Below are 57241 nucleotides of genomic sequence, written 5' to 3'. Positions count from 1 at the left end.
CGCTGCGTGGACGGTGCTCGGGCGACCTTCTACGCCGACGACAACGACACGAACGGCGCTTCGCTGCGCACCGGGACGTACCCGTGCGACGCGGTGGAGGAGCCGGGTGACGGCGATGGCGGGATTCCTGCGCCGGGTGACGGGGAGGCGCCTGCGCCGGGTGACGGGCAGGCGCCTGCGCCCGGTGGCGGGGAGACGCCCGCGCCGGGTGACGGCGGCGGCAGCACCCCGGCTCCGGGCGCGGGTGGCAGCAGCCCGGCCCCGGTCCCGACGACTCCTGGCCCGACGGCTCCTGGCCCGACGGCTCCGGGTCCGGCGGCACCCGCGGCTCCGGTCGCGCCGGGCGTCTCGGCGCTCGTCGACGGGAACCGTGGCTCGGTCTCCGCGCCGTCGAACGTCCGTGCGGGCAGCTCGCTGACGATCGACGTCGGGACGCGGTACGCCGGGGAGCGCGTCGCGGTCTGGCTGTTCTCCGAGCCACGACTCCTCGGGACGCCGGTCGTCGCCGCGGACGGCACGGTGACGGTGGCCGTCCCCACCGACGTCCCGGCAGGGCAGCACCGCATCGCGGTGGCCGCGTTCGACGGCACGGTGCTCGGGTGGACCGGGATCACGATCGACCCCGCGACGGGGTCGCTCGCGTTCACCGGTGCCGAGCTGGGCGGTGGGATCGCCGCGGCGCTCCTGCTCCTGGCAGCCGGTGCGGGTGTCCTCGTGGCGCGCCGTCGTCGGACGGTCGGCTCGCCGGCCTGACGCTGCACGACCCGACCGACGCCCCCGTCGTCCCACCGGACGGCGGGGGCGTCGGTGTCCCGCGCGGGGGCGTCGGTGCCTCCGCGATGGCGTCCCAGCACCGCGACGGCGTCGGTGCCTCCGCGGTAGCGTCGGGGGATGCGCTCCGAGGTCCTCCGCTACACCGCCTTCGCCGCCGAGCCAGGGGGCGGCAACCCCGCGGGGATCGTGCTCGACGCCGAGGGGATGACCGACGACGAGATGCTCGCGGTCGCGCAGGAGGTGGCGTACCCGGAGACCGCCTTCGTGGTCGCGCGGACGCCGGACGGCGCCCGGGTGCGCTACTTCTCGCCGGCCGCCGAGGTCCCCTTCTGCGGACACGCCACCGTCGCCACCGCCGTCGTGCTCGCCGAGCGCGAGGGGACCGGGGCACGGGTCTTCTCGACGGCCGCGGGGGACATCGCGGTCGACGCCACGACCGCACCCGACGGCAGTGTCCAGGTCGCGATGACGAGCGTCGAGCCGTCGACCCGTCCGATCGATCCCGCACGGTGGGAGCGGCTCGCCGCCGTGCTCGGGCTCGTCGACGGTGACGTCGCCGAGGGGTTCCCCGTGCTCGAGTCCTCCGCCGGCAACCGGCACCCCGTGGTCGTGCTCGCCGACGTGGAGCTCTTCCACCAGTTCCGCTTCGACCCCGCCGCGCTCGCCGCACTCAAGCGGGAGTACGGGTGGGAGGGCACCGTCACCGTCCTGCACCGGACGGGTCCGCTCGAGTTCGAGGCGCGGAACCTCTTCCCCGCCGGCCGGATCACCGAGGACCCGGCGACGGGCTCGGCGGCGGCCTCGACCGGTGCGTACCTGCGCGCGGTCGGCGCGGTGTCGCCCGGGGCACGCGTGGTGATCCGGCAGGGTCGACACGTCGGGCGTCCGAGCGTGCTGCTCGTCGACGTGCCCGAGTCCGGCGGCATCACGGTGACCGGGGGCGCCACCCCCATCGCCTGACCCGGCGGCACCGCCTGCGCGCGACGCCGGGCGCCCGTTCCTTCCCCTGGCGCCCGCGATGCCTGGCGCTTCCGGGCGTACCTGGTCGTTCCGGCAGACCAGGTACGCCCGTTCCGACCAGGTACGCCCGTTCCGACCGGGCACGCGCGACAGCTTCGAGCCCGCGCGGACGCCGCGGGCCCCGGCGCGCACGGGACCACCCTGCGCCCCCGGGACCGTTGCCGACCCGTGACGGAAAGTGCTTGACACGAATAAGTCCATCCGTTGTACTAATCCTGCGCGCGGGTGACGGAGCCCGCGGACATCCCGTGCAAAGGAGCACCGATGAAACGCCGCACCCGAATCATCGCCGGACTCGCAGCCGTGGCAGCCGCCGCGGTCGGGCTGGCGGGTTGTTCCAGCTCGGGCTCTGCCTCGAGCGACACGATCAAGATCGCCTACCAGAAGTTCGGTGCCTTCCAGCAGCTCGACGCCCAGATGAAGGTCGTCAAGCAGGAGTACGAGAAGGCCAACCCCGGCAAGAAGGTCGAGCTCGTCCCGATCCAGGCGCAGGAGGACGACTACGCCACGAAGCTCGCCCTCATGAACCGCGCCCCCGCGACCGCTCCCGACGTCATCTACGAGGACACCTTCCGCATCAAGGCGGACGCCGACGCCGGGTACCTGCTGCCGATCGACCAGTACACGGAGAAGTGGGACGAGTGGGACCAGTTCTACGACAACGCCAAGCAGGCCGGCGAGGGCGAGGACGGCAAGATCTACGGCGTCCCGATGGGCACCGACACCCGCGCGCTCTGGTACAACAAGGACATCTTCGAGAAGGTCGGCCTGCCGGTCCCGTGGGAGCCGAAGACCTGGGACGACGTGCTCGCCGCGGCGAAGACCATCAAGGAGCAGGACCCGGACGTCATCCCGTTCAACATCTACTCCGGCAAGGCACAGGGCGAGGCCTCGACCATGCAGGGCTTCGAGATGCTGCTCTACGGCGCGGACGGTGACGGCAACACGCTCTACCAGGACGGCAAGTGGGTCGTCGGGTCGAAGCAGTTCGAGGACTCGCTGCAGTTCATCGAGGACGTCTACCAGGGCGACCTCGGCCCCACCCCGCAGCAGGCGCTCGACACGAACATCGGCACCACGATCACGCAGACGTGGCTGCCCGAGGGCAAGCTCGCCATCGACCTCGACGGTTCGTGGCAGTCGGGCACGTGGCTCGAGACGGGCACCGCTCCGTGGAAGGAGTGGAACGACGTGATGGGGCAGGCGCCCTTCCCGACCCAGAACGGCCAGGAGCCCGGGTACAACTCGATGTCCGGCGGGTGGACGCTCTCGGTCGGTGCGAAGTCGAAGGACCCGCAGGCCGCGTTCGACTTCATCACGATGTTCCTCGACAAGGACGGCTCCATCAAGTACGACGCCGAGAACAGCCAGATCGCCGTCCGCAAGGACGTCGCCGAGGACCCCGAGTACACCGGCGCCAACCCCACGTTCGAGTTCTTCTCCGGCTTGGTGGAGCACACCAACTTCCGCCCGGCGACGAGCGAGTACGCGCAGGTGTCGAACGCCATCCAGGTCGCGATGGAGTCCGTCATGACCGGCCAGCAGTCGCCGTCCGAGGCCGCAGCCGTCTACGACAAGGCCGTCGAGGGCGTCGTCGGCAAGGACGGCACCGTCGCTGCCGGTCAGTGACGTGACCGTCTGACGGACGGGAGGCGCGGATCACCCCGTGCACCGCGCCTCCCGTCCGACCCACCCCACCTTCGGAACCCCTCCGCACCCGGAAGGCATCCACGTGTCCAGCACCCCTCTCGCGCCGACGCTGTCGGCGCCCGGCGCGCCGAAGCGCACCGAACCACCCGTGCCGCGCAAGCGGCGGCCCCTCCGGAACGCGACGCGGGTCGTCCCGCTCCTGCCCGCCGTGGTCCTCCTCGTCATCTTCCTGCTCGGGCCGGTCATCTCGTCGTTCTACGGATCGTTCACCAACGCGGCCCTGACCGGCGTCGATGCCGCGAACCAGCAGTTCGTCGGGTTCCAGAACTACGTCGAGCTGTTCCAGGACCCGGACTTCCCGAAGTCCGTCGTCCTGACGATCGTGTTCCTGCTCGCGTCCGCCGTCGTCGGGCAGAACGTGCTCGGTCTCGGTCTCGCGCTCCTCATGCGCAGCGCGAACAAGCTCGTCCGCGCGGTCGTCGGAACCTTCGTCGTCGCCGCGTGGGTCCTGCCGGAGATCGTCGCCTCGTTCGCCGCGTACGCCTTCTTCCACGACGAGGGCACGCTCAACTCGTTCCTCGCCTCCATCGGGATCAGCGGGCCGAACTGGCTCTACACGTACCCGATGATCGCGGTCATCCTGGCGAACGTCTGGCGCGGTACCGCGTTCTCGATGCTCGTCTACTCGGCGGCCGTGCAGGAGGTCCCCGAGGAGATCACCGAGTCCGCCGAGGTCGACGGCGCCACCGGCTGGCAGCGCCTCGTCTACATCACGCTGCCGGTGATCCGTCGGTCCATCTCGACGAACCTCATGCTCACGACACTGCAGACGCTGTCGGTCTTCACCCTCATCTTCGTGATGACGGGCGGCGGACCCGGCACCAACTCGTCGACCCTGCCGATCCTGGCGTACCAGGAGGCGTTCCAGTTCTCGCAGCTCGGCTTCGGGACCGCGATCGCGACCATCCTGCTCGTGGTGGGGGCGGTCTTCTCGATCATCTACATCAAGGCACTGAAGCCGGAGGTGGACTGACCATGGCCCTCACCGCTGACCGTCCCGTGTCCGACACCACCCGGTCCGTCACCGCGCCGGGCGCCCTGCACATGACCTCTCCGCGGGGGCGCACCCTCCGCTGGGTGTCGAACATCGTCCTGCTCGTCATCGCCGTGTGCTTCGCGGTGCCGCTGCTCTGGCTCGTGCTCGCCTCCGTCGACGCCCAGGCCTCGCTGTCCGTGAAGATCCCGTCGCAGTTCACGCTCGACAACTTCACCCAGGTGCTCACCCCGGAGCTGTCGTTCATCCCGCTCGCGAACAGCCTGCTGCTCTCCGGCGGCACCGCGGTGGTGACGGTCGTCGCGGCGCTCCTCGCCGCGTACCCGCTGTCCCGGTACAAGATGCGGGTCAACAAGCCGTTCCTGTACAGCATCCTGTTCGGCACCGGCCTGCCCATCACCGCGATGATGGTGCCCGTCTACGCGCTGTTCGTGTCGCTCAACCTCATCGACAACATCTACGGCTGCATCTTCTTCCTCGCCGCCACGAGCCTGCCGATGGCGATCTGGATGGCGAAGAACTTCATGGACTCGGTACCGATCTCGCTGGAGGAAGCGGCGTGGACGGACGGCGCCTCGATGTTCACCACGCTGACGCGCATCGTCGTGCCGCTCATGCGTCCGGGGATCGCCGTCGTGTTCATCTTCGTGTTCATCCAGGCGTGGGGGAACTTCTTCGTCCCCTTCGTCCTGCTGCTCTCGCCCGACAAGGTGCCCGCCGCGGTGAGCATCTTCAACTTCTTCGGGCAGAACGGGGCCGTCGCCTACGGGCAGCTCGCCGCGTTCTCGATCGTGTACTCCGTGCCGGTCATCGCCCTCTACGTGCTCGTGTCCCGCGGCCTCGGTGGGGGCAACGCCCTCGCCGGCGGCATCAAGGGCTGACCGCGCCCCACGCTCGCCGGGCACCACGCCCGACCGTCCCTGCTGGAAAGGAACCACCTCCATGCACCACGACGAACCCCTCGTCGAAGCTCGGATCGCCCGTCTCGTCCGGGACCGCATCGACCCCGCCGTGCACCGTCGCTCGGCGCCGGTCACCGTCGACGCCTGGCAGGTGCCGGACGAACCGGTGCCGTTCGCCGAGGCCGTCGCAGCCGAGTACACGCCGTTCCGCGTCGGTGACGCCTGGGGAGCGCGGCCGTGGGGGACCACCTGGTTCCGCGTCCGCGGCACCGTGCCGGAGGACTTCGGCGTCGACCCCGGCACCACCGTCGAGCTCCGGGTGGACCTCGGCTTCTCGAAGCGGCAGCCCGGGTTCCAGGCCGAGGGGCTCGCCTGGCGCACCGACGGCTCCACGATCAAGGGCATCGAACCGCGGAACGACACCGTGCCCGTCGAGGTCGGCCCCGGCGGCACGTTCGAGGTCTACGTCGAGGCCGCCGCGAACCCGGACATCGGCGGTGACGACTTCCAGGGGGCGACCCCGCTCGGCTCGAAGACCACCGCCGGCACCGAGCCGATCTACCGCCTGCGCGCGCTGGAGCTCGTCGAGCGGGACGACACCGTGTGGGAGCTGCAGCAGGACGTCTGGGTGCTCCGCGGACTCATGGCCGAGCTGCCGACCGACGGCACCCGGGGCGCGGACATCCTGCGCGGGCTCGAACGTGCGGCGGACGCCCTCGACCCCGACGACGTCGCCGGCAGCGCTGCCGCGACCCGCGAGGTGCTCGCGCCGCTGCTCGCCGTGGGGGCGGCCGGGTCCGCCGGGCGCGCCGTCGCCGTCGGGCACGCCCACATCGACTCCGCCTGGCTGTGGCCCGTCCGCGAGACGATCCGCAAGTGCGCGCGCACGTTCTCGAACGTGCTCGACCTGATGGACCAGGACCCCGACTTCACCTTCGCCTGCTCGTCGGCCCAGCAGTACGCCTGGATCCGTGACGGCTACCCGTCGATCTGGGCGCGCATCAAGCAGCGGGTCGCCGAGGGGCGCTGGATCCCGGTCGGCGGCATGTGGGTCGAGTCGGACACGAACCTCCCCGGCGGTGAGGCCCTGGCCCGCCAGTTCGTCGCGGGCAAGCGGCTCTTCCTCGAGGAGTTCGGCATCGACACCCCCGAGGCCTGGCTGCCCGACTCGTTCGGCTACACCGGAGCCCTGCCGCAGATCGTCCGCGCCGCCGGGTCGAAGTGGTTCGTCACGCAGAAGCCCTCGTGGAACGAGACGAACGTCATCCCGCACACGTCCTTCCACTGGGAGGGCATCGACGGCTCGCGCGTCCTGACGCACCTGCCCCCGGCCGACACCTACAACTCGGACGTCTCGGCGGCCGACCTGCACCGCGGCGAGCGCGGGAACAAGGAGCGCGGCGTCGCGAACACGTCGATGCTGCTCTACGGGTTCGGCGACGGCGGTGGCGGACCCACCCGCGAGATGGTCGCGGCAGCACGACGCCAGCACGACCTCGACGGCTCGCCGCGGGTCGACCTCGGCACCCCCGCCGAGGTCTTCGAGGAGCTCGAGCGCGTCCTGCCGGAGCCCGCCGTGTGGTCGGGGGAGATGTACCTCGAGTTCCACCGCGGCACCTACACGTCGCAGATCCGCACGAAGCAGGGCAACCGGCGCTCCGAGCACCTGCTCCGCGAGGCCGAGCTCTGGGCGGCCACCGCAGCCGTGCGACTCGGCGCCGAGTACCCGTACGACGAGCTCGAGTCCGTCTGGCACACCGTGCTCCTGCAGCAGTTCCACGACATCCTGCCGGGGTCGTCGATCGCCTGGGTGTACGAGAACGCCGAGGCCGAGTACGCCCGGGTGGCGGAGGTGCTCGAGGACCTCATCGGTGCCTCGACGACCGCGCTCGCGAGCGGTGGTGCGCCGGCGCTCGCCGGGGTCGGGGCGTCGGCGACCGCCTTCGCCGGGGACGGTGGGGCGCCGCTCGACGCTCGGCGTGGTCCGGGTGCCGCCGGGACCGGGGGCAGCGCCGATGACGGGACGGTCGTGCGCTTCAACGCCTCGCCGGTCGCAGCGGGCGGGGTGACCGCCCTGGGTGGTTCCGCCGTGTCGGCGACGGAGGCCGTGCCTCCCGTCCGGAGCGGTGACCGCTTCGTCCTCGACACCGGTGTCGTCACCGCGACCGTCGACGCGGAGGGCCACGTCGTGTCGTTCGTCGACCACGCGACCGGACGCGACGCGATCGCGCCCGGCGCTGCCGCCGCGCAGTACACGGTGTTCCGCGACACCCCGAACCAGTGGGAGGCGTGGGACATCGACCGCGCCTACCAGCGCAGCGGGACCGTGCTGGCGGCGGCCTCCGTCGAGGTGGTCGGCGATGCGCTCGTCGTGACGCGTCCCTTCGGCTCGTCGTCGGTGACCACCCGGTACTCGGCCGTCGCCGGGCAGCCGGAGCTGCACGTCGAGACCGAGGTCGAGTGGCACGAGCAGCAGAAGCTCCTCAAGCTCGCGTTCCCGCTCGACGTCCGGGCGTCCGTCGCGTCGAGCGAGATCCAGTTCGGGCACATCGACCGGCCGACGCACCAGAACACCTCGTGGGACATGGCGCGCTTCGAGACCGCCGCGCACCGGTGGGTGCACGTCGCAGAGCCCGGCTTCGGGGTCGCGGTGGCGAACGACTCCACGTACGGGCACGACATCACCCGCTCGACCCGGGCCGACGGCGGGACGACGACGCTGGTGCGGGAGTCCCTGCTGCGCGCGCCGACGTTCCCGGACCCGCACGCCGACCAGGGGCACCACGTCTTCCGGACGGTGCTGCGCGTCGGGGAGTCCGTGCTCGACGCGGCGGACTCCGGGTACCGGCTCAACCTGCCGGTGCGGTCCGTGCCGGGGTCGGGGTCGGCCGACGTGTCGCCGCTGGTCGTCGTGTCCTCGCCCCAGGTGCTCGTCGAGGCCGTGAAGCTCGCCGAGGACCGCTCCGGCGACGTCGTCGTGCGGCTCTACGAGGCCTCGGGCGGTCGGGCGTCGGACGTCGGGGTGTCGTTCGGGTTCGACGTCGCTTCGGTGGAGGCCGTGGACCTGCTCGAGCGGCCGCTCGGCTCGGGGACGTGGGCGGCCGGGGAACCCGTCGTGCTCACCCTGCGCCCGTTCGAGATCGTCACGCTGCGGGTGCGGCGGGCCTGAGGCCACGCCGACCCCGTGGCAGCGGGGCGGCGGCGCTGGGCCCGAGGCAGCGGGGCGGCGGCGTCCGGCCCGTGGCAGCGGGGCCGGCGGAGAGACAGCGGCGCCGGGGGAGCACGGGTGCGTTCCCCCGGCGCCGCGTCGCGCGTGGGCCGATCCTCCGCTGGGCCGGGACGTCCTGCTCTGCGCTGCCCTGCGCTGCCCGGCCCTGCCCTGCCGTCGCCCCGCCCCCGCCCCCCCGGAATCGGGCACACCTGGTCGATCCGGGCGTACCTGGTCTTCCGTTCCGACCAGGTACGCCCGGAAACGCTTGGTACCGCACCTGTTCTGGGAAGGAACGAGCGTCCTGCACAGGGCGACCGGACTGGAGGCTCGTCCACAGTTGCCACGATCGGCACCCGTCGGCGCGTGGAGACCGGGCACGATCGCGGCATGGAACGTCCACTCCCCATCCTCCGTGCGGGACCGGCACGCGAGATCGCGTGTGACCCGACGACCCTGCGCCGCCGCGCACGATCGAGCGGCGCTGACCGGTTGATCCGCGTCGGCCCGAACGCCTTCGTCGAGGGCGCCCGCTGGGACGCCGCGGGGCCTCGGCAGCGCTACGTGACCCGTGTCCATGCACGGCTCGGGCGGATCGGTACCGCGGCGGTCGCCTCGCACGTGTCGGCGGCTGCGGTCCTCGGGCTCCCGGCCCTGGGCGGCTGGCAGGTCCCCGTGCACGCGACCGTGCCCGAGACGATGTACCGCGGGCGGACGCGGGACCTCGTCCTGCACACGCGTCCCGTTCGTGGCGACGAGCTACTGGCGGCCGACGGGATCCGGGTGACGACCGTGCCCCGCACCGTCGTCGACATCGCGATGCAGGACGACCTGCGCACCGCGGTGGTCGTGGCGGACGCTGCGGTGCGAGCCGGGACCGGAGCGGCGGAGCTCCTGGCGGCGGTCGACCCCCGAGCACGCGGGCACCGTCGAGCGGAGCACGTGCTCGGCCTCGCAGACGGGCGCGCCGGATCGGTCGCCGAGTCCTTCGCGCGGGTGGTGTTCCTCGAGCTCGGGCTGCCAGGGCCGGTCCTGCAGCAGGAGTTCGTGGTCGGCGGGAGACGGTTCACGGTGGACTTCTGGTTCCCGGAGCAGGGTGTGGTCGTCGAGATCGACGGTCGAGCGAAGTACACGCAGGAGCGGTACCTTGCGGGTCGGAGCCCCAGCGAGGTGTTCCTCGACGAGAAGCGGCGGCACGAGCAGTTGCTGACCGTGCCCGGCGTGCGGACGATCGTCCGGCTCGAGTGGCGCGACCTGTTCGACCCCGACGGGCTGGTCCGACGCTTCCGAGCCGCGGGACTGCCGTGCCCGGTCCGACCGTCGAGGAGCGCACGGCCCGGGGCGGCCTGACCCGGCAGGCACGCGCATCGAAGAGCGCACGGCCCGGAGCGGCTTGATCTGCAGGCACGCGCGCAGCGGCCCGAGCGCGCCGCAGCCCGACGACGACGTGGCCGGGAGCCGACCCAGGGGCCCGCGGTTAGCGTCGCGCCCATGGCTGTCACCGAGATCTGGCTCGTCCGGCACGGGGAGTCGACCGCGAACGTCGCCGCCGCCAGAGCCGAAGCCGAGGGCGCGGACGTCATCGAGGTCGACCACCGCGACGCCGACGTCCCGCTCAGTCCGTTGGGGGAGGAACAGTCCCGAGCGCTCGGGCAGGAGCTCGCCGACCGCGGCGTCGACGACGTCCCGGTCGCCCTCTGGGTCTCGCCGTACCGCCGGGCGCAGCAGACGATCGGCATCGCGCTCGAGGCCGGCGGGCTGACCGAACCGCCGAAGCGCGTCGACGAGCGGCTGCGCGACCGGGAGCTCGGCGTCCTCGACCTGCTCACCCGTGACGGCGTGCGGAACCGGTACCCGGACGAGGAACGCCGACGACAGTGGCTCGGCAAGTACTACCACCGTCCCGCCGGCGGGGAGTCCTGGGCGGACGTGATGCTCCGCCTCCGCACCGTGCTGACGGACGTCGACCGGCTCGAGGGCACCGAACGACTGCTCGTCGCCGCGCACGACGCCGTGGTGATGCTCGCCGTCGCGGTCTGCCTCGACCTCGACGAACACGCCCTCATGGCGTTCGCCGAGGACCACACGGTCGCGAACGCCTCCCTGACACGACTCCACCGCGACGGGCCCGGTGCCCCCTGGACGCTCGAGGAGTTCTCCGCGGTGGGGCACCTCGACGACGACGAGGTCACCGAGCACAGCGGCCGGAAGGACGACGCCCGTGTCGACTGACCAGGAGCCTGCAGCACCGCAGCACATCACGCCGAACGTCCTCCGCGAGTGGGCGCTGCCCGACGCCGGCGCCGGCAAGTACGGCCGGGGACAGGTCCTCGTCGTCGGCGGCGCCGCCCACACCCCGGGTGCCGCCATGCTGTCGGCGCTCGCCGCACTGCGGGTCGGAGCAGGCCGACTGTCCCTGGCGGTCGGGTCGAGCGTGGCGAACCAGGTCGCGGTCGCCGTGCCCGAGTCGGGCGTGGTCCCGCTCGCCGAGGACGACGGCGGACACATCGCCGTCGGCGCGATCGACGCCGTGCTCGACACGGCCGGTGCTGCCGACGCGGTGCTGGTCGGTCCCGGGCTGGACGAGCCGGACGGTGCTCGGGACCTCGTCGCGGGCATCGCGGACGTGGTCGGTCCGGACACCTTCGTCGTGCTGGACGCCTTCGCGCTCGGCGTCGCGGCGGACGTCGAGGACCGGCTCAGGCCGTTGCGCGGTCGTCTCGTCCTCACGCCGAACAGCGGTGAGGCCGAGCGGCTGCTGGGTCGGGACTGCGGGGACGACGACGTCGCCGACGCCCGGGAGATCGCCGAGCGGTACGGCGCCGTGGTCGCGCTGTCCGACGTCATCGCGGCGCCGGACGGCCGTGCCTGGGTGAAGGGCACCGGCTCCGGAGGGCTCGGGACGAGCGGCAGCGGCGACGTGTTGTCGGGTGTGGTGGTCGGATTGCTCGCCCGCGGTGCCGAGCCGGCACAGGCCGTCGCCTGGGCGTCGTACGTGCACGCCGCCGCGGGTGACCGCCTCGCCGTGCAGGTCGGGCCACTGGGCTACCTCGCCAGCGAACTGTTGACCGAGATCCCGCGGGTCCTGGTCGAGCTCGGCGGCTGACGACGGCGCTCGTTCCTTCCCAGAACGACTGCGATACCTGGTCGGAACGGTTGTCCCTGGTGGAACCGAACGACCAGGTACGCCCGGATCTACCAGGTACGCCCGACCGCGCCCGGCGACGCCACGGCCACAGCCACGGCCAGGGCCAGACCTAGCGCCACGGCCACGGCCAGGGCCAGGGCGAGCGCGCTCACCCGCCTATCCGCGCAACGCCTCCACGGCCTTGTCGAACCGGCGCTGCCGCGTCTCCGGGGCCTTCGCCGCGAGCACCGGGTCCACGAGTGCCCGCTGCCGTGACGCCGACAGGGTCTCGTACGCCGCACGGACCCCGGCCGCGTCGAACGCCGCCGCCAGGTCGGAGGGCAACTCGACGGTGCGCGGCAGGGTGTCGAGCTCGAGTGTGACCTCGACGGTGTCCCCGGCGCCGATCCCCGCTGCGGTGCGGTGAGCCTCCGACAGCGGCACGAGGAACTGCCCGCCCATCACCCCGACCGTGGACCGGTAGGTGTAGCCGCCGTCGATCGTGACCACCACGGCAGGGCGCTTCCCGGAGCCGAGGGCGTCGATGACCTCCTCGGGGACGGGCAGGCCGGTGGCCGTCTTCCTCGCCTGCAGGACCGTCGTCGTGAACTGCACCCGTGCCTCCCGGCTGTCCGCGGTCGTGACCGCACCCGCGCGGCCGACGCGGCCGACGCGACCGACGCGACCGACGCGACCGTGCGTCGTACCGGTCGAGCGCAGGACGCGCGACCGGACGTCGAGCCCGCCGCGATCGACCCTCGCCGGGGACCGTCCCCGGCAGCGAAACCGTACAGCCGTACCCGCTGTTCCGCCACCGTTCACCGCCGCAGCACGACCCCGAAACCGGGCGCGTCCACGATCGTGCCCAAGCCGGACCCCCGGACACCCGAATCCCCACAGCACCCGGAAGGCACACCCCGTGCAGCACACCCGCACCCTGGCCGGCATCGCCCTGGCCGCAGCAGCAGTCGTCACCCTGGCCGGTTGCTCGGCGACGAGCAGCGCGTCGACGTCGAGCGACACCGACTGGAAGACCGCCACGAGCGCCGAGTCGGCCGGCGGCATGGACGCCCTCGTGAAGGCCGCGAAGGCCGAGGGGCAGCTCAACGTCATCGCCCTCCCGCCGACCTGGGCGAACTACGGCAAGATCATCGACGGCTTCGAGCAGAAGTACGACATCAAGATCAACTCGGCCAACCCGAACGGCTCCAGCGCCGACGAGGTCGCCGCCGTCAAGTCGCAGCAGGGCCAGTCGACGGCCCCCGACGTGCTCGACCTCGGCAACGCCGTGATGCAGCAGAACCTCGACCTGCTCACCGACTACAAGGTGGCGAACTGGTCGGACATCCCGGACACGCTCAAGGACGCGGACGGCAAGTGGACCCGCGACTACACGGGCCTCATGTCGATCGGGTACGACTCGTCGAAGATCACGGACGCCCCGAAGGACCTGGACGACCTGCTCGGCAGCGAGTACAAGGGCAAGGTCTCGATCGCGGGCGACCCGACGCAGGCGAACCAGGCGGCGTCGGCGGTCTACCTCGCGGCGCTCGAGAACGGCGGCTCGGCCGACGACATCTCGAAGGGCGTCGACTACTTCGGCAAGCTGCAGCAGGCCGGCAACTTCCAGAACGTGCTGCCCACCCAGGCGACGGTCGCCTCGGGGGAGACGCCCGTCGTGATCCAGTGGTCGTACAACAACCTCGCCTGGGGCCCGGCGGCCGGGTCGAGCGGCAACCAGGACTGGAAGACGGTCGTCCCCGAGGGGCAGGCGCTCGGCTCGTACTACTCGCAGGCGATCAACAAGGACGCACCGCACCCCGCGGCGGCACGCCTGTGGCAGGAGTACATCGCGAGCCCCGACGCCCAGAACCTGTACCTGCAGGCCGGCGCCTTCCCGTCGACCCTCGCGGCGATGGAGCAGTCGGGCAAGGTCGACGAGGACGCCCTGCGGGCCGCAGGCGGGATGCCGAAGGACTACGTCGAGCTGACCGACGCGCAGGTCACCGACGCGGCGAAGGTCCTCGCCGCGAAGTGGTCCGCCACGATGGGGTCCTGAGCAGCATGACGACCGCATCGGCGCCGGGCGGCAGCGCGTTCACCCCGGCCGCGGGCACGGGCACCGCAGTCCCGGTCCCCGCCGCCACCAGCGCGGCAGCGGCCCCCGTCGCGTCGTCCGGCGCCGATGCGGCCACCGCCGCCCGTCGCACCGGGACCCGGGCTCGCCGCCGCCCCGGCCTCGCCTGGCTCGGCCTCACCCCGTTCGCCGCGTACGTCCTGCTCTTCCTGGCCGTCCCCGCCGTGATCGCGGTCGGCAGCGGGTTCTCCACCGGCGACGGGCGGTTCACGCTCGCGAACCTCGCAGCGCTCCGCGACCCGTCCGTCCTCCGCGCGTTCGCCGGTTCGTTCGGCCTGTCCGCGGTCTCGGCCGTGATCGGCGCCGTCGTCGGTGCCCTGGTCTGCTGGGCGCTCGCCGCGCTCCGGCCCGACGGGTTCGTCCGCTCGATGATCGACTCCGCCGCCAGCGTCCTCGCACAGTTCGGCGGCGTGATGCTCGCGTTCGCGTTCATCGCCACGATCGGCGCGCAGGGACTGGTCACAACCTGGCTGGTGTCGGCCTTCGGTCTCGACCTCAACGCGAACGGGACCCTCCTGTACACCGTCCCCGGTCTCGTGATCCCGTACGTCTACTTCCAGGTGCCGCTCATGGTCCTCACGTTCATGCCCGCCCTCGAGGGCGTCAAGCCCCAGTGGGGCGAGGCCGCCGCCACCCTCGGCGCCTCGCGCGCGACCTCATGGCGGCGCATCGCCCTGCCCGTGCTCGCGCCGGCGTTCTGGGGGTCGCTGCTCCTGCTCTTCGCGAACGCGTTCTCGTCGTTCGCCACCGCGGCGGCACTCATCTCGCAGGGCGGCATCGTGCCGCTGACGATCCGCGCGCAGCTCACCAGCGAGACGATCATCGGTCTGCAGAACGTCGCGGGTGTGCTCGCCCTCGGCATGGTCGTGGTCATGGCGGTCGTGATGGGCGCCTACTCGCTGCTCCAGCGTCGCGCTGCGCGGTGGCAGCGGTGACCGCCGTCCCCTCGGTCCGCCCCGTGGCCGCCGCATCCCGGCCTGGAGGCCCCACCCGCGTCGGCCGCTTCGGCGTCGCTCCGTCCCGGGGCACCGCCGTCGCCGTGCTCGCCCTGGTCGGACTCGTCGTCGCCGTGCCGCTGGTCGCCCTGGCACAGTTCACGTTCCGCCAGGGCACCGACGGGGCGCTCACGCTCGACCACTACGCCGCGATCGTCGACCCCGCGAACGCGTCCACCTACCAGCCGGTGTTCGACGGCCTCGCGTCGTCCCTGCTCATCGCGGTGATCACCGTCGCGATCGTGCTGCTCGTGCTCCTGCCCGCCCAGATCGTCACCGCGCTCCGCTACCCCCGCCTGCGCCGCGTGCTCGAGTTCGTCTGCCTGGTGCCGATCACGGTGCCCGTCGTCGTGCTCGTCGTCGGCTTCATCCCCGTGTACCAGGTCGTCGCGCAGGTGTTCGGCTCCGGCGCCTGGACCCTGGCCTTCGCGATCGGCATCGTGTCGCTGCCGTTCGCGTTCCGCCCGATCGCCGCGGCGCTGACCTCGGTCGACGTCACGGTGCTGTCCGAGGCCGCTCGCTCGCTCGGCGCCTCGTGGTGGACCGTGACGTGGCGGATCCTGCTGCCGAACCTCCGCCGCGGCACCACCGCCGCGTGCTTCCTGACCGTCACGGTCGTCCTCGGCGAGTACACCCTCGCTTCGTTCCTGTCCCGCACCACGTTCCAGACCGCGCTCGTGCTCGTGCAGCAGACCGACCCGTACGTGGCCGCGATCTTCTCGCTCGCCGCACTGCTGTTCGGCTTCGTGCTGCTCGTCGTCATCGGCCGGGTCGGCGCGGGCCGCCGGCGCACCCCGAAGGAGTCCACATGACCGTCACCGCTCCCGCCGCCCCGGCGTCGCTGTCCACCGAGGGGGCGACCGTCGAGCTCGAGGCGGTCGAGAAGCACTACGGCTCCCACCGTGCGCTCGCCGGCCTGTCGCTCCGCATCGAGCCCGGCGAGTTCGTCTCGCTGCTCGGGCCGTCCGGCTGCGGCAAGACCACCGCGCTGCGTGCGCTCGCCGGTCTCGAGGCGATCGACGCCGGCGCGATCCGCATCGACGGGGTGGACGTCGACGCGGTGCCGGTCGAGCGGCGCGACATCGGCATGGTGTTCCAGCAGTACTCGCTCTTCCCGCACATGACGGTGCGGCAGAACGTGTCGTTCGGCCTCGAGATGCGGAAGGTCGCCGCCCCAGCACGCCGCGAGCGCGTCATCGAAGCGCTCGACATGGTGCACCTCGCCGGCCTCGCCGACCGGTTCCCGCACCAGCTCTCCGGCGGGCAGCAGCAGCGGGTCGCCCTCGCCCGTGCCCTCGTCACCCGCCCGCGCGTGCTCCTGCTCGACGAGCCGCTGTCCGCGCTCGACGCGAAGGTGCGGGTGTCCCTGCGTGACGAGATCCGCCGCATCCAGAGCGACCTCGGCATCACGACCGTCTTCGTCACCCACGACCAGGAGGAGGCACTCGCCGTCTCCGACCGCATCGCGGTGATGAACGCCGGCGGCATCGAGCAGGTCGGGACGCCCGAGGAGCTCTACCGGCACCCCGTCTCGGCGTTCACCGCGGACTTCGTCGGGCAGTCGAACCGCCTGCGTGGCGACCTGCGCAGCGGCGACGTGTTCGTCTACGGCTTCCACGTCCCGGCGCTCGCAGCGGACACCGCGGACGGTCCGGTGCTCGCCTACGTCCGCCCCGAGGACGTCGCCTTCGCCGCCGAGGGCGTCACCGGCACCGTCGTCACGTCGAGCTTCCTCGGGTCGATCCGGCGCACGACGGTCCGGCTGGACGACGACACGGTCGTGACGGTGCAGCACGAGGTCGGCGACCGCCGCGCCGCTGGCGACGCCGTGGCCCTGCGGCTGCTCGGCGCCCCGGCCGCGGTCGCCCCGCTCGCGTAGCGACCCCGTGCTCGGACCGTCCCGCCGAGACCCGGGCTGAGCGACGGATCGCGGGCCGCGCCGCCCGGGATCCGTCGCTGGAACGCGAGACCCGGCCCCCGGCCGGGGCGACCAGGTGCCGGTCTGGAGGCGCGGGGCGGGCCCGCACCGCGCCTCCAGACCGGCGGCGGGTCAGCGCTCGAAGCGCGCGGCCGGCTCGTCGGACAGGCCCGCCCGGACCCGCTCCAGCATGTCCGTGGACATCTCCGGCAGGGCGTCGAGCGGCGCCCAGAACGCCTCGGTGTTCTCGCCGTCCGCGGGGGCGGGCGTGCCGGACACGTACCGGCACGCGAAGACCAGGTCGAGGTACTGGGCGCGGTCACCGTTCGGGTAGGTCATCTCGGGCAGGACGTGCACCCAGTTGAGGCGCTCGGCGACCGCGACGACGTCGGCCTCCTCGAGGACCTCGCGCTCGGCGGCGACCGCGGGTTCCTCGCCCGGGTCGACGATCCCCGTCACCGGCGTCAGCGCGCCGTTGTCCGCGCGCCGGACGACGAGCAGTTCGCGGTCGGGGCCCTCGCCGCGCGTGACGACGGCGGTGATGCCCGTCATCCACAGCGGATCGTTGCCGACCTTCTCGCGCAGGGACAGGACGAAGTCAGGGGTGGGCATGCCCCCACGCTACCGAGCACCCCTGTCGGCGACTGGTCATGACCAGTAGGGTGAGGGCGTGGAGATCATCATCCTGCCGACGCCGGCCGAGGTCGGTCGTGTCGCTGCTGCCAAGATCGCCTCGGTCGTCGCCGAGAAGCCGTCCGCCGTCGTGGGTCTCGCGACCGGGTCGAGTCCGCAGGGCATCTACGCCGACCTGCGTCGTCGGGTCGAGGCGGGCGAGGTGTCCTTCGCCGCGGCCCGCGGGTTCGCCCTCGACGAGTACGTCGGGATCCCGCTCGAGCACCCGGAGTCGTACGCGTCGGTGATCCAGCGCGACGTCGTGGAGCCGCTCGGGTTCGACCCCTCGCGGGTGCGGGTGCCGGACGGCCGTGCCGCGGACCTGGCGTTCGCGGCGAAGGAGTACGACGCTGCGATCCGGGCCGCCGGCGGGGTCGACGTGCAGATCCTCGGGATCGGGGCGAACGGGCACATCGGGTTCAACGAGCCGACGTCGTCGTTCGCCTCCCGCACCCGCATCAAGACCCTCGCACCGTCCACGCGTGAGGCCAATGCCCGCTTCTTCGACTCGCTCGACCAGGTGCCGACGCACTGCATGACGCAGGGGCTCGGCACGATCCTCGAGGCGCGTGAGCTCGTCCTCGTCGCGCAGGGCTCGGCGAAGGCCGACGCCGTGGCCGCCGCGGTCGAGGGGCCGCTGTCGTCGTTCGTGCCCGGGTCGGCGTTGCAGCTGCACGAGCACGCGACCGTCGTGGTGGACGAGGAGGCCGCAGCCGGGCTCCGTCTGGCGGACTACTACCGGTACACGTACGCCAACAAGCCGGAGTGGCAACGCTTCGAGTGACGCCTGCCGAGCGGGATCAGCGGGCGGACGCCAGGCGCGCCATCCCCTCGCGCAGGGTCTCCTCGGAGCAGCCGAAGTTGAGCCGGGCGTGGCCGATGCCCGGCTGCCCGAAGTCGCGACCGTTCGTCAGCGCGACCTTCGCCCGGTCGACCAGCTGCAGGGCGGGGTCGTCGCCCCACGGCAGGGCCCGCAGGTCGAGCCAGGCCAGGTAGGACGCCTGCGGCTGCCGGTACCCAGCACCGGGCAGGGCCGAGCCGAGCTCCTCGGCGAGCACACGGCGGTTGCCGGCCAGCTCGGCGAGCAGCGACGCGAGCCACGGCTCCCCGTCACGGAAGGCGGCGACGCTCGCGGTGTACCCGAGGATCCCGGTGCGCTCGACGACCTCGACGGGCAGCCCGTCGAACCAGCCGCGCGCCCGCTGAGACGCCCCGACCATGAGCGCACACTTCGTCCCGGCCAGGTTCCACGCCTTGCTCGCGCTCGTCAGGGCGACGCCGTGCTCGATCGCCTCGGGTCCGCAGGTGAGGAACGGGGTGAACACCGCGTCCGCGTGCACGAGCGGGGCGTGGATCTCGTCGGAGACGACGACGGCGTCCCACTCCGCGGCGAGCCGGGCGAGTGCCACCAGGTCGTCGCGGGCGTGCACGAGCCCGAGGGGGTTGTGCGGGTTGCAGAGCAGGACCGTCCGGGCGCCGCCGGCGAAGGCGCGCTCGACCCCGGCGAGGTCCATCCGCCATCCGGCCGTGGTGTCGAACGGGTCGGGTTCGCCGTCCGGGGCGAGCAGCGGCACCTCGGTCACGGTGCCGCCGGCCTCGCGGACGTACTCCCAGAACGGCGGGTAGACGGGCGGCATGACGACGACCTGGTCGCCGGGGTCGACGACCCGTCGGAGCACCTCGACCGCCGCCACCGACACGTCGGTGGTGGTCCGGACGAGGTCGGGGTCGACGTCCCATCCCCACCGGCGGTCGGCGAAGTCGGCGAAGACCTCGGGCAGCACCCGGGTGTGCCCGACGTACCCGGTGTCCCCGTTGCGGACGGCGCGCTCGAGTGCCTCGCGCACCGGCTCGGCGGGGACCGAGTCCATCTCGGCGACGAACATCGGCAGGACCTCGGGCGGGTACGCGGTGTACTTCTCGCTCGTGCGGGTGCGCTGCGCATCGAACACCGAGATCATGACGCTCATGCGGCCATCCTGACAGCGCCGGTCTCGGACGTCACGCGACCGACGTGCCGAGCAGCTCCTCGGACAGCTTCCACACGCGTCGGGCGTCCTCAGCACTGCGCAGTGGCTTCCACAGCGGCGTCCGTCCGGGCGCTCCGCCGACACCGCCGGCACCCGTCGGACCCACGAACCCGCCGTCCCGCACGGCCGGGTCGGTGGCTGCGACGAGCGCCGGCAACCCGGCGGTCCTCGGGGTCCCGACGAGCAGGCCCCGAGCGGACAACCAGCGGATCACCCGGACCTGCGGGGTGTCGCCGCTCCGACCGAGCTCCGGGCGCGCGGCGAGCAGGCTCGTCGGCGCGACCCCGGGGTGCGCGAGGTTGCTCGTGATGCCCCATCCGCGGTCGGCGCTCCGTCGGGCGAGCTCGAGCCCGAACAGGCCGAACGCGATCTTCGACTGCCGGTACGCGCGCATCCCGTCGTAGCTCCGCTCCCAGTTCGGGTCCTCCCAGTGCACGGCGCCGCTGCGCGCGACGATGCTGATCTGCGACGTGACGTGGCCGCGCGCCGCACGGAGCAGCGGCAGGAGTCCGCGGACGAGTGCGACGTGTCCGAGGTGGTTCGTGCCGAGCTGCAGCTCGAAGCCGTCGGCCGTGGTCTGCCGCTCGGGTGGGGTCATGACCCCGGCGTTGCCCACGAGCAGGCCGACCGGCTGACCGGCCGACCGCATCGACTCCGCGAACGCGTCCACCGAGGCGAGGGACGACAGGTCCATCGCGCCGAGCTGCACGTCGGCGTCCGGGTGTTCGCGGAGCACCCGGATGCGTGCGGCCTCGCCCTTGCTCGGGTTGCGCACGGGGAGCACGACCGTGGCGCCGGCGCCCGCGAGTGCCGTCGCGATGCCCAGGCCGATGCCGTCGCTCGCACCGGTGACGACGGCGCGGGTGCCGTCCAGTCGCGGCAGGGTGATGTCGATGGGTCGTGTCGGCACGGTGGTCTCCTCGGGATCGTCGCCCGTCGTCGGGCTGGTGCCAGCCTGCGTCGGCGACCGGACCGCAACCAGGACCTGACGGACCGTGGCTGCGGAGGACGCGGACCGGCGAGGATGGGCCCGTGATCGATCGACCGGCGCTCGGCGCCTTCCTCCGCGGACGCCGGGAGGCCCTGCAACCGTCCGACGTCGGCCTCCTGCCGGGACAGCGGCGCCGGACCTCCGGGCTGCGCCGCGAGGAGGTCGCGGCGGTCTGCCACATGTCCCCGGACTACTACGCCCGGCTCGAACGGGGCACCGGTCCGCAGCCCTCCGAGCAGATGGTCGCCGCGATCGCGCAGGGGCTCCACCTGAGCCGGGCGGAACGCGACCACGTCTTCCGCCTCGCCGGGCACCGACCGCCGGAGTCCGGCGCGGGCTCGGACCACGTGGGCCCGGGCATGATGCGCATCTTCGACCGCCTGGTGGACACGCCGGCCGAGGTCGTCACGGAACTCGGCGAGACGCTCCTGCAGACGCCGCTCGCCGCCGCACTGTTCGGGGACGCGAGCCAGCGGCAGGGGCCGTCGCGCTCGATCGGCTGGCGCTGGTTCACCGAACCGGGTGCGCGGGACCTCTTCCCGCCGGAGGACCGCGACACCACCGCGCGGCTGTACGTGTCGTCACTGCGTGAGGTCGCGACCCGGCGCGGTCCCGGGTCCCGGGCAGCGCGGCTCGCGGACGAGCTCCTGCAACGCTCCGACGAGTTCCGGACGCTGTGGGACCGGCAGGAGGTCGGCCTCGTCCCGGGGACCGTCAAGCGCTACGACCACCCGGAGGTCGGCCGACTCGAGCTGCACTGCCAGGTGCTCCTCGACCCGGAGCAGGCGCACGTGCTGCTCGTCTACACCGCCGTCCCCGGGACCGAGAGCCACGACCGACTCCGGCTGCTGTCCGTCGTCGCGGCCTGACACCGTCGCCGGATCGTGACCACCCGTCCGCGATCGATCGGTGACGATGGACGCATGCGTCGGGGGACGAGGGGACTCGCCACGGCATCGGCCGTGCTGGTGCTCGTGACGACCGGCTGCGCCGGCATCGGGCCGACGGCGTGCACGGCGATCGGTTGGACCGACACCGTCGCCGTCGAGGTCCCGGGTTCCGCGGACCCGGCGTCCGGCGTCGCGGGCATCGTCGTCTGCCAGGGCCCGGACTGCACGCCCGGGGTGCCGCCCGAACCAGCCGTGCCGACCGCCCCTGGGGAAGCCACACCGGGCGCGCCAGCGGTCGGGACACTGCCGGACGGCACGGCGCCGACGGCAGTGCTCCCCATGGTCGAACGCGACGGGGACGTGTGGTCCGTGCCGACCTCGCCGGACACCGCGGGGCGCGGGCACGTGGCGGTCCTCGGCGCGGACGGCCGGGTGCTCGTCGAGCGCGGCGTCCACTTCACGTGGGTGCGGCACGGCGGGTCCGAGCAGTGCGGTGGGCCCTCGACCGCCGAGGTCGTCGTCCGGCTGCCCTGACCGCCGGCATCCGTGACCCACCCGACTCCCGAACTCGACCGGTAGAAGTGGGGGACCGCATCCGACGCACGAAGGAGTGCCCCATGCCGGACCGCCACGGACCGCTCGACCCGGAGTCGCTCCCGGAGCCGGTCGACGTCAGCGACAACACCGAGGCGATGCGTGCCGTGCACGAGGTCGTCGCCGCCGGACCCTTCGACGCGACGTGGGCGTCCCTGGCCGCCTACGAGCCTCCACGCTGGTACGAGGACGCCAAGTTCGGGGTCTTCCTGCACTGGGGCGTGTACTCCGTCCCGGCGTTCGGCAACGAGTGGTACTCCCGCGAGATGTACCGGCAGGGCACCGAGGCCTTCGACCACCACGTCGCGACCCACGGCGAGCACCGCGACTTCGGGTACAAGGACTTCATCCCGTCGTTCACGATGGAGCACTTCGACCCGGCCGCGTGGGCAGCGCTGTTCCGTCGTGCGGGTGCGCAGTTCGTCGTGCCCGTCGCTGAGCACCACGACGGGTTCGCGATGTACGACACGGACCGGTCCCGCTGGAGTGCCGCACGGATGGGGCCACGGCGCGACGTCTTCGGCGACCTCTCCCGAGCGGTCGACGAGGCCTGGATGGTCCGCGGTGCCTCGTCGCACCGTGCCGAGCACTGGTTCTTCATGAACGGCGGTGCCCGGTTCGACTCCGACGTGCTCGACCCGCGGTGGTCGGACTTCTACGGTCCCGCGCAGCGTGAGGAGACGGCTCCGAACGAGCGGTTCCTCGAGGACTGGCTCCTGCGCACCGTCGAGGTCATCGAGAAGTACCGGCCGCAGGTGCTCTGGTTCGACTGGTGGATCGAGCAACCGGCGTTCGCCCCGGTGCTGCAGACCCTCGCCGCGTACTACTACAACCGGGCGGCCGAGTGGGGACGCGAGGTCGTCATCAACTACAAGTGGGGAGCCTTCGCGCCCGGCACCGCGGTCTACGACATCGAGCGCGGAGCCGTGGCGGGCACCGAGCCGACCGTGTGGCAGAACGACACGTCGGTGTCACGGACCTCCTGGTGCTGGGTCGAGGGGCACGAGTACAAGAGCGTGCGCGAACTCGTCGCCGAGCTCGTCGACGTCGTCGCGAAGCGCGGGGTCCTGCTGCTCAACGTCGGCCCGAAGCCGGACGGCACGATCCCGGTCGAGGAGCAGCGCCTGCTCGAGGGCATCGGGCACTGGCTCGGCCTGCACGGCGAGGCGATCTACGGCACCCGGCCCTGGACCGTACCGTCCGAGGGACCGACCGCGGTGACCGCCGGGTCGTTCGTCGACGCTGCCGCTCCGGCGTACACGGCGGAGGACGTCCGGTACACCGTGCGGCACGACGTCACGGGCGACTCCCTCTACGCGGTCCTGCTCGCCCGGCCCGACGACGGCGTCGTACGACTGCGGTCGCTCGGGTCGGCGTCGGCGCTCCTCACCCGCACGATCAGCGATGTCGCGGTGCTCGGCTCCGGGACCGTCACGCGGTGGGACCGGACCCCGGACGCCCTCGAGGTGGAGGTCAGCGGCTCCACGACCGAGGACAGCGGACCCGTGCTGCGGATCCGCTTCGCGCCGGAGCAGGAGCAGCCCCGTCAGGACTTCCTGCACCAGTGACCGTCCGGCGGGAGCGCGCGGACGAGGTCACGCGCCGGCGGTGTCGGGGTGCATCCAGAACGGCGACCAGTGGTACCCGTCCGGGTCGTCGAACTGCCGCTGGTACATGAACGGGTACTCGTCGGTGTCCCCGATCCGCCCGCCGGCAGCGCGGGCCCGCTCGACCAGCTCGTCGACGGCCTGTCGGCTGTCGAGGTCGAACGAGAGCGTGACCTTCGACGGGGTGCCCGGTCCACCCACCAGGTCCTCCGTGCCGCCGACGCTCGCGTAGGCCTCGCGGCTGCTGAGCATCAGGTACTGGTCGGTCCCGAACACGACGCACGCGACGTCGTCCCGCGACATCCGCGGGTCGATGGTCCACCCGAGGGCCCTGTAGAACGCGGTGGCGCGCTCGACGCTCTCGACCGGGCAGGAGACGTAGAGCGCCATGCGGAGATGGTCCCGCCGCGCGCCGCCCGGGTCAAGACCTGGCGGGCACCAGCTCCCGACCGGCGCCCCACACCCGCTGCACCTCGAGCGCGGGGGAGAGCGCCACGAGGTCCGCGGCGTACCCGGGCGCGACCCGGCCCAGCCGGTCCCCGAGCCCGAGCGCCGCTGCCGGCACGCTCGTCAGCGCCGCGACCGCCTCGGGCAGCGACGCTCCGGCGGCCGACACGGCGAGCCGCAGCGCCGCGTCCTGCGTCAGCGTCGAACCCGCGATCGTGTCCGTCCCGGCGACGCGCGCGACGCCGTCCACCACGTCCACCGTCAGCGACCCGAGCGCGTAGGAGCCGTCGGGCGACCCGGCCGCGGCCATCGCGTCGGTGATCAGTGCGACGCGCCCCGGCGCCGCACGGAGCAGCACGCGGGCGACGGCGGGGTGCACGTGCACACCGTCGAGGATGAGCTCGAGCGTCACGCGGTCGTCCTCGGTCGCCGCGGCGATCGGACCCGGCGCCCGGTGGTGCAACCCCGGCATGGCGTTGCACGCGTGGGTGAGCACGGTGGCACCGGCGTCGAAGGCCGCCCGGGCCTGGTCGTACGAGCAGACGGTGTGTCCGACGGCGACGGTGACCCCGGCGTCGACGAAGCGGCGGACGGCGTCCAGCGCTCCCGGCAGCTCGGGCGCGATCGTGACCTGCCGCAGGACCCCGGCACCCGCGTCGAGCAGGGCGTCCACGGCCGCCGGCGACGGATCGACCAGGTGGGCGGCGTTGTGGGCGCCCCTGTTGTCGGGGGAGAGGAACGGCCCCTCCAGGTGCGCGCCGAGCACGAGCGGGTCCGTCGCGGCGACGGTGCGGATGCGCTCGAGCGACGTCGCGAGCGCTGCCGAGGGGTTCGCGACGAGGGACAGGACCGAACGGGTCGTCCCGTGCATCCGGTGCACGGCGAGCGCCGCGTCGAAGGTGTCGTCCTCGTAGGCCGCGCCGCCACCACCGTGCCCGTGCAGGTCGATGAACCCGGGCGTCAGGACGGCGTCGCCGAGGTCGACCACGTCCGGGGCGCTGGGCGCGTCGGCGCCGGAGCCGACCGCTTCGATCACGTCGCCGGCGAGCAGGACCCAGCCGTCGGCCGTGGAACCGGCCGCGTCGACCAGCCGACCGGCTCGGACCAGCGTGCGCCGCGCCTCCAGACCGGAGCCGGACCCGGACCCGGACCCGGACCCGGACCCGGAGCCGGACCCGGACCCGGAGCCGAGGCCGGACACCGACGCTGACCCGGAGCTCACGCCGTCTCCCGCCGGAACGCGACCACGCCGGAGAGCGCCGCGACCAGCACGAAGACCAACCCGACCACCGGGTGCCCGAGCGACACCCAGGCGCCGCCGGCCGCGATGACCAGCGCGGTCTCGACGACCACCTTGCCCACCACGTCGGTGTCGATCGGCGAGCGCGGCGAACGGAAGAGGAACCAGACGACCGCGGCGAACACCGGTGCCCCGACCATGAACAGCACCCCCGGGAACGGGAACGGCCACGCGAGGTAGCCCCAGTACGCCAGTGACAGCAGCCCGAACGCGCACACGAGCACGCGCAGCACCGTCCAGCCGGAGACGGAGGCCCGGCGGCGTGCGGGTGCCGGGTCCGTGGGCGGCGGGACGTCGCCCCAGTCGACGGGGCTCTGCGGTGCGTTCGTCATGCGGTGCCTACCTGAAGATGATCGTGCGGGCGCCGTCGAGGAGGACGCGGTCCTCCGCGATCCAGCGCACCGCCTGCGTCAGCGTCCGGGACTCCTCGTCCTGGCCGATCGAGACCAGCTCGGCGGGCTCCTTCGTGTGGTCGACCCGGACGACGTTCTGCTCGATGATCGGGCCCTCGTCGAGGTCGCTCGTCACGAAGTGCGCCGTCGCACCGATGAGCTTGACGCCGCGCGCGTGCGCCTGCCGGTACGGGTTGGCGCCCTTGAAGCCGGGCAGGAACGAGTGGTGGATGTTGACGGCGCGGCCCTCGAGCGCGGCGCACAGCTCCGGCGACAGGATCTGCATGTAGCGGGCGAGGACGACGAGTTCGATGTCGTGCTCCTCGACGGCCTCGAGGATCCGCTGCTCCATCGCCCGCTTCGCGTCCGCGTCGGTGACCGGTCGGTGCTCGAACGGCACGGAGTAGAACGCCGCCAGCCCGGACAGGTCGGCGTGGTTCGACAGCACGAGGGGGACCTCGATCGGCAGCTGGCCGCCGCGCTGCCGGTAGAGCAGGTCGTTCAGGCAGTGCCCGGCCTTCGACACGAGCACCAGGGTGCGCATCGGACGCCCGACCACGTCGAGCTGGACCCGCATGCCGTAGCGCTCGACGACGGGTGCGAGGGCCTGCTCGAACGTCTCGCGGTCGACCGGCGCCATGACCTGCAGGCGCATGAAGAACGAGTTCGTGTCGGCGCTCGAGAACTGCTGCGACTCGGTGATGTTGCCGTTCGCCGCGACCACGGCTCCGGAGACGGCGTGCACGATCCCGGGCTGGTCGTCGCAGACGAGCGTGAGGGTCCAGTGCGTGGGGTTCGGGGCGGTCACGGAGATCAGGGTACCGGGGCGCTCCGGCGTTCCGGCGGTTCGGCCGGGAGGCCCGTGGCGCGTCCGACGTGCGGCCCACGTCGCCGACAGGCCGGGGCTGACCCCCGGGCGCCGCGTCCACAGGGGCTGGTCCTGTCGTGGGGGGCATCGGTACCCTGGAGAGGGGAGGGTGCGATGACGATCGACTCAGCGGTGCGGGTCCGCACCCAGGCCACGCGCGGCTTCGCCGTGCCCGCCAGCTTGGACGATCTCACGGGCCCGGCCGAGGGCTCGCTCCGGCTCCCCGACACGGTGTACTGGGGGCCCGACCCGGTCGTCGACCTGGCCCACTGGGACGATGTCGCGAAGGCGTACGAAGCAACCCTGCGTGAGGGCACGCTTGCTGACGTCCAGGCCCTGGTCAGTCCGGCGGTCCTCCGGCGATGGTGGTCGCGGCTCTTCCTGCCCGTCCGGATCCGACGTGCGTGGGAGAGCCGGTTCCCCGAACTCGTCTCGTGATCGCGAGCGAGGCGATGCAGCGACGCGTGGCGTCGATCGCCCTCGCCGCGACCGACGACTCCGGGTTCGCACTGGCAGGGTCGGGTGCCATCCGTGAGCACGGGTTCACGGCTCGCCCCACTGCTGATGTGGACCTCTTCACCGACCGACGGGACGCAGGTGGGTTCGAGCGCGCTCTCGGCGATGTCATCGCGCAGCTCGCCTCCGAGGGCTTCGTCGTCACCGTCGCCAGACGCTTCGAGCTCTTCGCCAGGCTGCGGGTCACGCTCGATGGTGAGGTGGTCGAGGTCGACCTGGGAGTCGACTGGCGCGCTCGGCAACCCGTCGTGCTCGCCCTCGGCCCGGTGCTCGACGAGTACGACGCGGTGTCGAACAAGGTTGCAGCCTTGTTCTCGCGTGCGGAAGCGCGAGACTACCTCGACGTCGACGCGATCCGCCGGAGCGGGAGGTTCTCGGACGCCGAGCTCCTCGACGGCGCAGCCGAACACGACGACGGCTTCGATCGACAGCTCTTCGCCGAGGCGCTCCGACAGGTGCGGAGGATCGGTTCGCGGCGTGTGCGTGAGTACGGCGTGACCCCCGCCGAGTTGGCGGGTGTCGAGCGGAGGCTGACCGACTGGGCCGACCAGATCGAAGCGGCGATCGGCGCCGAGCACTGACGCGCCACGTCAGCGCCGGTCCGCCCGCGCCAGCGCCCGGTCTGCGAGCGTCAGCACGCTGAGCAGCACGCCGACGCCGAGCATCACCCACGCGAGCACGTGCAGGTCCGGCGTGGTCGGGGCCTGGCCGAACACCCCGCCGATCAGCGAGGACGCCGCGATCGCGCCGATGTAGATGCTCGTGCGCGACAGTCCGGCGGCGGTACCGATGTACTCCGAGGGCACCACCTTGTACAGCGCCGCCTGGTTCGACACCGACGCCAGCGCCTGGGGCACCCCGAACAGCGCCGGTACGACGAGCAGCAGCACGAGCGGCGACCCGGCGTGCAGCAGGAGCAGGAGCCCGGCGCCGACCAGGGGGACGAGCGCCGCGACGACGAGCGGCCGGCGGACGGCGGTGCGGCGGGCGACCATGAACGACACCACCCCGGCGACGACGGCTGCCGGGAGCTGCAGGTACCCGGCGACGTCGCTCGGGTAGCCCGCGACGTCCTGCACCCACTGCGAGAACCCGTACGTCATCGTGTAGGCGAGCAGGTAGGTCAGGAACAGCCGCGCGTAGGTGCGGGACAGCGCGCCGTTCCGGACGAGCAGGCGGACGTCGACGAAGGGCTTCGTCGCGCGCAGCTCCCAGAGCACGAGCGCCACGAGCAGCACGACGGCGACCGCGAGCAGCCACCAGAGTCCGGCGCCGAGGTCGAGCAGGAACACCAGGAGCGCCGACACCGCGCCGGTCATGAGCACCATGCCGAGCGGGTCGAGCGCGGTCCGGACCGGCAGCTGCTCGGCGTCACGGGGTCGGAGCCGGTCGGACGGCAGCCACATCGCGGCGACGACGAGGCCGAACACGGCGAGCGGGACGTTCACCAGGAAGATCGCGTGCCAGCCGAACGCCGCGATCAGTGCGCCGCCGAGGGGCGGCCCGGCCGCAGCGGAGACCAGCGAGGTGATCGAGAGCGCCCCGAGCACGAGCGGCGGTGTCGGCTTCCCGATCCTGGCGGAGTGCTGCCGCAGGGTGGTGAGGGCGGCCGGGTACGCCGACGACGTCCCGATCCCGATCAGCACCCGTGCGGCGACCGCCCCGCCGAACCCGGTCAGCACCTCGGGCACGACGCCGGCGACGCCGACGATCACGAGTCCGGTGAGGAAGACCTTCTTCGGGCCGAACCGGTCGGCGAGCTTGCCCATCGTCGGCTGCGCGACCGCGCTCGCCAGGTAGAGCGCGGCGACGAGCCAGATCGCCTGCGAGGCACCGATGCCGAGGTCGCGGGAGATCGGCGCGAGGGCGACGGACACCATCGTCGTGTTGATCGGGTTGAGCAGCGGACCGACCAGGACGGGGACGAGGAGCTTCGGGCCGAAGCCGCTGCCACCGGTGGTGCCGGCGTCGGGGACGGTCGGGACGGGGGAGGTCGACGTGGACGTGGTGGGCTTCTTCCTGGGGTCAGTCGTCGGTGAGCGGCGTGAGGATCGCGAGGGCGCGCGCGACCGTCACCCGGTCCTCGTCGGGCAGCGCGGCGAGACGGTCCGCGAGCACCCGGGTCCGGGTGGTCCACGCGTCGGCGCGGGCTCGGGAGCCCGTCTCCGTGGCACGGACGAGCGTGCGGCGGCCGTCCGTCGGGTCGGGTCGACGCTCGACGAGCCCGAGGTCGACGAGGGCCTGCACGGTCGCGCCCATCGACTGCGGGCGGACCCCCTCGGCGCGCGCGAGGTCGGCGACGGTGCTCTCGCCGTGGCGCAGGAGCCGACCGAGCGCGGCGGTCTGGGACGCGGTGACCTCGTCGGCCTTCCCGGCGAGCAGCGTGCGACGGATGCGACCGTGCAGGGTCAGCAGGTCGTCCGCGAGCGTGTCGATCGGTTCCACGGTGGAACAGTACGACTGAACAGGGCACCTTGCAAGGTTGCCTTCTGATCAGATGGTGCCGACCCCTGTTGTTCGCCCGGATGCGCGACCACCGCGACCACCGGGACCACCGCGACCACCGCGACCAGCTGACGGGCCGGTGTTGACGAGGCGGGACGTGCGCCGCACCTCCCGGCCGTCCCGTCAGCGGGTGGTGAGGGTCGTGACGAGGTGTTCCTGCACGTACCCGATCCAGTCGTAGACGTCGCGCAGGCCGAGGCCGGCGTCCCCGGAGGACGAGGCCTCCTCCGACGCGGCGTCGGTGATGCCGAGCCGCTCCGCGATCGTCAGCCGCAGGTCGGTGAGGCACCGCAGCCAGGCCTGCTCGTCCGGCGGGGTCATCGCGCCGTCCCGCGCACCGGTCAGCCAGTCGTGCACGACGTCGGCGTTCGCGGTCTTCTGGGTGAGCAGGTCCGCCTGCGTCCAACGGCGGAACTCGTCGCTCGCCTCGGTGTCCGACGGGTAGGCGTCCGGGAACATCCGCGCGGCGACGGGGTCGGACGCGAGGTCACCGCCGAGCACCTGCTGCAGCTGTTCGGTGAGCGACGTGAGGACGGCGCGCTCGCCCTCGGACATGGCGAGGTGCACACCGTCCTGGCGCCGGCTGAAGGGGATCACGCGTCCGGTCCCGCCGCGCGGTCGACGGTGGCCTGCAGGCCGTAGCCGTGCATGGCCTCGACGTGGCGCTCCATGGCCTCGCGGGCGCCGGTCGCGACGATCGCCCGGCCGTCGTCGTGCACCTGGCGCATGAGTCGCTCGGCGCGGGCGTGCGAGAAGCCGAAGTAGCTCTGGAAGACGTAGGCGACGTAGGACATCAGGTTCACCGGGTCGTCCCAGACCACGGTGACCCACGGCACGTCGAGGCGCGCGGCGAGGTCGGTGCGCTCCTCGACGTCGGGGCTGATCAGCGTCATGCGTCGACGGGGATGCTCGGGTGCATGTCCCAAGGGTGACACGAACGTGCGCGCTCGGTACGATCGACGGGTCGCGACTGGCGTTGGATGGGTCACCATCGGGGAGCGACACCTGACACGGAGCGCGGCCGTACGCCTGGGCCGCGCCCACCCGTCCACCTCGTCGCGTCCGCGCGGCGACTCAGACAACGAGGAGTCCCGTGTCCATCACCGATCTGACGCCTGCCACCGCGCAGTCCACGTTCAACGCCCCGCTCGCCGAGGTCGACCCCGAGATCGCCGCCGTGCTGCAGAACGAGCTCGGCCGCCAGCGCGACACCCTCGAGATGATCGCGTCCGAGAACTTCGTCCCGCGCGCCGTCCTCGAGTCGCAGGGCTCCGTCCTGACGAACAAGTACGCCGAAGGCTACCCGGGCAAGCGCTACTACGGCGGCTGCGAGTTCGTCGACGTCGCCGAGCAGCTCGCCATCGACCGGGCGAAGGCCCTCTTCGGTGCCGCCTACGCGAACGTGCAGCCCCACTCCGGCGCGAGCGCGAACGCCGCGGTGCTGCACGCCATCGCCTCCGCCGGGGACACGATCCTCGGTCTCGAGCTCGCCCACGGCGGTCACCTGACGCACGGCATGAAGCTCAACTTCTCCGGCCGCATCTACGACGCGGTGTCCTACGGCGTCGACCCGGAGACGTTCGAGGTCGACTACGACGACATCCGTGCGAAGGCCATCGAGCACCAGCCGAAGGTCCTCATCGCCGGCTGGTCGGCGTACCCTCGCCAGCTCGACTTCGCGAAGTTCCGCGAGATCGCGGACGAGGTCGGCGCGACGCTCTGGGTGGACATGGCGCACTTCGCCGGGCTCGTCGCCGCGGGCCTGCACCCGTCGCCCCTGCCGCACGCCCACGTCGTGTCGTCGACGGTGCACAAGACGCTCGCCGGTCCCCGCTCGGGCATCATCCTGTCCAACGAGGAGTCGCTCTTCAAGAAGCTGAACTCCGCGGTGTTCCCGGGCCAGCAGGGCGGTCCGCTCATGCACGTGATCGCGGCGAAGGCCACCGCGTTCCTGCTCGCCGGCCAGCCGGAGTTCAAGGACCGCCAGGAGCGCACGCTGCGCGGTGCCCGCCTGCTGGCGGACCGGCTCACGCAGCCCGACGCGAAGGCCGCCGGCATCGACGTCCTCACCGGTGGCACCGACGTGCACCTGGTGCTCGTCGACCTCCGTGCGTCCGAGGTCGACGGCAAGCAGGCCGAGGACCTGCTGCACGAGGTCGGCATCACCGTGAACCGCAACTCCGTCCCCTTCGACCCGCGCCCGCCGATGGTCACCTCCGGTGTCCGCATCGGCACCCCGGCGCTGGCGACCCGCGGCTTCGGCGACGCCGAGTTCACCGAGGTGGCCGACATCATCGCGCTGACGCTCATGCCGAACCCGGACATCGCAGCGCTCTCGGCACGGGTGAAGGCCCTGACCGACGCGTTCCCCCTGTACGCGTGAGCGCCGCGCTCCCACGTGAGCGCTGGGCGGGGGTGGGCAGTGCCGTCCGCATCGACGGCACCGCCCTCGCCGCGCGCACGCTCGACGACCTGAAGGTCCGCATCGACCGCCTGCACGACCACGGGTTCCGGCCCGGGCTCGGCACGATCATGGTCGGCGCGAACCCGGGGTCGGTGTCGTACGTCGCCGGCAAGCACAAGGACTCGGCACAGATCGGGCTCGACTCGGTCCGCATCGACCTCCCGGAGACCGCTTCGGCTGCCGACATCCGCGCCGCGATCCTGCAGATGAACGACGACCCTCGGGTCACCGCGTTCATCGTGCAGCTCCCGCTGCCGCAGGGCATCGACCCGATCCCGATGCTCGAGCTGATGAACCCGGCGAAGGACGCCGACGGCCTGCACCCGACGAACCTCGGTGAGCTCGTGCTCGCCGTGCCCGGTGGGGCCGGCACGATCGACGCCCCGCTGCCGTGCACCCCGCGGGGCATCGTCGCGATGCTCGAGGCCTACGACGTCCCGATCCGCGGGCAGCACGTGACGATCATCGGGCAGGGCCTGACGGTCGGTCGTCCGCTCGGCCTGCTGCTCACCCGGCTCGAGGCGACCGCCACCCTCACGCACTCGCTGACCGAGGACGTCGCCGCCGAGTGCCGTCGCGCCGACATCATCGTCGCCGCGGCCGGGGTCGCCGGGCTCGTGCAGCCGGACTGGGTCAAGCCGGGTGCTGCGGTCATCGACGTCGGCATCAGCCGCGTCGTCTCCCCGGATACGGGCAAGGCGAAGCTGCGCGGCGACGTCGACCCCGCCGTGGCGTCCGTCGCCGGGTTCCTGTCGCCCACGCCCGGCGGGGTCGGGCCGATGACCCGCGCGATGCTCATGAAGAACGTCGTCGAGGCCGCCGAGCGCCACCTGCGGTAGCGCGAGGCCGGTCGACCGAGACTCGGCCAGGCGGACACTTCCGTCCCCTGTGCAGGACGAAACTGTCCGCTCGGCCGAGTCTCGGTGTGCGGCTTCGGACGGGAGGCGCGGATCACCCCCGCCACGCGCCTCCCGCGGTGCTACGGTCACGCCATGGGGGACGAACGACAGCTGACCGAACCGGTGCTGCGCCCGCGGCCCGAGCCGTCGCAGCTCACGAAGGACGCCCGCTGGCTGGTCCTCATCGTGGTGCTCTGCATCCTGTTCCAGCAGCCCGGCTCGAGCTGGAGCACGACCTTCGTCCACGCCGGGCAGGAGTTCGACTTCCGGTCGTCGCCGGCCCTCGGGACGACGCTCCTGACCGTCGGCATCGCCCTCGTCGGGTTCGCCGTCGCGGTCGCCCGCCGAGGCGCCAGCCGGTTCGACGAGCACACCGTGATGGGACTCACCCTCGCCGGCGTGCTCGGGGTCACCGTGGCCGTGTGGCTGCTCATGCCCGTGCAGACGGCGTGGGTGCAGTGGGCCGTCGAGCACGGTCGGACGCACCCGTTCGTGCTCGGGAACGTCGTCGAGACGACGCGGTACGCCGACTACGGAGGCTGACCGGCGGGCCGGCGGGCCGGCGGGCCGGCGGGCCGGCGGGCCGGTCGGCTGCTCGTGGCCGTGCGGCGCGCAGCGCTCGCTGCAGACCGTTCTGCTCCCGCACAACGAGAAGCGGCTCGCGCCACGGGATTCCGTGGCGCGAGCCGCTTCCGGTTGTGCGGAAGCGCGAGGCGCCGCGCGCGGCGCGGCGCTTCGCGCGCAGCGCGTCAGTCGCGCCGGGCGCCCTGCGCGGCGTGCACCGTGAACACGGTGGGCTCGCGGTACCCGGCCGAGGTGAAGGCGGACGTGACGGCGTCCGTGATCGCGCCACGGGCCTCCCGGTCGACCAGCGCGATCGCCGCACCGCCGAAGCCGCCACCGGTCATGCGCGCGCCGACAGCGCCGTGCGCCATCGCCGTCTCGACCGCCAGGTCGAGCTCGGGTACCGAGATCTCGAAGTCGTCGCGCATCGACGCGTGCGAGGCGACGAGCAGCTCGCCGATCGCGCGCGGACCCTGCTCGCGGAGCGTGCGCACCGTGTCGAGGACGCGCTGGTCCTCGGTCACGATGTGCCGGACTCGTCGGAAGGTCTCGTCGTCGAGGAGTTCCTGTGCACGGGGCAGGTCCTCGACGGCGACGTCGCGGAGTGCCTCGACGCCCATGGCCGCAGCGCCGCGCTCGCACGAGTCGCGCCTAGCCTTGTAGCCGCCCGTCGCGTGGGCGTGCTCGACGCGGGTGTCGATGACCAGGACCTCGAGGCCGTTCGCCTCGAGCGCGAGGTCGACCACGGCGGTGTCGAGCGTGCGGCAGTCGAGGAAGACGACCGCGTCCTGCTCACCGAGCAACGAGGCGGACTGGTCCATGATGCCGGTCGGGGCGCCGACGGCGTGGTTCTCGGAGTACTGCCCGACGCGGGCGAGTGCCTTGCGGTCGAGGCCGAGCTCCCACAGGTCGGTGAAGGCGAGCGCGACGCCGCACTCGATCGCGGCGCTCGACGACAGGCCGGCGCCGACCGGGACGTCCGACTCGATGAAGACGTCGAAGCCGGTCTTGTCGGACAGGTCGGCTCCGGCCTGCTCGCGGAGCGCCCAGGCGATGCCGAACACGTAGGCAGACCAGCCCTCCATGTTCTCCGGTGACAGCGCGTCGAGCGAGAGCTCGTGCACCGCGTCCGGCTCGAAGGCCGACGCGACCCGGATCAGCCGGTCGTCGCGCTGCGCGATCGACGCCACCGTCCGGCGGTCGATCGCGAACGGCAGCACGTAGCCGTCGTTGTAGTCGGTGTGCTCACCGATCAGGTTGACGCGGCCGGGCGCGGAGTACCGCACCGCCGGCTCGTACCCGTAGACCTGCTGGAACGTCATGCGCGTTCGATCCCTCCTCGGATGAACTCGGCCGCCTTCTCGGGCACGAGGTCCCCGATCCAGGCGCCCATGGCGGCCTCGCTGCCGGCCAGGAACTTGAGCTTGTCCGCCGCGCGACGCGGGGACGTGATCTGCAGCATGAGCCGCACGGTGTCCCGCGCGGTGTGCACCGGCGCCTGGTGCCACGCGGCGATGTACGGCGTCGGGGTGTCGTAGAGCGCGTCGAGCCCGCGGGTGAGCCGCAGGTGCATGTGCGCCAGCTCGTCCTTCTCGGCGTCAGTCAGGCCGGCGAAGTCGGGGACGTGCCGGTGCGGCAGCATGTGGATCTCGATCGGCCAGCGTGCTGCGAACGGCACGAAGGCGGTGAAGTGCTCGCCCTGCAGCACCACGCGCTCGGAGGCGCGCTCGTTCGCGAGGTGCTGCTCGAACAGGTCGGGACCGAAGCGCTCGATCGACGCGAGGAGCCGCTGCGTGCGGGGCGTGACGTACGGGTACGAGTAGATCTGCCCGTGCGGGTGGTGCAGCGTGACGCCGATCGCCTCGCCCCGGTTCTCGAACGGGAACACCTGCTGGATGCCGGGCATCGCCGACAGCGCCGCGGTGCGGTCCGCCCAGGCCTCGACCACGGTGCGGGCGCGCGACTCGCTGATGGAGGCGAACGAGCCGCTCGTCTCGGGGGAGAAGCACACGACCTCGCAGCGACCGACGCTCCGGAGCTGGCGGTTGAGCCCGACGTCGGACAGGGACTCGAGGGACTCCGGGCCGTCCTCGGCCTCGAGCAGGGGTCCGAACGAGGGCGAGCGGTTCTCGAACACCGCGACGTCGTAGCGGCTCGGGATCTCCGACGGGTTCGCGGCGGTCTGCGGCGCGAGCGGGTCCTGGTCGGCCGGCGGCAGGAACACGCGGTTCTGCCGGCTCGCCGCGATGGACACCCACTCGCCGGTCAGGACGTCCTGCCGCATCCGAGCCGTCTCCGGTCGGGGGTCGAGGACACGCTGGTCGATGCTGCGCTCGGCGGGCAGCTGCGTGTCGGCGTCGTCGAAGTAGATGAGCTCGCGGCCGTCGGCGAGCGTCGTCACGCGCTTGGTGATCACCGACCCACCCTACCGCGCTCGTGAAGCGTTGCGAAAGGCTCCGTAAGTGCGCGAAACTCGTGCCGTGGACGACGACCTCTCCTTCCTCGCCGGGTCGCTGCCCGCGCCGCTGCGGCAGGACCGCATCGTCTCCATCGTCGAGGGCGCGCCCGGTCTGGTCCGGACCGCCGCCCTCGCGGCGGCGCTGGGCACGAGCGAGGTGACCGTCCGCCAGGACCTCGCCCTGCTCGACCAGGAGGCCCGCATCCGGCGGGTGCGCGGCGGTGCGGTCCGCCTCGGGGTCGGTTCCACCGAGCGCCCCTTCGAGGAGACCGCCGTCGAGCACCAGGTGGCGAAGGCCGCGATCGGCCGCGCTGCGGCCGACCTGGTCCGGTCGGGGCAGTGCGTCGTGCTCGACGTCGGCACCACGCCCGCGGCGGTCGCGGAGGCCCTGGTGGCGCGGTCCGACCTGGTCGACGTCACCGTCGTCACGAACTCGCTCACCACCGCACTCGCGCTCGAGCGGGCGGTCCCGCGCTTCACCGTCGTCGTCACCGGTGGCACCCTCCGGCCACTGCAGCACTCCCTCGTCGCGCCGTTCATGGGTGCCGTGCTGCCGATGATCGCCGCCGACCTGGTGTTCCTCGGGGGGACCGGACTCGACGTCGGGCACGGCCTGACGAACGTGAACCTGCCCGAGACCGAGGCGAAGCGGATGCTCGCCGCCGCGGCCCGGCGTACCGTCGTGGTGGCGGACGGCTCGAAGTTCGGCCGGGCCCACCTCGGTGTCGTCCGTCCGCTCGAGGACATCGACGTCGTCGTCACCGCCGGGGTCACGGCGGACGCGGTCGCTCCGATCCGGGCGGCCGGCGTCGAGGTGGTCGTGGCGGACGAGGACGGCCGTGCAGCACCAGACGGAAGGAAGTCGCAGCCATGACCGCAGCAGCACCCACCGGAGGGCAGTACCACCTCCGGCACGCAGGACCGGACGGGGTCGTCGAGGCCGTCGTCACCGAGGTCGCCGCGGGGATCCGGGAGCTCCGGGTCGCCGGGTTCGACCTGACCGAGCCGTTCCCGGTGACGTCGCTGCCGCCGGGCGCCGACGGCATCGTGCTCGTGCCGTGGCCGAACCGCGTCGCCGGTGCCGTCTGGGAGCTCGACGGGAAGCGGCAGCAGCTGGACGTCTCCGAGCCCAAGTACGGCAACGCCTCGCACGGGCTGCTGCGGTTCTCGCCGTACCGCGTGGTGTCGCAGACCGGGTCGTCGATCGAACAGCAGGCGACGATCCACCCGCAGCACGGCTGGCCCTTCACGCTCGAGACCCGCGTGCACCACGAGCTCGTCGACGACGGGATCCGGGTGACCCACACCGTCGTCAACCGCTCCGGCGTCCGCGCTCCGTTCGCGGTCGGCGCCCACCCGTACCTCCGTGCGGGTGACACCCCCGCCGAGGACCTCGTCGTCACGCTCGACGCCGCCACGGCGTTCACGGTCGACGAGCACAAGATCCCGGACGGCACGGTGTCCGTCGAAGGCACGCCCTACGACCTGCGATCGGGGCAGCGCGCCGGGGACGCCGACCTCGACACCGCGTACCGGGACGTCGCCGCCGACGAGCACGGCGTGCGCCGCACGACGCTGCACGGTCCGGAGGGCGACGGCGTCGAGCTCTGGCAGGACGAGTCGTTCCCGTACGTGCAGGTCTTCACGTCCCGCGAGTTCCCCCGCGGCGACGGCACCGGGCTCGCCGTGGCGGTGGAGCCGATGACCGCGCCCGCGAACGCCCTGAACTCCGGCGAGGGCCTGCGCTGGCTCGAGCCCGACGAGTCGTGGACCGGCACCTGGGGCATCCGCCGCGTCTGGTCCTGAGCGCCGCGGTCTCGCCTGGGACCGCTCTGCCGGATCCGGACCCGCACCCGGACCCGGCCGGACCCGGTCGTGGTTCCTGGTCGCGAGACATGCCGCTCAGGTCCTCGGCGAGCGGCACGTCGTGCGACCGGAACGATCTCGGGCGGCACGTTGTGCGACCAGGACGGCGGGCACGAGACCTGCGAACGCGAGATGCATGCGCAGCACGTGAGCGACCACGAGACCTCCGGACACGACGAAGGCCGCCCCGTCCGGGGCGGCCTTCGTCGTACGTGCTTCCGGTGCGTCAGGCGCGGCGCATGCGCAGCGCCTCGACCGCGAGGGACTCCGTGCCGTAGCGCCCGATCTCCTGTGCCCAGGCCGGGTCGTCGCCGCGCAGGGCCGTGTACTCCTTGCCCTGCCGGCACACGTAGCCGAGGACGGCGGTGGCGGTGGCGACCTCGACGAAGTCGGTGCGGATGTGCCGCGTGGTGACGCGGGCGTTCCGGCGGAGGGTGTCGAGGAGGAGCTGGTTGCTCATCGTGGTGTTCGTCGCTGCGGCGAGCTCGACGATGCGGCGCGCGTCACCGGTGGTGCTGGCCTGCGTGGCGTCGATGGGCTCGGTCACGGTGTACCCCGTTCGTTCTCTGGTGCTGCGGTCCTGTTCGGTCCGTGGATCAGGACCGGGAACGACACTATCGGCGCTGTGCAGGCAAACCGCTGAACAGGGTCTGGACTGTGCACAAGACGCACCATGAACATCTTGTGACGGAGTTGTACCCCGGTAGGCGTCTCACGGAAGAGGAGGTGGGCCCCGTGGGGCTCGAACCCACGACCCTCGGATTAAAAGTCCGGTGCTCTACCAACTGAGCTAGAGGCCCTCACCCGCAAGGCTAGCGGGTGAGGGCCTCCAGACGAGAACCAGTGCTGTCGGTCAGCTGCGGCGCCCGGTGAGCGTCCGCAGGAGCCACATGACCACCGCGATGACGAGCAGCACGATGCCGACCCACAGCAGGAACTTGAGGCTCGCGGTGAAGCCACCGACGAACAGCAGGACGACCGCGATCACGGCCAGGATGACGAGCAGGGCGTTCATGGAGTCTCCTCTTCTCAACGTCCGGGAGGAGTGCCTCCCTGCCGGAGCACGGTACCCGTGCGCGCCCCGTTGCGTTCGTGGCGAACGGGGGACGTGGGCGTCGGCGGCCGCGCCTACACTCGCCGGGTGCCTCGCGATCACCACCGTCCCGTCCACTTCACCGACCAGGAGTTCGCCGCGATCCAGGGCGGCGAGGACCCGGCACTGGTGAACCGTGTCGCGCACGAGACGGCGAACGCGCTGCTCCACCGCGTGCGGCAGGACCCGGACCCGGCGGTGGTCGAGCGTCTCGTGACGTACACGGACGTGCACGGCATCGATGCGATCGCCGAGCTGTGGGCCCGCGTGGGCGCGCACACGCTCCCGGGGGCCCTGTGGCGCATCTACCTGGTGCGGGTCGTCATCCGGCAGAACCCGGAGGAGATCGCGTACTTCTTCGAGCGGGGCACGGAGCGGATCGGCACGATCGACGAGGCCGTCGCGGGTGCCGAGCAGCCGACGGGTCCTGCGGAGATCCTGACCCTGGCGGACCACATCCTGCACGGCCTCTACACGGGGGACCTCGCGGTGGCGCTCGACCGCGGCGCGGCGTTCTGCCGGCTGACCGCGGCGGGCGCGACCTCGGTGGCGGACGACGCCGACCTGACCGCGGGGGACCGCGCGAGCGAGCTGACGCGTCGGGCGCTGCGCTTGACGGAGCTCGCGGCCGACCTGACCGAGGCGGCGGCGCTCTGGCGTCGCGACAGCCTGGACTGAGCGAGGGGCGGGGCGGATCGACGCCGCGCCTCCAGACCGGCTACCGCCCACGCCGGATCGCGCCCCCGCTCGGACGTCACACGCATGAGCACACGGGGCGACGTCCGGGCGAGGGCGGGGCGCAGCGACAGACCGCGACGGCGGACGGCGACGAGCAGGGCCTGCGACGGTGGACGGCCTGACCCGACCGCCCCCGGACATGCGAAGACCGGGCCGCAGAAGCGCCTCTCGGCGCGAGGCCGCTCGAAGCGGCGAATTTTGGAGCCCGGGGCTTGCTGCGGCCCGGCGAGATCGATTCTACGAGACACGTCCTGTGCACGTGGCCGTGTTCACTCTCGGTGGACACGTTGCGCGGTCGGGCGCGTCACGGACACACGCAGCCGCAGCGCGCGCAGCCGCAGTACGCACGGCCTCGCAGACGTCCCAAGCGCACAACCGCACATCCGCACCCTGCACACCGGGCGGGCGGACGCGCAGCAGGCGACCAGCAGACACGAGCCGAACACAGTTCCTGCACCCGGGACGGGCACGTCGCCCAATCCGCTCGGGCGACGGTGCCGAACAGTTGGTGTGACGCTCCTCGCGGACGTCACAGCGAGGGCCCGCTCGACCCGGTCCGGTACCCGCCGGTCAATTCCCTGCGGGTCGTGCGGCCCTCGCCCAGACTCCACCGCCGCGAGGATCCGAACCACCCGAACCCGACCTGCGAAGTGATTGCACATGTCGGAACCGATGCCACCGAGAGGGGGGAAACCTGCAATGCTTGCGCTCGTGGAACACGACACCGAGGCCTGGAGCTCCACCGAGCCCACCCCCGTGTCGCCTGACGATCTGCTCGCCCGCGTCGCCTCCGGCGACCAGGCAGCCTTCTCCGACCTCTACGACGCCCTGTCGGGTCGTGTGCTCGGTCTGGTGACGCGACTCCTGAAGGACCGCGCCCAGTCCGAGGAGGTCACGCAGGAGGTCTTCCTCGAGGTGTGGCAGCAGGCCACCCGCTTCGACCGTTCGCGCGGCACCGCCGCCAGCTGGGTCCTCACCATGGCCCACCGACGAGCGGTCGACCGGGTCCGGGCATCGCAGGCGTCGCACGACCGGGACACCAAGATCGGCATCCGCGACCTGGAGTCCGGTTTCGACCAGGTCTCCGAGTCGGTCGAGATCCGGATCGAGCACGAACGCGTCAGCCGCGCGCTCGCCAAGCTCACCGAGTTCCAACGCCAGGCGGTGCAGCTCGCGTACTACGGCGGCTACTCGCACAGCGAGATGGCCGAACGGCTCGGTGTCCCGATCGGCACCGTCAAGACCCGTCTCCGTGACGGGATGATCCGACTCCGAGACGAGATGGGGGTGACGTCATGACCGAACGCCACGACGACCCTGCCCTGCTCACCGGGTCGCACGCCCTGGACGCCCTGTCGGACGACGAGCGCGCGCTCCTCGAGCACGCTCTGACGACGTCGCCGGAACTGCAGGCCGAGACGGACTCGCTCCGCGAGACCGCGCTGCAGCTCGCGTACGCCGTCGAACCGATCGACCCTCCGGCGTCGCTCAAGGCGTCGCTGATGGCACAGATCGCACGGACCCCGCAGGCCGCGCCGACGGACCGCACGGCGCCGGTCGCCGGCCTGGAGGCTCCGCTCGCCTCCGCCGCGTCCCCCGCGCCCGTCGTCGGAGCAGCTCCCGCCCCGGCGCCGGTCGCCGAGACCGGGAACGTCATCGGTCTCGGAGCGGCTGACGCCGCCGGGTACGCCGACGGTGCGGCATCCGCGAAGGCCCGCCGCCGCTGGTTCCAGCGTCCGGCAGCCGCCCTGTCCGCCGCAGCCGCCGTCGCCGTGGTGTTCCTCGGTGTCGGGCTCGGTGTCGGCACGAACTTCGGCCAGACCGAGGGGACCAGCCCCGGGACCACGCAGGCCTCCGGCACGCTCGACTCGATCTACGCCGCGTCCGACTTCCAGCGCACGACCGCGAAGGTCCCCGGTGGGGGCTCCGCGACCGTGGTCTGGTCGCACGACGTGGGCAAGTCCGCGGTGATCCTCGACGGCGTCGAGCAGGCGCCGCAGGGCAAGACGTACGAGCTCTGGTACATCGGCTCCGAGGGTGGCGAGATCGTCCCCGCCGGTCTGGTCGACGGCGCCCGCAACGGCGTGCACACGGCGGTCCTCGACGGCAAGCTCACGCCGGGTGCGGCGATCGGCATGACGGTCGAGCCGGAGGGCGGCTCCGACCAGCCGACCTCGACGCCGCTCATGGCCGTCCCCACGACCCAGGCGTAGCACCCGCAGGGACGAACGGCGGGCGGCGGATCATCCGCTGCCCGCCGTTCGTCCGTGCGGGGCAGCGGAGTGCACGACGGAGGCCCGGTGCGGTCCGTGGCGGACGTGCACCGGGCCTCCAGGCCGACCGTCAGGAGACGGACCGGGTGCCGATCACCCGAAGCGACCCGAGACGTAGTCCTCGGTCGCCTGCACCGACGGGTTCGAGAAGATCGTCGCGGTGTCGTCGAACTCGATGAGCTTGCCAGGCGCACCGGTCCCCGCGATGTTGAAGAACGCGGTCTTGTCGCTGACGCGCGACGCCTGCTGCATGTTGTGCGTGACGATCACGATCGTGAAGTCCTTCTTGAGCTCCTCGATCAGGTCCTCGATGGCGAGGGTCGAGATCGGGTCGAGCGCCGAGCAGGGCTCGTCCATGAGCAGGACGTCCGGCTGCACGGCGATCGCCCGGGCGATGCAGAGCCGCTGCTGCTGCCCACCGGACAGGCCCATGCCGGGCTTCTCGAGGCGGTCCTTGACCTCGTTCCACAGGTTCGCGCCCTGCAGCGAGCGCTCGACGACGTCGTCGGCCTCGGACTTCGAGACGCGCTTGTTGTTGAGCTTCACGCCGGCGAGCACGTTGTCGCGGATCGACATCGTGGGGAACGGGTTCGGACGCTGGAACACCATGCCGACCTGCCGGCGGACGAGCACGGGGTCGACGCCCTGGCCGTAGAGGTCGTCGCCGTCGATCTTGACGGAGCCCTCGACGTACGCGCCGGGGATGACCTCGTGCATGCGGTTCAGCGTGCGGAGGAAGGTGGACTTGCCGCAGCCCGACGGGCCGATGAAGGCGGTGACGGTGCGGGGCTCGATCGTCATGTCGACGCCCTCGACGGCCTTGAACTTCGAGTAGTAGACGTTGAGGCCGTCGACCTCGATGCGCTTGGACACGTGGTTTCCTCCGGGGTGGGTGGTCGTTGCCGCTCCGCTGACGCGGTGCGCGGGCGGGCCGTGCTGGCCGATGCTGTCGGCCGGAGCGCGGGCGCTCGGTGCTAGCGGGGGAGCTTGGGGGCGAAGAGTCGGGTGATGAAGCGGGCGAGCAGGTTGAGCACCATGACGATGAGGATGAGCACGAGTGCCGCGGTCCAGGCCCGGTCGACGAACGGCACCGGGTTGGCGCCCTGCTGCGAGTACTGCGTGTACGCGAACACCGGCAGCGTCATCATCGGGTCCTTGAACAGGTCGTAGTTCATGCTCGCGGTGAAGCCGGCCGTCACGAGCAGCGGCGCGGTCTCGCCGATGACGCGCGCGATCGACAGCATGACGCCCGTGGTGATGCCGGCGAGGCTCGTCGGCAGCACCACCTTGAGGATCGTCAGGTACTTCGGCACGCCGAGTGCGTAGGACGCTTCGCGGAGCTCCATCGGGACGATCTTCAGGACCTCCTCGGTGGAGCGGACGACCACGGGGATCATCAGCACGCTCAGGGCGATCGAGCCGACGAGACCGAAGCGGGCACCGGGGCCGAGGAACAGCGCGAACAGCGAGTAGGCGAAGAGACCGGCGACGATCGACGGGATGCCCGTCATGACGTCGACGAAGAAGGTGATGCCCTTCGCGAGGGCGCCCTTGCCGTACTCGACCAGGTAGATCGAGGTGAGCAGGCCGATCGGCACGGAGATGAGCGCGGCGAACAGCGTGATCTCGAGCGTCCCGACGAGGGCATGCAGTGCGCCGCCGCCCTCGGAGATGACACCGCGCATCGACGAGTTGAAGTACTGGGCGTCGAAGCGGGCGAGGCCGTCGGCCAGGACCGTCCAGAGCAGCGACACCAGCGGCAGCACCGCGATGACGAAGGCCGTGACCACCAGCGAGGTGATCAGCCGGTCGACCGCCTTGCGCCCGCCCTCGACGATGCGCGAGACGACGACGATGAGCACGTCGAACAGGACGGTGCCGAGGAACAGGGCGGCGACGACGTTGAAGTCCTTCACCGCACCGCCTGCGTTCAGCAGGGCGAAGACCGCGACCAGGGCGACCCAGGAGCCGACGAGGAGGAGCCACGGCACGGACTTGTGCAGCTTGCCGTTGGCGTAGACGTTGCCGGCGGCGCCGGTCTGACGGAGGGCGAGGGACATCGGGCGTGACCTCTCAGGAGACCCGCTTGCGCACGATGTAGCGCGCCAGCATGTTGATGACCAGGGTGATGACGAAGAGGATCAGGCCCGACGCGACCAGTGCGTTCAGGGCCGTGCCCGACGCCTCGGCGAACTGCAGGGCGATGTTCGCCGCGATCGTCGAGGGGTTGAGCGACGTCAGCATCTGGAAGGTGACGTTCGTCGAGACCGACAGCACGAGGGCGATCGCCATCGTCTCGCCGAGCGCACGACCGAGGCCGAGCATGATCGCCGACACGATGCCGGACTTCGCGAACGGCAGGACGGACAGGCGGATCATCTCCCAGCGCGTGGCGCCGAGGGCGAGCGCGGCCTCCTCGTTGAGGGTCGGCGCCTGCAGGAAGATCTCGCGCATGACCGCGGTCATGATCGGGATCGCCATCACCGCGAGGACGATCGACGCGGTCAGGATCGTGCGGCCGGTACCGGACACCTGGCCGGAGAACAGCGGGAACCAGCCGAGGTACTCGTTGAGGAAGCCGTAGAACGGCTTGAGGAGCGGCGCGAGGACCACGATGCCCCAGAGGCCGTAGACGACCGACGGCACCGCGGCCAGCAGGTCGATGACGTACCCGAGCACCGGCGCGATGCGGCGCGGTGCGTAGTGCGAGATGAAGAGCGCGATGCCGAGGGAGAGCGGGACGGCGATCACGAGCGCGATGAGTGCCGAGTAGACGGTGCCGAAGACGAGCGGACCGACGTAGACCCAGAAGTTCGAGGCGTTGTTCGGCAGCTCACCGACCTTCGCCGAGAAGGCCGGGAGGCTCTGCCACACCAGGAAGGCGGCGACGAGCACGAGCACGAAGAGGATCAGGCTGCCGGCGACCACCGAGGCGGTCGAGAACACCCGGTCGCCGACGCGGACGACGGCCTTCGGCTTGGCGGGGGAGACGGTGGCCCCTGGCTGGGCCGGTGCGGTCGTCATGGGACTCCTGTCGGAGGGGAGGCCGGGCTCGTGGAGGAGCGGCCGGGGGAGGCGACGGGGTGGTGCTGGTGAGGCCGGGCGTACCCGGTGGTGCTGGTGCTGCGTCCGGGCCGGACGGGCGAGAACCCGGACGCCGGTCAGGGTGGGTGGGACCGGCGTCCGGGTGCTCAGCGGGCCTTACTTGATGGAGGCGACGGCCTTCGCGGCCTTCTCCGACAGGTCGGAGGAGAGGGCGGCCGACTTTGCCTCCTTCGCGGCGGCCTCCTGCGCGTCCTGCGTGACGACGTAGTCGAGGTAGCCCTTCACGAGCGCACCCTTGTCGGCGTCCTTGTACTCCTGGCAGGCGATCGCGTAGGAGACGAGGACCAGCGGCCACGCACCCTCGGCGGTGTCCTTGCGGTTGATGTCGATCGCGAGGTCGTTCTCCTCACGGCCCGAGACCGTCTCGGAGTCCGCGACGACCTTGGCAGCACCCTCGGCCGAGATCTCGGTGGCCTTGTCGCCGACCATGAGCTTCGCCTTGTCGAGGTCACCGGCGCCCGAGTCGTCGATGTAGGTGATGGCGTTCGAGGCGCTGGCCATCGCCGAGGCGACGCCCGAGGTGCCCTTGGCCGAGTCGCCGACCTGGTAGGGGAAGGTCTGGCTGGGCTCTTCGGTCCAGACGTCCGACGCGTTCGCCGAGACGTACTCGGAGAAGTTCTGCGTGGTGCCCGAGTCGTCCGAGCGGTGGATCACGGTGATGTTCGAGTCCGGCAGGTCGACGCCCTTGTTCAGGTCGGCGATCTCCGAGGCGTTCCACTTGGTGATCTTGCCCGAGAAGATGCCCGCGATGGTCTTCGCGTCGAGCGTCAGGTCGGAGACGCCGTCCACCTTGTAGGCGATGGCGATCGGGGAGATGTAGACCGGGATGTCGATGGCCTTGTCCGTGCACAGGTCGAACGAGCCCGAGAGCTCCTCGTCCTTCAGTGCAGCGTCGGAGCCGGCGAAGTCCGCGGCACCCGAGATGAAGTTCTTGCGACCGGCGCCGGAGCCGTCCGGCGAGTAGTTGACCGTCACGCCGGAGGCGACGTTCTGGAAGTTCGCAGCCCAGGTGGCCTCAGCGGTCTGCTGCGCCGACGAGCCGGAGCCGGTCAGCGTGCCCGAGAGCTTCGAGTAGTCGGTGCCCGAGCTCGAGGTCGGCGCTGCGGCGTCGCCGCTGCCGCTCTCGTTCGCCGCGCAGGAGGACAGCACGACGGCGCCGGCGATCGCGATCGCTGCGATCGAACCGATTCGCTTGATGTTCAACAGGGGTCCCTTCGGGAATGTCAGTGCAGGCGGGACCGCTGCTGGTCCCTCGGGCCGGTGCTGACCCGGGAGCGACTGTAGGGACGCGAGGTGACGGGGATGACGCTCCTCGGTGAACGGGAGGTGAACGAGGGGTTGTCCCGGCTCGGGTGCCGGACGACCGAGCCGTGGTGGGTGCAGGATCGGGTCACCGTGCGTGGGTGAGCCCCATGCAGGTGCATCGGTTCACGCGGCGGCGGCGCGGGTCGGATCGCCGCGCCGAGCGCTGGTCCGAAGGGTCTTCGTCGTGGACTGTCCGGAGGCGCGGCTCACGACCGTCGCGGAGCCCGGCCTGGAGGCGCGGCTCACCACCGCCTCGGTTCTCGGCCTGGTGTTCACCGAGCGGACGGTCGTCTCCGCCCCGGTCGACTCAGGCCGGGACGGTGTTGCGGTGCGTCTCGACGGCGACGAGCTTCTCGCCCGCGATGTGGAGCACGGCGAAGTCCCCCACCGAGAGCATCGCGGCGCGGCGCAGGTCGAAGCGACGACGGTCGTCCGCGGTCGCGGAGGCGATGCGGGCGATGATGTCCGGCAGCACCGGACCGTGGGAGCAGAGCACCGCGGACTTGGCCTTCGCGATCCGCTTCTGCACGACGCCCTTGACGTCGGCGGCGCCGCGGTCGTGGGCGTCCTGGCTGATGTCCGTCGTGCTGGAGACACCGACCTTCGTGCGCGCGGAGAGCGGCTCGACGGTCGCGAGGCACCGCGCCGCCGTGCTGCTGACGATCTTCTTCGGACCGAACGCCGCGACGGGTGCTGCGACGGCCTTGGCCTGGGACCGTCCGACCGGCAGCAGCGGGCGGGTGGCGTCGGGGCCGTCCCAGTCCGAACCGGGCACGGTCTTCGCGTGCCGGAGGGCGATCAGCGCGAAGGTCCGGTGCTCACCGGCCGCGACGCGGTCGGCGAACCGGTCGAGGATCGCCACGTCGCGCTCGTACGTGAGCCGTGCCCGTGCCTGGTCGACGGTCACCCACTCGATCGCGGCGACCTCGTCGTTCGGACGGAACTTGCCCGCGCGGTCGTACTCCTTCGAGCCGACGCGGGCGGCCCAGTAGTGCACGACCTTGTCGCGACCGCTCGGGAGCACGTACTCCGCCGTGCCGAGCGGCGCCCCGAGGTGCACGCGGTAGCCGGTCTCCTCGTCGATCTCCCGGACGGCGGTCGTCGGGATGCTCTCGCCGGGGTCGACCTTGCCCTTCGGCAGGGAGACGTCCTGGTGGTGGTCCCGGTGGACGAGGAGCACCAGCGGTACTCCGTCCCGTTCACGCCAGACGACCGCGCCCGCCGCGACGACGGGCCCCGTGGGGCCGCCGCTCACCGAGCCGAACGCTTCCGGGCCGAGATCTTCCGCATGAGCACATTCTGCACGTCGTCGAGCGGGCGGCCGTCCGGGTCGGTGGAGCGGCGCGTCCACTCGCCGTCGGACTCGAGGTGCCACGAGCTCGTCGTCTCCGCCATCGCCAGGTCGAACATCTCCTCGACCTCGGCCACGTGTGCCGGGTCGGTGAGCCGGACCAGAGCCTCGACGCGACGGTCGAGGTTGCGGTGCATCATGTCCGCCGAGCCGATGAACACCAGCGGGTCGCCGTCGTTGTGGAACGTGAAGGCCCGCGAGTGCTCGAGGTACCGGCCGACGACGCTCCGGACGCGGATCGTCTCGCTGACGCCTTCGATGCCCGGCTTCAGCGAGCAGATGCCGCGCACCCACACGTCGACGGGCACACCGGCCTGGCTCGCCAGGTAGAGGGCGTCGATGATCTGCTCGTCGACCATCGAGTTGACCTTGATCCGGATGCCGGACGGCTTGCCGGCGCGGGCGTTCGCGGCTTCGGTCTGGATCCGCTTCACCAGCCCCTTGCGCAGGTGCAGCGGTGCGACGAGCAGGCGCTTGAACTTCTTCTCGATCGCGTAGCCCGACAGCTCGTTGAACAGGCGGGTGAGGTCCTTGCCCACCGTGTCGTCCGCGGTGAACAGCCCCATGTCCTCGTAGATGCGGGACGTCTTCGGGTTGTAGTTGCCGGTACCGATGTGGCTGTAGTGCTTGAGCGTGCCACCCTCCTGCCGGATGACGAGCACGAGCTTGGAGTGCGTCTTCAGTCCGACCAGTCCGTAGACGACGTGCACACCGGCCTTTTCCAGCTTGCGCGCCCACGTGATGTTGTTCTGCTCGTCGAACCGCGCCTTGATCTCGACCAGGGCCAGGACCTGCTTGCCCGCGGCGGCAGCGTCGATCAGGGCCTCGACGATCGGGCTGTCGCCGGACGTGCGGTAGAGCGTCTGCTTGATCGCCAGGACGTTCGGGTCAGCAGCCGCCTGCTCGAGGAACGCCTGCACGCTCGTCGCGAAGGACTCGTACGGGTGGTGCACGAGGACGTCGCGCGAGGCGATGGCGCGGAACAGGTCGGGCTTCGTGTTCGGCTCACCCGGCTGGAACTGCACCGGCGTCGTCGGGACGTGGCGCGGGTAGTGGAGGTCCGGGCGGGCGATCTTCGCGATCTCGAACAACCCACCGAGGTCGAGCGGCGACGGCAGCCGGAAGACCTCCTGCTCGGTGATGTCGAGCTCGCGCACGAGCAGGTCGAGGGTCACCGGGTCCATGTCCTCGGTGATCTCGAGGCGGATCGGCGGACCGAAGCGGCGACGGAGCAGCTCGCGCTCGAGCGCCTGGATGAGGTTCTCGGCCTCGTCCTCCTCGATCTCGACGTCCTCGTTGCGGGTGACGCGGAAGACGTGGTGCTCGAGGACCTCCATCCCCGGGAACAGGTCGTCGAGGTGGTTCGCGATGAGGTCCTCGAGCGGGATGAAGCGCATGCGCCCGGACCCGTCGTCGGGCAGTGCGATGAAGCGGGAGAAGTTCTGCGGCACCTTGAGGCGCGCGAACTCCTGCCGCTGGGACTTGGGGTTGCGGACCCGGACGGCGAGGTTCAGCGACAGCCCGGAGATGTAGGGGAAGGGGTGCGCCGGGTCGACCGCGAGCGGCATGAGCACCGGGAAGATCCGCTCGTTGAAGTACTCACGCATGCGCAGCCGGTCGGCCTCGTCGAGGTCGGACCAGTGCTCGACGTGGATGCCCGCGGCGTCGAGGTCGGGCTTCAACGACTCGATGAAGGCGGCGGCGTGCCGGTCCTGGAGCTCGTGCGCCTTCGCCGCGATGTCGCGCAGCACGTCGCTCGGTGCTCGCCCGACGTTGGTCGGGACCGCGATCCCGGTGTCGATGCGACGCTTGAGGCCCGCGACGCGCACCATGAAGAACTCGTCGAGGTTGGACGCGAAGATCGCCAGGAAGTTGGCGCGCTCGAGGAGTGGCTGCGTGCGGTCCTCACCCAGCTCGAGCACGCGCTGGTTGAAGCGGAGCCAGCTCAGCTCGCGGTCGAAGTAGCGGTCCGAGGGCAGCGACTCGTGCTCGATCTCGACGACCTCGTCGAAGTCGTCGAGGTCGGGAGCGACGGATTCGCCGTCGAGCTGCGGTTCGGTGTCCATGCCGACATCCTGCCACCCGCCCCCGCTGCCCGGAGGAGCACAGGTGGCCGCTGTGGAAACCGAGCGTGAACGACCGGCCTGTGCAGGGGCGTCTGCCTGTCGCGCCGGTCGTACCCCTCGAAGTGGGGAGGAAACGTCACGATATACGGACGGTGACATTGCCGGGCTTCGCGGGTATGGTGGGCGGCGTTCAGGCCTCCGGGGGGATTCCACTGCGCGGGGGTGCAGGTACGAAGAGAATGAGGTTGACCATGTCGCGTGTCCTTTCCACCGAGCAGGCGAAGTCCGCCATCCGACAGATCCAGTCCATCGTGAACGGCGGCTTCACGGACCAGATCTCGCAGCTCGACGCCCAGGGGCGCATCCTGTCCGACTCGAACGTGTGGGACGGCCCGCTCGCCTCGACGTTCCGTGGGTCGACCTGGCCCGAGACCAAGGCTGCCCTCGACAAGGCGAAGACCGAGCTCGAGCAGCTCCGCACGCAGCTCGACAAGATCTCGCAGGACATCTTCACCGCGGGTGGCGGCGCGTAAGCACCCACCCCACGCCCGGTCCGCCGTCTCGGTGGGCCGGGCGTTCGCGGTCGGGGGGCCGACCGCACCACGGCACGTCGAGCACGACGGGCACGACCAGAAGGCCCAGCAGAGCCGGCGCGACCGGTTCGACCAGCACGACCAGTACGTCCAGCACCAGCTCCGGGGGGAACGACCATGGCCCAGATCCACGCCAACATGGATCCGATCGAGTTCGACGATGCGACGGCCGATGCGCTGCAGAGCGCGATGAAGTCGGCGGCGGGGGCGATCAACGGCCAGCGCGGCTCACGTCGCTCCTACGTCTCCACCGCGTCGCAGGAGTTCCGTGGCCGCTTCGCCCAGCTGTTCTCGTCGAACGCCGACGTGGCCGACTCGGACGCCGACCGGATCGCGACGGCGCTGGAGAAGGTCGCCGGTTGGGTCGGCCAGATGAAGGAAGCCGCGGCGAAGGAGCGGGACAACCGCAGGCGCGCTCGCGAGTGGCAGGAGCGCGAGGACGAGCGGAACGGCTTCCAGGACCTCTGGAACGACACCTTCCACTACGACCCGATGCCGGACATCAAGAACGACGCGCCGCCGACCTTCGAGCAACCGGACGTGCGCGCGCGGCCTCGTGAGACGCCGAACCCGGGTTCCGGTGGGGGCGGAGGCGGCGGGACGTCGTCGGCGCGACCGAGCGACCTCCGCTCCTTCGCGACCGGTTCGGTGTCGCTGGACAGTGCCCTCGAGGGACGACCCGCCGCACTGCGGGGGAAGCTCACCGAATTCGCCGCCAAGTGCTCGTGGGGCGACATCGACGCTGACAGCGTCGTCACCGCCTTCGAGCAGTGGCTCGGCGCAAACGCCCAGGACGCGAAGTGGGCCACCACCATCGCGGATGCCTTCACCGCGGCCGGCGGCGAGGGCAACGTCTCGACGGTCGCGGACTCCGCGCTCGCCGCGGCGCTCGCAGCCGCCGGGGTCTCCGAGACCCGCCAGGACCTGCAGTTCGAACCGCCGTCGGCGTACGGTGCGCAGCCCACGACGGGGTTCTCGATGGACCCGGTCAACACCTCGACCGGCAACTTCCTCGAACCGGAGCTCGACCTCGGGTTCACCGGCGCCTCGGCCTCGCTCGAGGTCACCCGCATGTACAACTCGCTCGACGAGCACGTCGGGATCTTTGGCCCGGGCTGGTCCTCGATCCTCGAGACGCGCGTTCTCCTCGACGACGAGGGTGCGACGTTCGTCGGCGCCGACGGCCGTCAGATCCGCTTCCCGCGTTCCGGCGAGGGCTGGGACCGCGGGGTCGGCGAGAACCGCTGGCTCGCCGCCGAGGGCGACCTGCTCGTCGTGCGCGACAACGCCGGGGTCCGGATCGACTTCACCCCGTCCGGTCTCTGGACCGGGCAGCGCGGCGGAGTCGGGACGGCGGTCCGGGTCGTCCGCGACGCCGACGACCTCGTCGTCCGTCTCGAGCACGAACGCGGCCGCTGGGTCGAGATCGAGCACGTCGACGGACGCGTCGCGGTCCTCCGGGCCTCCGACGGTCGGCGGGTCGAGTACGGGTACGACGACCGCGGGCGACTCGTCAGTGTGACCGACCCCGTCGGTACCCGCCGCTACGGGTGGAACGACGACGACCTCGTCGTCACCGTGACATCGGCTGCCGGGGTCGTCGAGGTCGACAACACCTACGACGACCAGCGCCGTGTGGTCGAACAGGTCAGTCCGCACGGCCGAGCGGTGCGCTTCGCCTACCTGCCCGGCCGCGTCACGGTCGTGTCCGACCACGACGGCTCGCGCGCGAACTCCTACATCGCCGATGCCAAGGGCCGGCTCGTCGGGGTCATCGACTCCGACGACCGGCGACAGTCGATGAGCTACGACCGACACGGCAACCTGGTGTCGGCGACCGAACGCGACGGCTCCGTCACCGTGCACGCCTACGACGACCGCGGTCGGAAGACCCGGACGGTGACCCCCTCCGGCGGTGACGTCACCTACGGCTACGACGACCAGGACCGGGTGACCACCGTCGTCACCGAGGCCGGTGCGGTCGTGTCCTACGAGTACCGCGGCGACGACCGTGACCCGTCCGTCATCGTCGATCCGGTCGGCGGCCGCACCGAGCTCACGTGGACGGACGGGGTCCTCACCCACGTGGTCGACCCGACCGGGGTCGTCCTCGACCTCGCGCACGACGAGTTCGGCGAGCTGGTGGCGACCACGAACGCGGTCGGGGACACCGCCTGGATCGAGCGTGACGCGGCCGGTCGTCCGGTCGCCGCGGTCAGCCCGTCCGGCGCCCGGACCGAGTACCGCTGGGACGCCGCGGGGCTCCTCGTCGAGCGCCGCGACGCCGACGGAGCGGTCTGGCGGTACGAGCACACGGCCGGTGGGCGCGTCGCATCGATCACCGATCCACTCGGTGCCCGCACCACCTTCGAGTACGCGGCGAGCGGCGAGCTGGCGACCACCGTCGACCCCCTGGGTCGGCGGGTCACGCGGACGTTCGACGACCAGGGGAACGTCGCCGCGCTCGCCCTGCCGGGTGACGCGGTCTGGACGTTCGCGCACGACGGGTTGTCGCGCCTCCAGGCCGTCACCGACCCGACGGGCGCGACGTGGCGGCGCGAGTACGACGTCAACGGCGGCCTCGCCGCGACCGTCGACCCGACCGGCGTCCGGCAGGAGGTCGCACGGGACGTCGCAACCGGCGTCGCGACCCTGCGTGATGCGTTCTCCGCGACCACTGTCCGCTTCGATGAGTTCGGGCGACCCGTCGAGCAGACGAGTGACGAGACCGGTTCCGAGCTGGTGACGTACGACGCAGCTGGTCGGCCCGTCGAACTCGTCGACGGCGAAGGCGGCCTGACGCGCATCGAGCGCGACCTGGGCGGGCGGGTGACGGCGATCGTCAGTCCGTCCGGCGCCCGCTCGACCTACGAGTACGACGCCTGCGGGCGCCCGTCCGCAGCGGTGGACGCCACAGGAGCGCGGACGACGCTCACGTACGACGCGGACTCCCGCGTCGTCGCCCGCACGTTGCCCACCGGCGAGGTAGAGGAGACCACCTACGACGCGGTCGGCCGCGTGGTTGCGCAGACGACGGCGGGGTCCGGTACGAGCCGGTACCGCTACGACCGGGCCGGGAGGCTCGTCTCCAGCCACGACGCACGCTTCGGGCAGCGACGATTCCGCTACGACGCTGCAGGGCAGCTGGTCGAGGCCGTCGACGGGCTCGGGGGCACCACCCGCTTCGCCTACGACGAGCGGGGCCGGCTGATCGAGGTCACGGACCCCGCCGGCGGTGTCACGCGGCCCCGGTACGACGGAGCGGACCGCGTGGTCGCGGTCGTCGACCCGCTCGGTCGCAAGACGACGGCTCGGTACGACGCCGCCGGTCGCCAGGTGGAGCAGATCGCCCCAGAGGGGCGGACCACCAGCTGGACCTTCGACGCCGCCGGCCGCTCGACGAAGGTCCTGGTCGACGGTCAGCTGGTGAGCGAGACCAGACGCGACGCCGTCGACCGCACTGTCGTCGTCACCGACCACACCCGTGGAGCGGGTCGGACGGTCGACCACGAGCTCGAGTACGACCGCCGCGGGCTCCTCGTCCGACGGAGCCGCGGCGGGCGTTCCGTGCGGTGGGAGTACGACGCCGACGGCAACCGGGTCGCACGGATCGACCCGACGGGTAGGCGAACCGAGTGGCGCTGTGATGCATTGGGTCGCGCCGTCGTCGTCGAGCGACAGGGGCTCGCCGCGGCGACCTTCGCCTACGACGCAGCCGGGCGGATCGTCCAGGCGTCGACCGGCGACGTCGTCCAGTCGTGGTCCTACGAGCGCGGCGCCCTGGTCGCACACACGACGACGACGCCCGAGGGCGCGACGGTCACGCGCATCGAGCACGACGACCAGGGGCGCATCACCGCGATCGACGGAGCGGACGGACGCGTCGAGTACGCGTACGACGAGGCCGGGCAACTCGTCCGGTCCGGAGGTTCCGAGTGGGAGTACGGCGACGGCGGGCGGCTGCTCCGCGAGGTCGTCGACGGAGTCGAGACGACGTTCGAGTACGACGCGGCCGGGCAACTCGTCGCGTCCGTCCGGGGCGGGGAGCGGACGGAGTACCTGTACGACGGACTCGGTCGACGGGTACGTCGCACCAACGCCGACGGGTCGACCGCCGAGTACGCGTGGTCCGACCTGGGCTCCCTGACCGCCGTCGTGTCGCGCGATCGCTCGTACGGCGAGACCGGCCGGTTCCAGATGTGGACCGACGTGCTCGGCGAGCTCGCTGAGGTCGGCGGCGCCGAGGTGTGGTGGGACTCTGCTGCGCCGCTGCCCGCGATGGTGTCGATCGGCGGGGAGAGCGTGCTCGACCTGCCGGGCGGCGCGGTCGCGCTGGGGGACGCCTGGGCCACCGCCGGCTGGCGGAGCGCCCGTTCGACGGATGCTTCGGACCCATGGGCGGTGCTCGCATCGGTCGAGGGAACGGCGCTGCCCACTGGCGTCTCGCTCACCGCTGACGGCGGGCTGTCGATCGCGGGGCTGGAGTGGCTCGGGGCGCGCGTCTACGACCCGGCGGCGCGGGGCTTCCTGTCGACGGACCCGTTGGCGCCCGTACTCGGCGCAGCGTGGTCGGGGAACCCGTACTCGTACGCCGGGAACGACCCGATGCACGCGATCGACCCCCTGGGGCTTCGACCGGCGACGGATGAGGACCTGGCGGCGTACCGGGATGCGAACCAGAGCTTCCTGTCGCGGGCTGCGAACTGGGTCGGGGACAACTGGGAGTACATCGCCGCCGGAGTCGCCATCGTGGGCGGAATTGCGCTCATGGCAACGGGGATCGGAGGCCCTGCCGGGATTGCGGCGATGGCACTGGCAGGCGGACTGATGAGCGGCGGGATCTCGGTGGCTTCGCAGAAAGCCACAACTGGGCAAGTCGATTGGGGCACCGTCGGGAAGGACGCTCTCATCGGGACCGCAACGGGGGCGCTCGGAGCGGGAACGGGTGCCGCACTCGCCACGAAGATGGGAACGGGACTCGCGGCCCGTGCCGCGACTGGGGCGGCAAGCGGCATGGTGGAAGGCGGTGGTACGGGAGCGCTCAACTACGCGACCTCGCCCGGGCCCCACACCGTCAACGGCTTTGTTCAGGCCACCGCGACGCAGGCCACAATCGGAGCCTTGAGTGGCGGTTCCACTGCGTACCGACCGAAGTGGCTCTCGCGCGCGGATGCGTCGACCTTCGCCGGGGGACTGTACCGGTCGACTTACGTGAAGGAAGGAACGACGATGTTCCGTTCAGGAGATGTGAACGGGTTCCATTCGGGTAATTTCTGGTCCACGGACATGCCCAAAAGCGTCAGCCAGGTGCGCGAAGACAAGGCGCTTCCATACAGGTGGGCGAGTAGCGGTCAGGATTCGATTCAGAACGCTGGTTTCGCTGCAGAGTTCACGAAGAAGATGCCTGCTTACAAGGGTTTGACTGCTCCACAGACTGGCGCTGATGGCGACTACTGGCGGGGTGGCACGAATCAGACGTACGTGCCCGGCGGCTACGCTGCCACGGACGTGAAGGGATACTGGTCGCTGGTGCCGTGATCGGAGGACCGATGAGTACGAACTACGAGGAAGCGTCCCGGCTTTGCGCAGAGGTCAGCGGTTACCTACGCGGGGCGCACCATGAACAGGCCGCTCGCTGGTACGAGCAACAGGCGGCGGCGCTCAGGAGCGACGAAGGGGTTGAACGGGTCGCGCTGATCCGGGCAATACACGAGTCCGTTTCGGCTGGGGCTGGAGGCCCACTCGGCGTTGTGTTGACCGATGCCACAGGAAAACCGGATGTCGAGGCGACAACCAGGTACAAGGAATCTCTTGACCGTCTGTATCGATTGACTTCGCAGTCGCGATGGCGTGATTGGCTGCGAACCTTCACGGGATGACGCCGAGTGACTACCGAGGAGAACCGGTGCATCTGCGGCGCGGGCGATGGCTGCCCCTGAGCCGCCGCTCGAGGAAGGCTGAGAACAATGGACAGGCGCGTGTTGCGCGGGCGCGTCGTCGCCGCGCTGCTGCTCGTGGTGTTCCTGGTCGTCCCGGCCCTGTTCCTTTACGTCGGACCGATCACGCTGAAGAGCTACGACGCTGGGCATCAGATCAAGATTGTCTGCTCGGTCTCGTCGGCGGAGTCGAGCACCGACTCCTCGTATTCGTCGCGAGGCGTCGGAGCCTCGACGCTGGGGATCGCCATCAAGACGGAGGACTGCGGGCCGCTCGCGCTCCGCTGGGGCGTGACGGGCGCCAACATCGAGCAGACGACCCGACGTCCCGACGCTGGTGGAAGGTGGTGCTTCACGGTCGGTCGCGGTTCCTACGAGCTGAGGGATCTGCTCCACCGCGTGCGACAGGCCGTCTTCGTACGCGAAGCGACCCGATGCGGCGATGCTGCCGCGGTTGACCGTGTCGGGGGCGGGAGCCGGATCGGAGCCATCCCCACCTGATACGTTGGATGCAGGTGCTGGCCCTGCCGGCGCCCGAGATCGAGTACCGCGCACAGGCGGCGCCGGCGCTCGAGGGGGCGTGTACTACCGGCCGCGGGGCGGCCGGAGCACGGAACTTCGGGGACGTCCGGCGCGCGAGTGCTGACCGCGAAGGACCATCATGACGACGCCGAACAACGGGCAGCCCGGCGACTGGCAGCCGAACAACGTGCAGCCGGACCAGCAAACGCCCGGGTTCCAGCAGCCGAGCCAGCAGCCGAACCAGCAGGCGCCCGGCGACTGGCAGCCGAACCAGCAGCAGGCACCCGGCTTCGGGCAGCCGGACCAGCAGACGCCCGGGTACCAGCAGCAGCCCTACGCCGGTACCGGCGCGGGTGTCCCCGCTTGGCAGCCGCCGACCCCGGAGAAGAAGGGGAAGAGCGTCGCGCTCCG

The 57241-nt window shown here is 71.7% G+C and carries 53 protein-coding genes, 1 tRNA gene and 1 riboswitch (2 of these 55 running past the window's edge); of the genes, 31 read left to right on the top strand and 23 right to left on the bottom strand.

Annotation, left to right across the window (positions count from 1 at the left end):
• The 9 genes from Q9R28_RS14040 to Q9R28_RS14000 all read left to right on the top strand — a co-directional run.
• A protein-coding gene (locus Q9R28_RS14040; RefSeq protein WP_311206392.1) for a lamin tail domain-containing protein crosses the window boundary here: on the top strand, window positions 1–753 show its final stretch. It extends 1812 nt beyond the left edge of the window; only the last 753 of its 2565 coding nucleotides appear in the window; its start codon lies beyond the left edge, outside the window; it ends in the stop codon at window positions 751–753.
• Between the two features lie 138 nt (window positions 754–891).
• Window positions 892–1734 (top strand): PhzF family phenazine biosynthesis protein, encoded by an 843-nt coding sequence (locus Q9R28_RS14035; protein ID WP_271826388.1) that lies wholly within the window; start codon window positions 892–894, stop codon window positions 1732–1734.
• 324 nt (window positions 1735–2058) lie between these two features.
• A complete protein-coding gene (locus tag Q9R28_RS14030; protein WP_066656825.1) occupies window positions 2059–3423 on the top strand; it encodes an extracellular solute-binding protein in 1365 nt (454 codons plus the stop codon).
• A 103-nt stretch (window positions 3424–3526) separates the two neighbouring features.
• Window positions 3527–4477, top strand: a complete 951-nt coding sequence (locus Q9R28_RS14025; RefSeq protein ID WP_374109582.1) for a carbohydrate ABC transporter permease — start codon at window positions 3527–3529, stop codon at window positions 4475–4477.
• 2 nt (window positions 4478–4479) lie between these two features.
• Window positions 4480–5379, top strand: coding sequence for a carbohydrate ABC transporter permease (locus Q9R28_RS14020; RefSeq protein WP_081985110.1), 900 nt, complete (start codon window positions 4480–4482; stop codon window positions 5377–5379).
• Window positions 5380–5440: 61 nt separating this feature from the next.
• Window positions 5441–8569, top strand: a complete 3129-nt coding sequence (locus Q9R28_RS14015) for a glycoside hydrolase family 38 C-terminal domain-containing protein (RefSeq protein WP_311206391.1) — start codon at window positions 5441–5443, stop codon at window positions 8567–8569.
• Between the two features lie 429 nt (window positions 8570–8998).
• Complete coding sequence (locus tag Q9R28_RS14010; protein ID WP_311206390.1) at window positions 8999–9958, top strand: hypothetical protein; 960 nt, start codon at window positions 8999–9001, stop codon at window positions 9956–9958.
• A 141-nt stretch (window positions 9959–10099) separates the two neighbouring features.
• Entirely contained in the window at window positions 10100–10840 is a 741-nt protein-coding gene (locus tag Q9R28_RS14005) for a histidine phosphatase family protein (protein WP_311206389.1), read from the top strand.
• On the top strand, window positions 10830–11714 hold the full coding sequence (locus Q9R28_RS14000) for an NAD(P)H-hydrate dehydratase (RefSeq protein ID WP_311206388.1): 885 nt from the start codon (window positions 10830–10832) through the stop codon (window positions 11712–11714). The genes Q9R28_RS14005 and Q9R28_RS14000 overlap by 11 nt, the downstream gene beginning before the upstream one ends.
• A 198-nt stretch (window positions 11715–11912) precedes the next feature.
• Here the strand turns inward: Q9R28_RS14000 and Q9R28_RS13995 are convergent, their stop codons facing one another.
• Window positions 11913–12350, bottom strand: a complete 438-nt coding sequence (locus Q9R28_RS13995; RefSeq protein ID WP_311206387.1) for a YdeI/OmpD-associated family protein — start codon at window positions 12348–12350, stop codon at window positions 11913–11915.
• A 304-nt stretch (window positions 12351–12654) separates the two neighbouring features.
• Between Q9R28_RS13995 and Q9R28_RS13990 the strand changes: the two genes are divergently transcribed.
• The 4 genes from Q9R28_RS13990 to Q9R28_RS13975 are packed head-to-tail and all read left to right on the top strand — an operon-like array spanning window position 12655 to window position 16746.
• On the top strand, window positions 12655–13794 hold the full coding sequence (locus Q9R28_RS13990; protein ID WP_311206386.1) for an extracellular solute-binding protein: 1140 nt from the start codon (window positions 12655–12657) through the stop codon (window positions 13792–13794).
• A gap of 5 nt (window positions 13795–13799) precedes the next feature.
• Complete coding sequence (locus tag Q9R28_RS13985; RefSeq protein ID WP_311206385.1) at window positions 13800–14807, top strand: ABC transporter permease subunit; 1008 nt, start codon at window positions 13800–13802, stop codon at window positions 14805–14807.
• 23 nt (window positions 14808–14830) lie between these two features.
• On the top strand, window positions 14831–15679 hold the full coding sequence (locus tag Q9R28_RS13980; protein ID WP_311206384.1) for an ABC transporter permease subunit: 849 nt from the start codon (window positions 14831–14833) through the stop codon (window positions 15677–15679).
• Window positions 15676–16746, top strand: a complete 1071-nt coding sequence (locus tag Q9R28_RS13975) for an ABC transporter ATP-binding protein (protein WP_311206383.1) — start codon at window positions 15676–15678, stop codon at window positions 16744–16746. The genes Q9R28_RS13980 and Q9R28_RS13975 overlap by 4 nt, the downstream gene beginning before the upstream one ends.
• A gap of 171 nt (window positions 16747–16917) precedes the next feature.
• Here Q9R28_RS13975 and Q9R28_RS13970 read toward each other — a convergent pair whose 3' ends face one another.
• A complete protein-coding gene (locus Q9R28_RS13970) occupies window positions 16918–17397 on the bottom strand; it encodes an NUDIX domain-containing protein (protein ID WP_311206382.1) in 480 nt (159 codons plus the stop codon).
• 58 nt (window positions 17398–17455) lie between these two features.
• Here Q9R28_RS13970 and nagB point away from each other — a divergent pair, with 58 nt between their 5' ends.
• Entirely contained in the window at window positions 17456–18241 is a 786-nt protein-coding gene (gene nagB / locus Q9R28_RS13965; protein WP_311206381.1) for a glucosamine-6-phosphate deaminase, read from the top strand.
• Between the two features lie 16 nt (window positions 18242–18257).
• On the opposite strand, the gene Q9R28_RS13960 is transcribed toward nagB, so the two are convergent.
• Window positions 18258–19427: an aminotransferase class I/II-fold pyridoxal phosphate-dependent enzyme gene (locus tag Q9R28_RS13960; protein WP_311206380.1), complete on the bottom strand. Its 1170-nt coding sequence runs from the start codon at window positions 19425–19427 to the stop codon at window positions 18258–18260.
• A 31-nt stretch (window positions 19428–19458) separates the two neighbouring features.
• Window positions 19459–20397, bottom strand: a complete 939-nt coding sequence (locus Q9R28_RS13955; protein ID WP_311206379.1) for an SDR family oxidoreductase — start codon at window positions 20395–20397, stop codon at window positions 19459–19461.
• A gap of 122 nt (window positions 20398–20519) precedes the next feature.
• On the opposite strand from Q9R28_RS13955, the gene Q9R28_RS13950 reads away from it, so the two are divergent.
• The 3 genes from Q9R28_RS13950 (at window position 20520) to Q9R28_RS13940 (ending at window position 23530) form a co-directional block, all read left to right on the top strand.
• Window positions 20520–21347 carry a helix-turn-helix transcriptional regulator gene (locus tag Q9R28_RS13950; protein WP_311206378.1) on the top strand — a complete coding sequence of 276 codons (828 nt, stop codon included), beginning with the start codon at window positions 20520–20522 and terminating at the stop codon, window positions 21345–21347.
• Between the two features lie 54 nt (window positions 21348–21401).
• Window positions 21402–21902 carry a hypothetical protein gene (locus Q9R28_RS13945; RefSeq protein ID WP_209685368.1) on the top strand — a complete coding sequence of 167 codons (501 nt, stop codon included), beginning with the start codon at window positions 21402–21404 and terminating at the stop codon, window positions 21900–21902.
• An 83-nt stretch (window positions 21903–21985) separates the two neighbouring features.
• Window positions 21986–23530 carry an alpha-L-fucosidase gene (locus Q9R28_RS13940; protein WP_311206377.1) on the top strand — a complete coding sequence of 515 codons (1545 nt, stop codon included), beginning with the start codon at window positions 21986–21988 and terminating at the stop codon, window positions 23528–23530.
• A 27-nt stretch (window positions 23531–23557) separates the two neighbouring features.
• On the opposite strand, the gene Q9R28_RS13935 is transcribed toward Q9R28_RS13940, so the two are convergent.
• The 4 genes from Q9R28_RS13935 to purU all read right to left on the bottom strand — a co-directional run bounded on the left by Q9R28_RS13935 (window position 23558) and on the right by purU (window position 26516).
• The gene (locus Q9R28_RS13935) at window positions 23558–23959 is read right to left on the bottom strand and encodes a VOC family protein (protein WP_251155243.1); all 402 of its coding nucleotides are present in this window, start codon (window positions 23957–23959) and stop codon (window positions 23558–23560) included.
• A 31-nt stretch (window positions 23960–23990) separates the two neighbouring features.
• On the bottom strand, window positions 23991–25142 hold the full coding sequence (gene nagA, locus Q9R28_RS13930) for an N-acetylglucosamine-6-phosphate deacetylase (RefSeq protein WP_396137168.1): 1152 nt from the start codon (window positions 25140–25142) through the stop codon (window positions 23991–23993).
• Between the two features lie 92 nt (window positions 25143–25234).
• Window positions 25235–25648, bottom strand: coding sequence for a YrdB family protein (locus Q9R28_RS13925; protein WP_311206376.1), 414 nt, complete (start codon window positions 25646–25648; stop codon window positions 25235–25237).
• Window positions 25649–25655: 7 nt separating this feature from the next.
• Window positions 25656–26516, bottom strand: coding sequence for a formyltetrahydrofolate deformylase (gene purU / locus Q9R28_RS13920; protein ID WP_066656765.1), 861 nt, complete (start codon window positions 26514–26516; stop codon window positions 25656–25658).
• Window positions 26517–26690: 174 nt separating this feature from the next.
• Here purU and Q9R28_RS13915 point away from each other — a divergent pair, with 174 nt between their 5' ends.
• Window positions 26691–27014 carry a hypothetical protein gene (locus Q9R28_RS13915; protein WP_066656763.1) on the top strand — a complete coding sequence of 108 codons (324 nt, stop codon included), beginning with the start codon at window positions 26691–26693 and terminating at the stop codon, window positions 27012–27014.
• A gap of 26 nt (window positions 27015–27040) precedes the next feature.
• Window positions 27041–27673 carry a nucleotidyl transferase AbiEii/AbiGii toxin family protein gene (locus Q9R28_RS13910; RefSeq protein WP_251155245.1) on the top strand — a complete coding sequence of 211 codons (633 nt, stop codon included), beginning with the start codon at window positions 27041–27043 and terminating at the stop codon, window positions 27671–27673.
• 9 nt (window positions 27674–27682) lie between these two features.
• Here the strand turns inward: Q9R28_RS13910 and Q9R28_RS13905 are convergent, their stop codons facing one another.
• The 4 genes from Q9R28_RS13905 to clpS all read right to left on the bottom strand — a co-directional run bounded on the left by Q9R28_RS13905 (window position 27683) and on the right by clpS (window position 30490).
• Window positions 27683–28996, bottom strand: coding sequence for an MFS transporter (locus tag Q9R28_RS13905; protein WP_311206422.1), 1314 nt, complete (start codon window positions 28994–28996; stop codon window positions 27683–27685).
• Window positions 28997–29117: 121 nt separating this feature from the next.
• Complete coding sequence (locus Q9R28_RS13900; protein ID WP_311206375.1) at window positions 29118–29537, bottom strand: MarR family winged helix-turn-helix transcriptional regulator; 420 nt, start codon at window positions 29535–29537, stop codon at window positions 29118–29120.
• 183 nt (window positions 29538–29720) lie between these two features.
• Window positions 29721–30194 (bottom strand): DUF2017 family protein, encoded by a 474-nt coding sequence (locus Q9R28_RS13895; RefSeq protein ID WP_066656760.1) that lies wholly within the window; start codon window positions 30192–30194, stop codon window positions 29721–29723.
• Complete coding sequence (gene clpS, locus Q9R28_RS13890) at window positions 30191–30490, bottom strand: ATP-dependent Clp protease adapter ClpS (protein WP_311206374.1); 300 nt, start codon at window positions 30488–30490, stop codon at window positions 30191–30193. The genes Q9R28_RS13895 and clpS overlap by 4 nt, the downstream gene beginning before the upstream one ends.
• 63 nt (window positions 30491–30553) lie before the next feature.
• A riboswitch (ZMP/ZTP riboswitch) is annotated at window positions 30554–30639 on the top strand.
• Between the two features lie 51 nt (window positions 30640–30690).
• Between clpS and glyA the strand changes: the two genes are divergently transcribed.
• From glyA to Q9R28_RS13875, 3 genes are all read left to right on the top strand, one after another.
• Entirely contained in the window at window positions 30691–31980 is a 1290-nt protein-coding gene (glyA, locus tag Q9R28_RS13885; RefSeq protein WP_396137166.1) for a serine hydroxymethyltransferase, read from the top strand.
• Between the two features lie 32 nt (window positions 31981–32012).
• The gene (locus Q9R28_RS13880; RefSeq protein ID WP_396137167.1) at window positions 32013–32900 is read left to right on the top strand and encodes a tetrahydrofolate dehydrogenase/cyclohydrolase catalytic domain-containing protein; all 888 of its coding nucleotides are present in this window, start codon (window positions 32013–32015) and stop codon (window positions 32898–32900) included.
• 153 nt (window positions 32901–33053) lie between these two features.
• Complete coding sequence (locus Q9R28_RS13875) at window positions 33054–33503, top strand: hypothetical protein (protein WP_066656753.1); 450 nt, start codon at window positions 33054–33056, stop codon at window positions 33501–33503.
• Window positions 33504–33709: 206 nt separating this feature from the next.
• Here Q9R28_RS13875 and galK read toward each other — a convergent pair whose 3' ends face one another.
• The gene (galK, locus tag Q9R28_RS13870; protein ID WP_311206372.1) at window positions 33710–34846 is read right to left on the bottom strand and encodes a galactokinase; all 1137 of its coding nucleotides are present in this window, start codon (window positions 34844–34846) and stop codon (window positions 33710–33712) included.
• Entirely contained in the window at window positions 34843–35940 is a 1098-nt protein-coding gene (gene galT, locus Q9R28_RS13865; RefSeq protein ID WP_251155251.1) for a galactose-1-phosphate uridylyltransferase, read from the bottom strand. Before galT ends, galK begins: the two co-directional genes overlap by 4 nt.
• Window positions 35941–36004: 64 nt before the next feature.
• Between galT and Q9R28_RS13860 the strand changes: the two genes are divergently transcribed.
• Both Q9R28_RS13860 and Q9R28_RS13855 read left to right on the top strand, forming a co-directional pair.
• Window positions 36005–36856 carry a DeoR/GlpR family DNA-binding transcription regulator gene (locus Q9R28_RS13860; RefSeq protein WP_066656748.1) on the top strand — a complete coding sequence of 284 codons (852 nt, stop codon included), beginning with the start codon at window positions 36005–36007 and terminating at the stop codon, window positions 36854–36856.
• Window positions 36853–37788: an aldose 1-epimerase family protein gene (locus tag Q9R28_RS13855; protein WP_311206371.1), complete on the top strand. Its 936-nt coding sequence runs from the start codon at window positions 36853–36855 to the stop codon at window positions 37786–37788. Before Q9R28_RS13860 ends, Q9R28_RS13855 begins: the two co-directional genes overlap by 4 nt.
• A gap of 286 nt (window positions 37789–38074) precedes the next feature.
• Here the strand turns inward: Q9R28_RS13855 and Q9R28_RS13850 are convergent, their stop codons facing one another.
• From Q9R28_RS13850 to Q9R28_RS13840, 3 genes are all read right to left on the bottom strand, one after another.
• Complete coding sequence (locus Q9R28_RS13850) at window positions 38075–38395, bottom strand: hypothetical protein (protein WP_066656746.1); 321 nt, start codon at window positions 38393–38395, stop codon at window positions 38075–38077.
• A 180-nt stretch (window positions 38396–38575) separates the two neighbouring features.
• A tRNA-Lys gene (locus Q9R28_RS13845) sits at window positions 38576–38648 on the bottom strand.
• A 53-nt stretch (window positions 38649–38701) separates the two neighbouring features.
• Window positions 38702–38863: a DUF2207 domain-containing protein gene (locus tag Q9R28_RS13840; RefSeq protein WP_139197360.1), complete on the bottom strand. Its 162-nt coding sequence runs from the start codon at window positions 38861–38863 to the stop codon at window positions 38702–38704.
• Between the two features lie 126 nt (window positions 38864–38989).
• Between Q9R28_RS13840 and Q9R28_RS13835 the strand changes: the two genes are divergently transcribed.
• From Q9R28_RS13835 to Q9R28_RS13825, 3 genes are all read left to right on the top strand, one after another.
• Window positions 38990–39619, top strand: a complete 630-nt coding sequence (locus tag Q9R28_RS13835) for a DNA-directed RNA polymerase subunit beta (protein WP_066658739.1) — start codon at window positions 38990–38992, stop codon at window positions 39617–39619.
• Between the two features lie 759 nt (window positions 39620–40378).
• A complete protein-coding gene (locus Q9R28_RS13830; protein ID WP_066656745.1) occupies window positions 40379–40978 on the top strand; it encodes a sigma-70 family RNA polymerase sigma factor in 600 nt (199 codons plus the stop codon).
• Window positions 40975–41892, top strand: coding sequence for an anti-sigma factor domain-containing protein (locus Q9R28_RS13825; protein ID WP_209685392.1), 918 nt, complete (start codon window positions 40975–40977; stop codon window positions 41890–41892). The genes Q9R28_RS13830 and Q9R28_RS13825 overlap by 4 nt, the downstream gene beginning before the upstream one ends.
• 153 nt (window positions 41893–42045) lie before the next feature.
• Here the strand turns inward: Q9R28_RS13825 and pstB are convergent, their stop codons facing one another.
• From pstB to Q9R28_RS13795, 6 genes are all read right to left on the bottom strand, one after another.
• Window positions 42046–42825, bottom strand: a complete 780-nt coding sequence (gene pstB / locus Q9R28_RS13820; protein WP_066656740.1) for a phosphate ABC transporter ATP-binding protein PstB — start codon at window positions 42823–42825, stop codon at window positions 42046–42048.
• 101 nt (window positions 42826–42926) lie between these two features.
• Entirely contained in the window at window positions 42927–44012 is a 1086-nt protein-coding gene (gene pstA, locus Q9R28_RS13815; RefSeq protein WP_209685394.1) for a phosphate ABC transporter permease PstA, read from the bottom strand.
• 13 nt (window positions 44013–44025) lie between these two features.
• Window positions 44026–44976: a phosphate ABC transporter permease subunit PstC gene (gene pstC / locus Q9R28_RS13810; RefSeq protein ID WP_066656736.1), complete on the bottom strand. Its 951-nt coding sequence runs from the start codon at window positions 44974–44976 to the stop codon at window positions 44026–44028.
• Between the two features lie 177 nt (window positions 44977–45153).
• Window positions 45154–46260 (bottom strand): phosphate ABC transporter substrate-binding protein PstS, encoded by a 1107-nt coding sequence (locus tag Q9R28_RS13805; protein WP_251155256.1) that lies wholly within the window; start codon window positions 46258–46260, stop codon window positions 45154–45156.
• Window positions 46261–46669: 409 nt separating this feature from the next.
• Entirely contained in the window at window positions 46670–47617 is a 948-nt protein-coding gene (locus Q9R28_RS13800) for an NUDIX domain-containing protein (RefSeq protein WP_066656734.1), read from the bottom strand.
• Complete coding sequence (locus tag Q9R28_RS13795) at window positions 47614–49779, bottom strand: RNA degradosome polyphosphate kinase (RefSeq protein WP_066656733.1); 2166 nt, start codon at window positions 49777–49779, stop codon at window positions 47614–47616. The genes Q9R28_RS13800 and Q9R28_RS13795 overlap by 4 nt, the downstream gene beginning before the upstream one ends.
• A 251-nt stretch (window positions 49780–50030) precedes the next feature.
• Between Q9R28_RS13795 and Q9R28_RS13790 the strand changes: the two genes are divergently transcribed.
• The 4 genes from Q9R28_RS13790 to Q9R28_RS13775 all read left to right on the top strand — a co-directional run.
• Window positions 50031–50312: a hypothetical protein gene (locus tag Q9R28_RS13790; RefSeq protein ID WP_058740961.1), complete on the top strand. Its 282-nt coding sequence runs from the start codon at window positions 50031–50033 to the stop codon at window positions 50310–50312.
• A gap of 177 nt (window positions 50313–50489) precedes the next feature.
• Window positions 50490–55910: a DUF6531 domain-containing protein gene (locus tag Q9R28_RS13785; RefSeq protein ID WP_311206370.1), complete on the top strand. Its 5421-nt coding sequence runs from the start codon at window positions 50490–50492 to the stop codon at window positions 55908–55910.
• Window positions 55911–56338: 428 nt separating this feature from the next.
• Window positions 56339–56809, top strand: a complete 471-nt coding sequence (locus Q9R28_RS13780; RefSeq protein ID WP_311206369.1) for a hypothetical protein — start codon at window positions 56339–56341, stop codon at window positions 56807–56809.
• A gap of 160 nt (window positions 56810–56969) precedes the next feature.
• On the top strand, window positions 56970–57241 hold the beginning of the coding sequence (locus Q9R28_RS13775) for a hypothetical protein (RefSeq protein WP_311206368.1). It continues 403 nt past the right edge of the window; only the first 272 of its 675 coding nucleotides appear in the window; the start codon lies at window positions 56970–56972; its stop codon lies off the right edge, out of view.

Source organism: Curtobacterium sp. BRD11 (assembly GCF_031844345.1).
GTDB lineage: Bacteria > Actinomycetota > Actinomycetes > Actinomycetales > Microbacteriaceae > Curtobacterium.
This window is presented reverse-complemented; position numbering and strand designations above follow the sequence as displayed.

Bases quoted from the DNA above. Each gene is read 5' to 3' on its own strand.
- Q9R28_RS14035 (WP_271826388.1), top strand. From the start codon at position 892: ATGCGCTCCGAGGTCCTCCGCTACACCGCCTTCGCCGCCGAGCCAGGG.
- Q9R28_RS14030 (WP_066656825.1), top strand. From the start codon at position 2,059: ATGAAACGCCGCACCCGAATCATCGCCGGACTCGCAGCCGTGGCAGCC.
- Q9R28_RS14020 (WP_081985110.1), top strand. From the start codon at position 4,480: ATGGCCCTCACCGCTGACCGTCCCGTGTCCGACACCACCCGGTCCGTC.
- Q9R28_RS14015 (WP_311206391.1), top strand. From the start codon at position 5,441: ATGCACCACGACGAACCCCTCGTCGAAGCTCGGATCGCCCGTCTCGTC.
- Q9R28_RS14010 (WP_311206390.1), top strand. From the start codon at position 8,999: ATGGAACGTCCACTCCCCATCCTCCGTGCGGGACCGGCACGCGAGATC.
- Q9R28_RS14005 (WP_311206389.1), top strand. From the start codon at position 10,100: ATGGCTGTCACCGAGATCTGGCTCGTCCGGCACGGGGAGTCGACCGCG.
- Q9R28_RS13985 (WP_311206385.1), top strand. From the start codon at position 13,800: ATGACGACCGCATCGGCGCCGGGCGGCAGCGCGTTCACCCCGGCCGCG.
- Q9R28_RS13975 (WP_311206383.1), top strand. From the start codon at position 15,676: ATGACCGTCACCGCTCCCGCCGCCCCGGCGTCGCTGTCCACCGAGGGG.
- Q9R28_RS13970 (WP_311206382.1), bottom strand. From the start codon at position 17,397: ATGCCCACCCCTGACTTCGTCCTGTCCCTGCGCGAGAAGGTCGGCAAC.
- Q9R28_RS13960 (WP_311206380.1), bottom strand. From the start codon at position 19,427: ATGAGCGTCATGATCTCGGTGTTCGATGCGCAGCGCACCCGCACGAGC.
- Q9R28_RS13945 (WP_209685368.1), top strand. From the start codon at position 21,402: ATGCGTCGGGGGACGAGGGGACTCGCCACGGCATCGGCCGTGCTGGTG.
- Q9R28_RS13940 (WP_311206377.1), top strand. From the start codon at position 21,986: ATGCCGGACCGCCACGGACCGCTCGACCCGGAGTCGCTCCCGGAGCCG.
- Q9R28_RS13935 (WP_251155243.1), bottom strand. From the start codon at position 23,959: ATGGCGCTCTACGTCTCCTGCCCGGTCGAGAGCGTCGAGCGCGCCACC.
- Q9R28_RS13925 (WP_311206376.1), bottom strand. From the start codon at position 25,648: ATGACGAACGCACCGCAGAGCCCCGTCGACTGGGGCGACGTCCCGCCG.
- Q9R28_RS13915 (WP_066656763.1), top strand. From the start codon at position 26,691: ATGACGATCGACTCAGCGGTGCGGGTCCGCACCCAGGCCACGCGCGGC.
- clpS (WP_311206374.1), bottom strand. From the start codon at position 30,490: ATGACGCTGATCAGCCCCGACGTCGAGGAGCGCACCGACCTCGCCGCG.
- Q9R28_RS13875 (WP_066656753.1), top strand. From the start codon at position 33,054: ATGGGGGACGAACGACAGCTGACCGAACCGGTGCTGCGCCCGCGGCCC.
- galK (WP_311206372.1), bottom strand. From the start codon at position 34,846: ATGACGTTCCAGCAGGTCTACGGGTACGAGCCGGCGGTGCGGTACTCC.
- Q9R28_RS13855 (WP_311206371.1), top strand. From the start codon at position 36,853: ATGACCGCAGCAGCACCCACCGGAGGGCAGTACCACCTCCGGCACGCA.
- Q9R28_RS13840 (WP_139197360.1), bottom strand. From the start codon at position 38,863: ATGAACGCCCTGCTCGTCATCCTGGCCGTGATCGCGGTCGTCCTGCTG.
- Q9R28_RS13830 (WP_066656745.1), top strand. From the start codon at position 40,379: ATGCTTGCGCTCGTGGAACACGACACCGAGGCCTGGAGCTCCACCGAG.
- Q9R28_RS13825 (WP_209685392.1), top strand. From the start codon at position 40,975: ATGACCGAACGCCACGACGACCCTGCCCTGCTCACCGGGTCGCACGCC.
- pstA (WP_209685394.1), bottom strand. From the start codon at position 44,012: ATGTCCCTCGCCCTCCGTCAGACCGGCGCCGCCGGCAACGTCTACGCC.
- pstC (WP_066656736.1), bottom strand. From the start codon at position 44,976: ATGACGACCGCACCGGCCCAGCCAGGGGCCACCGTCTCCCCCGCCAAG.
- Q9R28_RS13795 (WP_066656733.1), bottom strand. From the start codon at position 49,779: ATGGACACCGAACCGCAGCTCGACGGCGAATCCGTCGCTCCCGACCTC.
- Q9R28_RS13790 (WP_058740961.1), top strand. From the start codon at position 50,031: ATGTCGCGTGTCCTTTCCACCGAGCAGGCGAAGTCCGCCATCCGACAG.
- Q9R28_RS13785 (WP_311206370.1), top strand. From the start codon at position 50,490: ATGGCCCAGATCCACGCCAACATGGATCCGATCGAGTTCGACGATGCG.
- Q9R28_RS13780 (WP_311206369.1), top strand. From the start codon at position 56,339: ATGGACAGGCGCGTGTTGCGCGGGCGCGTCGTCGCCGCGCTGCTGCTC.